The sequence below is a fragment of the Halorubrum ezzemoulense DSM 17463 genome (genome assembly GCF_002114285.1).
Classification (GTDB): Archaea; Halobacteriota; Halobacteria; order Halobacteriales; family Haloferacaceae; genus Halorubrum; species Halorubrum ezzemoulense.
This window is the reverse complement of the sequence record NZ_NEDJ01000003.1, coordinates 54579-107841: the sequence shown is the minus strand read 5'-3', so window position 1 is coordinate 107841 and position 53263 is coordinate 54579. Positions and strand designations below refer to the sequence as shown.

The following is a 53263-nucleotide window of genomic DNA, read 5'->3' as shown; positions in this document are numbered from 1 at the left end:
CGAGCCGCGTTTAGTGGTTGCGGAGCGACCGGCGCCGCCCTTACGCCCCCTCGTCGGACGGCGGTCGCTCCGAGAGCCGATCGAACCGGTCCTGCGCCGCCTCGGCGCGACGCTCCGTCTCCTCGGGCTCGTACGAGGCGGCCTCGATACGCCCGCCGTCGAGCGTCACCGACAGGACCGCGTCGGCATGCCCTCCGTCCGGCGGAAGCCGCGAGGCGTCCAGCACCGCGTCCCCCACCTCGTCGCCGTCGCGCTCGAAGAACACGGTCGCGAGCCCGTCCTCGACGCCGTCCACGACCGCGGTGTACTCGCCGTCGGGGAGATCGATACCGGTCATTCGTAGCTCACCGCAAGCACGCGTTCCCCGGCGGCGTTCGAGAGTATCACCGTGTCGCCGGCGTTGTTCCAGACCGGCGACCCCGCCCCCCAGTACAGTTCGGCGTCGGTGTCTGCGCCGCTCCCCGTCCGGAGCGTCACCGTCGCGCCCGCGTCGAGCGTGTATCCCTCCGGGAACGCGTAGCTGTGCGCCGCCTCGTCCGCGACCGTCCACCCGGACAGGTCGATCGGCTCGTCGCCCGCGTTCTCGAAGATCACGTACTCGTCGTTCAGGTTCTCGCCGTCGTCGCCCTCGGCGTCCGCGTTGATCGCCGCGACTTCCAAGGCTGCGGCCGGATCGGTCGACGCCGTCTCGTCCCCTCCGTCAGTGTCGCCGCCGTCGTCGTCGGCGTCGCTGTCGTCGTCGCCTCCGCCTCCGGAACCGCCGTCGACCGGGTCGCCGCCGAGCCGAGCGCGTTCGACGACCTCGCCGCCTGCCCCGGGTTCGATCGGCTCGCCGTCGCGCACCGCGAGCGGGTCGGTGGGCGCGTCGCGCTGCGTCCGCACGGAGACGCCGTTCCCGTCGCTCACGAGGACGACGGTCCCGTGCGTCGCGGTCCAGTAGGTCGGGAGCGACCGGTCCGCGAACCGCCGGAGGACCTCCTCTGTCGGGTGACCGTACTGGGAGTCGTACGCGCTCGACACGACGACCGCCCGCGGTCCCACCGCGTCGAGGAACGGGCCGCTCGACGAGCTCGACGAGCCGTGGTGGCCGGCCTTCAGCACGGTCGACTCCAGTTCCGACCCGTACGCGTCGATCAGGTACGCTTCTTGATCGTCTTCGGCGTCGCCGGACAGCAGGAAGCTCGTCTCGCCGTGGGTGAGCCTGAGCACGACGCTGTTCTCGTTGCGCGCTTCGCCTTCGAGGTACGGCTCGGGCGGCCCGAGCACGTCGACGCCGACCGCGCCGAACGAGATCGCGTCGCCCTCGTGCGTCTCGTACAGCGTCACGTCGTGCTCCTCGACCGCGTCGAGGTACTCGGCGTAGGTCTGCGTGCTCGCGGCGATGCCGGGGTCGTAGACGGCACCGATCCCGTCGGCCTCCGTCTCGTAGTGCTCGATGATCGCCGCGTTGCCGCCGATGTGGTCCGCGTCGTTGTGCGAGGTGACGAGGTGGTCGATCCGCGTGATGTCGTGCCGCCGGAGGTACTCCAGCACGTACTCGCCGTCGTCGTTGTAGTGACCCGTGTCGACGAGCATGGTCGCTCCCTCCGGCCCGACGACGAGCGTGCTGACCGACTGCCCGACGTTGATGAAGTGGACCTCGACGGTGCCGTTCGCCGCCTCGGCCGCCGTCTCGTCGCCCGCGTCCGGTCCCGTCGGCGCCTGATCGCCGGGTACCGCGCCGGCACAGCCCGCGAGGAAGATGATCCCCGCGAGCAGGAGGATCCGGAATGCACCGCCCGTTCGTTTCATGTTTCGTTGATATTCTACACGGGCAAAGAGGTACGCATCCGTTACCGACCCGCACGTGTACTGTCCCGGATCGCGTCGCACCGTCCGCGAAGAGCGACAGCGGTCGCGCTAGCCGCATCCGGACGGTCCGCGTAGAATTCCGTATGGGACCGCTGAGAGTCGAACTCAGGTCATACGGACCCCATCCGCATAGGATACCACTACCCCACGGTCCCTGACTACACGCTGAAAAACGACGGTCCGGTAATTAAGGACTTCGCTTCAGTCGTCGCCGTCCCGCGGGACCACGAGGTCGCCCGCGTCCCGCACCGCGAGGCTCCCGATCGCGTCGCCCTCGTAGACGGCCAGCCCCTCGGCGCGACCGAGGACGTACCCATCGCGGTCCGCCTCGACCGTCCCGCGCTCCGCGCCCGCGGCGTCGACCACGCTCGCGAGGACATCTCCCTCGTCGAACGCGTCCCCGGCCGCCACCCGGTGCCGGACGAGTCCGGAGATATCGGTCGTCGGCCCGCGGAAGCGCCGCACGGGAAACTCGACAGGGGCCGGGGCCACGCCGACCCCGGGCTCGCTAGCCGACTCGGGTACTTCGTCAAGGAGCCCGAGTTCGACCGCGACGCCGACGACGCCCGCGACGCCAGCGTCGAGGAGCGCGTCGTCGACGACGCTGTGGGCGCCGAGCTCCGCCGTGAACGCCGGGATCCCCGCCTCGTTGAGTACGGCGCCCGCGGTCGATCGCTGGAGGTTCTCTTCGACGTACTCTGCGGCGGGATACTCCCGGACCACCGGAAGCCCGAACGCCTCGACGAGTCGGCCGAGGTCCTCAGAGAGCGCGGCCGCCTCGGCCTCATTCCGTCGGTCACCGTACAGCACGCGGTCGCGGATGGCGAACGGCTCGCTACCGACGCCCGCGGTGTGACAGTCGATCAGTGCGTCCGCGGTCGCGTCGGTGCCGACCGCGTCGACTGAGAACTCGTTCCCCTCGTCCGACGACTCGCCGGTGATCGCGGCGTACAGCCGGGCGTCGATCCGCTCTTGGAGCTTCGGCGGGCGGGCCGACTCCGCGTCGGCGGCCGGGAAGTGCCGGTTCGGGTCCTCGTCGGCGTAGTACGTCTCTCGCGCGTTCCGGCGCAGGCCGGCCGGGGAGACGACGGGCACGACGACGACAACGCCGGCGAGGTCGGCGAGGCGGTCGCCGAAGGTCGCGACCGCGTCCTGGACGACCGCGACGCCCGTCGCCTCGTCGCCGTGGACGCCGCCGGTGAGCCACAGCGTCGGCCCGTCGGCGGCACCGTTCGCGACCGCGACCGGGAGCCGTTCCGTGCCGCCGGTCGGCAGGTCCCCGACCGTGAGCCACCCGCGGTCAAGCGTTCCGGGCTCGGCGCTCGCGCTCCCGACGGCTACCACTCCGCCTCCGTCTGCGTCCGGCTCGTCCATGTCCGCATCTGGGGGCGGCGAATTTATAAAAGAACGCGCTCCAAGGCGACAACCGTCCCGTTCTCGGCGTCCGGGTCGCCGACGACGCGCCCGAGGCAGACCGCGGTGCCGTCCGGCGTGAAGCACGCGGCGAGCGGCGGGTCCGGGTCCGTGTCGCGGTCAGTCGGCGCGTCGCCATCCGTGTCGGTCGGCGCGTCGCCATCCGTGTCGGTCGGCGCGTCGCTATCGTTCGACGCGTCGTCGCTATCGTTCGACGCGTCGTCGCGGACCGCCGCCGGGATCGCCGCGTCGTCGACGTCGATCACGCCGGGCGCGTACACGGGAGCCCCGGTCGCGACGCTGCGGGCGGCCGACCGGGCGACCGTCACCGCGGGGAGGTGGGCGAGGGCGTCCTCCGCCGGGCGGACCACCTCGCGGAGGAGCGCGTCGTCGCCGTCCCCGGCCCACGCGAGCGCGTCCACGAGGTCCTGAAGCGTGCGGAGGTCGCGGTCGTCGAACGGATCCGTGGCGCTGCGCCGGAGGTGTCCCATGTGCGCGCCGCCCCCCGTCGCGAGTCCGATGTCGTGACACAGCTTCCGGACGTACGTCCCCGACTCGCAGCGGATCCGGAGGAGCGCCCGGCGGTCGGCGACCTCCAGCAGGTCCAACTCGTGGACCGTCCGCGTGCGGAGCCGACGGCTCACGGCGCTCTTCCGCGGCGGCTTCTGGTAGATCTCGCCCTCGAACTCGGCGACGACTTCCCGGAAGTCCGACGGGGGTGACCCGTGGAGCTCCAGCACCGCGACGTACTCCTTTGCCCCTTCGAGGAACACCTGCGCCATGCGCGTCGCGTCGCCGGTCAGCATGGGGAGACAGCCAGTGACCTTCGGATCGAGGGTCCCCGAGTGAGCGACGCCGCGGGTCGGCGGCCCCTCGGGGTCGAGCGTCGCGAGCGTCTCGTCTATGGCGTCCCGCACCCACGCCGACACTTGGTGCGAGGAGGGCCCGGCGGGCTTGTCGAGGTTGACGACGCCGAACCGGAGCAGCTCCGGCACCGACCGCTCTCCGGGAGGCGCTCTAAGCGGGTCGGGGTCGGCGTCGGAAGGATCTGTCATGCGGAGGTCAGTCGCGGGTTCAGAAGTCGTACACGACGCCGTCGACGGGCGCTTTCCCCTCGTCGTCGTCGGGGTCGTACGCTTCGACGGTCGCGACGAGGACGTCGAGGAAGCGCTCGGGCCCCCAGCGGGCGGTGTTGTACGCGGCGTCGTAGATCGAGAGGTCTTCGATGTCGATGTTGTAGTACTCCCGGTACCGCTTGCGCTCGGAGGCCTCGCGGCGCTCCGTCTCCGTTCGCGCGCGGTCGGTCGGCTTCGCCTCGCGCTCCGCGATCCGCTCCGCGCGGACCGACAGCGGCGCGTCGAACCAGAACCGGAAGTCGGCGTGGTCGGCCGCGAGCCACCCGGCGAGCCGCGATTCGAGGACCACGTCGTCGCGCTCGACGGCGATCTCGCGGAGCCGGCGGTCGAGGTCGCGGTCGATCTGCGGGTCCTCCTCGGCGAACTCGTTGAACTCGACCGGCGTCATGTCGCGTTCGGCCGCCATCTCGCGGAAGATGTCGCCGCCGGAGACGTGCCCGAGACCGAGCGCGTCCGCCAGCTGGACGGCGTTGGTGCTCTTCCCGCTTCCAGGCGGGCCGGAGACGGTGATCAACATATCACCACTGCGCGGGTGTCGTTCAAAACGGTTGTCGTTCGGCTGCGGGAGCGCGCGCCCGTCGGCGCCCGTGTCGAGGACTCGCTCGCCGTCACCGACCCGGCTCGCTCACGCCTCGGGGTCGGCCGTCGCGGCCGTCATCGACCAGACGGCGACGAGGCCGAGCAGGAGCGCGGGGACAAGCGGCAGCACGAGGTACGTGGCGAAAAAGGGGAGCCCGAACCACCCGGCCGCGTACGGATACGCGTAGATGATCCCGGGGATGACGATAGCGCAGACGAAAAGCGCCGCCGTCAGCGCCCACCCCTCGCGGCCGAAGCCGTCGGCCGCCGGCTCCCGACCGGCCGACTCCGACGGCCCCGTACCGTCGGCGCCGCCGCTCTCGCCCTCCGGGGCGTGGACATAGCCGCCGTCGGTAGTGCCGTCGGCGCCCGCGGCCGCGTCGCGATCGGCCGCGTCGCCGTCGGCCGCGTCGGTCTCAGAGCTCACTGTCGGGTCTAACCACCACTTTGCCAAAGCCCTCACGATTCTCGATCATCTCGTGTGCGCGCGCGGCCTCGCTCATCGGGAGGACCTCCCGGACGCGGGGCTCGAAGGACCCGTCCCAGACCAGTTCCAGGACATCGTCGACCTCGCCCGGCGTCGCCATCGTCGAGCCGATGACGGAGAGCTGGTTCCAGAAGATTCGGTTGAGCCCCGCGCCCGGGTTCGGGCCGGTGGTCGCGCCGCAGGTGACGAGCCGGCCGCCCTTCGCCATCGACTTCAGCGAGTTCGGGTAGGTCGCCTCGCCGACGTGGTCGACGACGACGTCGACGCCTCGTTTGCCGGTGAGCGCCGCGATCTCGTCCGCGAAGTCGTTCGCCTCGTAGTCGATGACGTGGTCGGCGCCGCAGTCCTCGGCGTGCGCGAGCTTCTCCTCGGTGGAGGCGGTCGCGAACACCTCACAGCCCGCGTGGTCGGCGATCTGGACCGCGGCGTGGCCGACGCCGCCGGAGGCGCCCAAGACGAGCACCTTCTCGCCCGCCTCGATGTCCGCGCGCGTCTGGAGCATCCGCCACGCGGTCTGGAACACGAGCGACGCGGAGCCGGCGACCTCCCAGTCGACGCCGTCGGGGACCGGGACGAGGTTCTCGGCCGGGACCGACGCCTTCTCGGCGTGGACGCCGCGGACGTGTTCGCCGATGATGTGGAAGGAGACGCACAGCGACTCCTCGCCGTTCCGGCAGAACTCGCAGTTGCCGCAGGAGACGCCGGCGCTCACGGCGACGTGGTCCCCAGGCTCGAAGCGCGTCACGCCCTCACCGACGGCCTCCACGACGCCCGCGGCGTCGCTCCCCGGGATGTGCGGCATCTCCACGTCGATGCCGGGCATTCCGCGGCGAGTCCAGACGTCGAGGTGGTTCAACGCCCCCGCCTTGACGTCGACGAGCACCTCGCCGCGGTCGGGGTCGGGCTCGGGGAACTCGCCGTACTCGATCACGTCGCGGTCGCCGTGGTCGGCGAACTGAACGGCCTTCATATTCGGACCCTCCCGCGGGACCCACTAAACAGTACGCCTCACGGAAACGAGCGACGCGACCATCGAACCGGCGCGGCCACCGGACTGACGCGACCATCGAACCGGCGCGGCCCGCGGGACGACGCTCGCAGCCACCGTGCGAGTCGCCCACAGCGACCCGACCGTTTCGTGATGTTTAAGTACCGAAAGCGGAAGCATACGAACGCACGAACTGTAGGGGCGTAGGGCCCCGAGTCCGAGAGGGCGATGATACAACGCGGGTTGCGGTAGCCAAGCCTGGCCCAAGGCGCAGGGTTGCTAACTCTGTGGCGTCACTGCCTCCGGGGTTCGAATCCCCGCCGCAACGCTCGAACGGACGAGTACCGCCGGATCGCGCCGGTAGGGCTCACCACAACCAACACATGAGCACGGAAGAACCACAGGACGACTCGCCGGAGGAGGAGGAAGACCTCCAGTACTTCGTTCGGATCGGGGGCGCGGACCTCGACGGGACGAAGACGGTCGAGCGAAGCCTGTCCGAACTCGACGGCATCGGCACGCGCACGGCGCGGCTGGTCGCCGAGAAGGCCGACGTGGACCGAAACGCCACGTTCGGGCTCCTCGACGAGGAGGATATCGACGCGGTGGTCGACATCGCCGAGAACCTCGAAGACCACGTCCCGTCGTGGATGACGAACCGACAGAACGACTTCTTCACCGGAGAGACGACGCACCTCGTCGGCACGGACGTCAACGAGAAGCGGCGCCACGACATCAACCGGATGAAGATCATCGAATCGTACAAGGGCGTGCGCCACAAGCGCGGGCAGAAGGTCCGCGGCCAGCGCACCAAGTCCACGGGTCGCTCGGAGGGGACCATCGGGGTCAACGTCGAGGAGATCCGCGAGGAGATGGAAGACGACGAGGGCGGTGACGACGAATGAGCACCGGAAAGAACACCAAGGGCTACGAGACGCCGAACCACCCGTATCAGGGCGAGCGCATCGCCGAGGAGTCCGACCTCCTCTCGCGGTACGGTCTGAAGAACAAAGAGGAGTTCTGGCGCGCCCAGTCCGAGCTGCGCAACATGCGCCGAGAGGCCCGACGGCTGCTCGGCGAGGCGCAGGGTGACGTCGACGCCGCACAGGACGCCGGCGCGGAGTTCGTTACGCGGCTCCGCCGGATCGGCATCCTCGGCGACAACGACGACATCTCGACGGTCCTGTCGCTCGACGTGACCGACCTGCTGGAGCGTCGCCTCCAGACGGTCGTCTACCGACAGGGCTTCGCCTCCTCAACCCAGCAGGCCCGCCAGTTCATCGTCCACGGCCACATCACCGTCAACGGCGCCCGCGTCACGCGCCCGTCGGTGAAGGTGGACGTCGACGACGAGGGCGCCATCGCCTTCGACGAGACGAGCCCGCTCGCGGACGATCTCCACCCCGAGCGCGCGGAGTCACAGGAGTAACCAACCATGAGTGAATCCGAGGACGGAAAGTGGGGCATCGCCCACGTGTACGCGTCGTTCAACAACACGCTCATCACGGTCACCGACGAGACGGGCGCCGAGACGATCGCCAAGTCGTCCGGCGGCACCGTGGTGAAGCAGAACCGCGACGAGGCGTCGCCGTACGCCGCCATGCAGATGGCGGAGGTCGTCGCCGAGCGCGTCAAGGACGCCGGTCTGGAGGGCGTGCACGTTCGCGTGCGCGGTCCCGGCGGCAACCTCAACAAGTCCACCGGTCCCGGTGCGCAGGCGACGATCCGCGCGCTCTCGCGGGCGGGCGTCGAGATCGGGCGCATCGAGGACGTCACGCCGATCCCGCACGACGGGACGAAGGCGCCGAAGAACAAGCGAGTCTGACATGACCGAAGACGAATTCGACGTCCAGTACGTCGAACGGGACGAACGCAGCGCGCGGGTGCTGATCCGCGGGCTCACGCCGGCGTTCGCCAACGGCATCCGCCGCGCGATGATCGCCGACGTCCCGACGTTCTCGATCGACACCGTCCGGTTCGTCGAGAACTCCTCGGTCATGTTCGACGAGATGATCGGCCTGCGGCTGGGGCTCGTGCCCCTGACGACGCCGCTCGACGACTTCGATATCGGCGACGAGGTCACCCTCGCGCTCGACGTCGAAGGTCCGGCGACGGCGTACTCCGGCGACATCGAGAGCAGCGACCCGCTCGTCGAGGTCGCCGACGAGAACGTTCCGATCATCGAGCTGAAGGAGGGACAGCGGTTGGAGTTCGAGGCCGACGCGGTCCTCGACACCGGCAAGGAGCACGCCAAACACCAGGGCGGCGTCTCTGTCGGCTACCGCCACCTCCAGCGCGTCTCGGTCGAGGGCGACCGCGGCGAGTTCGACGACGACGAGCCGAACATCCTCCGCGGCGTCATCGAGACGCCGGACGGGGAGATCGAGCTCACGGACGAGTTCGACAACGACCTCTCGGAACGGTTCCCCGGTAAAGAGGTCGCGGTCGAGGACGTGCCGGGCGCGTTCGTCTTCCACATCGAGACGGACGGCTCGTTCGACGTCGAGGAACTGTTGCTCCGCGCGATCGACTCCATCGAGGAGCGCGCGGACGAACTACAGACGAAAGTCGCAGTATAAGGAAATGACGGCCCTTCGAACCACCCCCCTGACCGTCGCCCCCGCCGGCAGCCGCGGCGCCGCTCCGACCGACGGAGCGCCCGCGGCCGACCGCGGGGACGCCGGGACCGAAAGTGGTTTGAAGGGAGCCGGAATACGGTGGAGTGTACGCAGGGATAGCCAAGTCAGGCCAACGGCGCAGCGTTCAGGGCGCTGTCCTGTAGAGGTCCGCAGGTTCAAATCCTGCTCCCTGCACTCCGTTTTCCACGAACTCTCCGTTCAGGAGGGACAGCTATGAGTAGCAAGACGAATCCGAAACTACAGAACCTCATCGCCGATCTGAAGTCGGTCTCGCGTGACTCCGGTGCCAACGTGTGGCAGGACGTCGCCGACCGACTGGAGAAGCCACGGCGCACGCACGCTGAGGTCAACCTGGGCCGTATCGAACGATACGCGCAGGAAGACGAGACGGTCGTCGTCCCCGGCAAGGTGCTGGGCAGCGGTGTGCTCGAAACGAACGTTACCGTCGCCGCCGTCGACTTCTCCGGAACCGCCCGGACGAAGATCGACCAGGCCGGCGAAGCAGTGGCGCTGGAACAGTACGTCGAACAGAACCCCGAAGGAAGCAACGTGCGGGTGATCCGATGAGTCTCGCGAAGATCGACGCGGACGTCGTCGTCGACGCCCGCGACTGTATCCTCGGTCGCGTCTCCTCGGAGGTCGCCCAGCGCGTCCTCGCCGGGGAGACCGTCGCCGTCGTCAACGCCGAGCGCGCCGTCATCACCGGCAACGAGGAGGCGACGATGGAGACGTACCACAAGCGCGCGGAGCTCGGCTCGGACAGCGGGCCGTACTACCCCAAGCGCCCCGACCGAATCTTCAAGCGCGCCATCCGCGGCATGCTGCCGTACAAGTCGGAGGACGGCCGCGAGGCGTTCTCGAACGTGCGCGTGTACGTCGGGAACCCCTACGAGCGCGACGAGGACGTCGAGAGCGTCGTCCTCGACGGCACCTCGCTCGACCGCCTCTCGAACATCAAATTCACCACGCTCGGGGAGATCTCCGAGTCTCTGGGAGCCAACGTCACATGGTAACGAACACCTCAGGCAAGAAGAAGACGGCCGTCGCCCGCGCCACCGTGCGCGAGGGCGAGGGTCGCGTTCGCATCAACTCCCAGCCAGTCGAGCTGGTCGAACCGGAGCAGGCGCGGCTCAAGATGCTGGAGCCGTTCCGCATCGCGGGCGAGGAGCTCCGCGACGGCGTCGACATCGACATCGACGTCGAGGGCGGCGGCTTCAGCGGGCAGGCGGACGCGACGCGGACCGCCATCGCCCGCGGCCTCGTCCAGCACCTCGGCGACGCCGAGCTGCGCGACGCGTACATGAACTTCGACCGCACCCTGCTGGTCAACGACGTGCGCCAGTCCGAACCCAAGAAGTGGGGCGGACCCGGCGCGCGCGCTCGCTACCAGAAGTCCTACCGCTGAGGTGATCCAGTCATGATGATCCCCGTCCGGTGTTTCACGTGCGGCAACGTCGTGGGTGAACACTGGGAAGAGTTCAAAGAGCGGGCTCGCGAGGGCGACGAAGACCCCGGCGAGGTGCTCGACGACCTCGGGGTCGACCGGCACTGCTGCCGGCGCATGCTGGTGAGCCACCGCGACCTCGTGGACGTCGTCTCGCCGTACCAGTAACCATGTCAGGACAGCGATACAATCGATACGAGAAGGCACGCATCCTCGGCGCGCGAGCGCTACAGGTGTCCTACGGGGCGCCCGTGCTGATCGACACGGACCAGACGGAGCCGATACTCGTCGCCGCGGAGGAGTACGACGCGGGCGCGCTCCCGTTCACCGTGCGGAGGGAATCCAACTAATGACCCGAATTACCAGCGTCTCGTTGCGTCGCGTGCTCGACTCGCGCGGAAACCCGACGGTCGAGGCCGACGTGCTCACCGAGTCCGGCGGCTTCGGCCGTGGGGCGGCGCCTAGCGGGGCCTCGACCGGGGAGTACGAAGCGATCGAACTGCCGGCGAGCGAGTCCATCGCGAAGGCCCGCGAACACGCGGTCCCGCGCCTCGAGGGCGTCTACGCCGGCGACCAGCGCGCGGTCGACAACGCACTCCGCGCCGCCGACGGGACGGACGACTTTTCCGCCATCGGCGCCAACAGCGCGGTCGCCATCTCGATGGCGGCCGCGAAGGCCGCCGCCGACGTGCTCGGCGCACCGCTGTACCAGCACCTCGGCGGGGCGTTCCGCGGCGAGAACTTCCCGATCCCGCTTGGCAACGTCGTCGGCGGCGGAGAGCACGCCAAGGAGGCGACCCACATTCAGGAGTTCCTCGCGGCGCCCGTCGGCGCGCCGAGCGTCTCGGAGGCCGTCTTCGCGAACGCCGCGGTCCACGCGGCGGTCGCGGACGTGTTAGACGAGCGCGGCGTGCCCGCGGCGAAGGGCGACGAGGGCGCGTGGGCGCCCCCCATCTCGGACGCCGACGCGTTCGAGGTCGTCGACGAGGCGGTCGACCGCGTCGAGGAGGACGTGGGCTTCGAGATCCGCTTCGGTCTCGACATGGCCGCGGCCGAACTGTACGACGACGAGGTCGAGGCGTACGTCTACGGCGACGAGACGAAGTCGGCCGACGAGCAGATCGAGTATGTCGCTGGCCTCGTCGACGAGTACGACCTCGCGTACGTCGAGGACCCGCTCGACGAGAACGACTACGAGGCGTTCGCGGACCTGACCGACCGGGTCGGCGACCGGACGCTGATCTGCGGGGACGACCTGTTCGTCACCAACGTCGAGCGGCTCCAGGACGGCATCGACGCCGGCGCGGCCAACAGCATCCTCATCAAGCCGAACCAGATCGGGACGCTGTCGGACGCGTTCGACGCCGTCGAGCTCGCCGCCCGCAACGGGTACGAGACGGTCATCTCTCACCGTTCGGGCGAGACCGAGGACACCACCATCGCACACCTCGCCGTGGCGACCGACGCCGGTTACATCAAGACCGGGACGGTCGGCGGCGAGCGAACCGCCAAGCTGAACGAACTGGTCCGCATCGCGGACGACGCGGTATGACGGGCCCACACCACGCATGAGCGAAGACAACGACGCGGTCGAACTCGACGACGACGCGGAGACCGAGGCGGTCGACGCGGCGGTCGAGGAGGAGGCCGACACGACCGAGGAACCGACCGCCGACGCGGCCGAGACGGCCGCCGACGCCGAGAGCGAGACCGCCGCGGGCGACGACGAAGCGGACGAGGAGGAGGCCTCCCCGTTCGACGACGACGTCATGCCCGACGACGACGTCGACCTGCTGATCCCCGTCGAGGACTACCTCTCCGCGGGTGTCCACATCGGGACCCAGCAGAAGACGAAGGACATGGAGCGGTTCATCCACCGCGTCCGCGACGACGGGTTGTACGTCCTCGACGTGAGCCTGACCGACCAGCGGATCCGCACGGCCGCGGACTTCCTCGCGAACTACAACCCCGAGCAGATCCTCGTCACATCCTCGCGGCAGTACGGTCGGTTCCCGGCCGAGAAGTTCGCGGACGCCATCGGCGCCCGCGCCCGCACCGGTCGCTTCATTCCGGGCACGCTGACGAACCCCGACTACGCCGGCTACATCGAGCCGGACGTGGTCGTGGTCACCGACCCCATCGGCGACGCGCAGGCCGTCAAAGAGGCCATCACCGTCGGTATCCCGGTGATCGCGATGTGCGACTCCAACAACCAGCTGTCGAACGTCGACCTCGTCATCCCGACGAACAACAAGGGTCGGCGCGCGCTGTCGGTCGTCTACTGGCTCCTCGCCAACGAGACGCTCGACCGCCGCGGCGCCGACACGGTGTTCGCCCTCGAAGACTTCGAGGACGAGCTCTAAGCCGGCCGCGTTTTTCTTCGACGCTTCCTGTTTCGTCCGTTCACCGCTCGGAGAGCCGTCGGCGAATCGATCCGCGGCGCGACGCGCTCAGACGATATCGGGCGTGAACGGGTACGAATAGACCCGCCCGTCGTTGGCCTTCACCGTTGCCACGAGGACCAAGACTAGGTCGACGACGCCGATAATCGGGAACAGCAGGAGGCCGATGAACACGAAGCTCAGGACGGCGGCAATCATGAGCGCGGCGAAGACGACGATCTGGAAGTTCAGCGAATTCTTCGCGTTCCGCTCGACGAGTTCGTCGTTGTCGTCCGCGAGGATCAGGAAGAGAATCGGGCCGAGGAACGACGCGAAGAGCGACGAGGCGTGCGACAGCGCCGCTAGCGTCGTGTCCCCGTCGACGGTCCCGTCGCCGGTCTCAGTTGCTGTGGTTGACATAGCGGGATGGCGGTTTCGGAGCAGATTGATAAATTTTCGGAGACCGACCGGAATACACGGAGGCGGCAGTCGACAGCCACGCTCAAGCCGGCGCCCGTCGCCGACTGCGACCGATCGGTCGTCGGTCGGTCCCCCGCTCAGTCGGGCGTCGGCCGGTCCCCCTCTCAGTCGGGCGTCGGCCGGTCCCCCGCTTAGTCGGTCGTCGACGGCTCGCTGTCGGTCGGTTCGTCGACCGCCCCGCCCGTCGTCTCCTCGGGCACGTCGTGGGTCCACCGCGGCTCTATCTCTCGGTTCGCCATCACGATCCGGTCGCCGCCGTCGGTGTCGATCCGCGTCTTCCGGAGTTCGATGGCGGCGACCGTTCCCGTCACGCCCTTCGACTCGACGCGGTAGCCGACGTTGAAGTCCGGGTCCCGCAGGAGGTAGACGCCCGCCACCGTGTCCTCGATCATCTCGGAGAGCGCGTAGGAGACCCCGAGGGCGATGAAGCCGACGGCGGTGCCGAGGCTCGCCGCGATGTCGCCCATGCCGACGACCTTCAGGAACGTGAGCGCGACGCCGAACCAGAGGAACACGGAGACGAGCGTGACGATGAGGTCGCCGACCAGTTCGCGGTCGCCGACGTACAGCCGTTCGATCGACCCGTGGACGACCGAGAGGACGACCCGCACCGTCAGGTACGCCAGCGCGAGGAAGATCAGCCCCGAGAGCAGCCGCGGGACCGCCACGACCAGCCCCTCGACGAAGTTCGAGAGCGAGCGGGAGACGAGCGACGGGATCTGCGTCATGCCGAACCGCACACGGCGGAGAGTGGAAAAGGTGAGGGCGCCGCCGGCTCAGTTCGCGGCCTCGTCGCCGGGCGCCCCGTCCTCGGACAGCGCCGACCGAGCCTCCGCGACGGTCTCGTCCACGCGAGCCCACGCGACGGGCGGCTCGACCGCCTCGAGCTCCGCGTCGAGCGCGTCGAGCCGCTCGCCGAACTCGCCGTCCCGGCCCGGCCGGTCGCCGAGCGCGTCGGCGTGCTCCGCGACCGCGGATTCGAGATCGTCGATCCGCGCGTCCACGTCGTCCGGGAAGGGGGCGCCGTCGCGGTGGGCCCACGCGCGGAGGTCGTCGGCCTCGGCTCGGAGGTCGGCGACGACGAGGTCGAGGACGCGCGTCTGGACGGCGGCGTCGAACCGCCGTCCCGGGTCCGGGTCGTCCGCGTCCCGCAGCGACTCGACGGTCTCGGTGAGGGCCGCGGCGGACTCCTCGGCGGCCTCGACCTCGTCCACGAGCGCGCCGTGACGTCGGTTGGCCGAGCGGAGCCACGCCTCGAACGCCTCCAGTTCGGTTTCGAGGTCGTGGGCGACGCGGACGATGTCCTGCGCTTCGGTGGTTATCTCGTGGAGGGCAACCGCGGCGCGGTACACCGCCACCGGCTCGGCCAGCCCCGACCGCGCCGCGCCGAGGTCGTCGCCGAGCGCCTCCACCTCCGCACGGAGGTCGTCCAGCCGGTCCCCGAACGCCCGCCGGCGGACAGTGACGACCTCGAGGTCCGGCGCGTCGTCGGCGGCGGCGGTCGCCTCGTCGTGGGTCCGCGTCGCGAGGTCGACCCGCGTCTCCGCTGTCGCGAGTATCTGCGACACGTCGGTGACGCTCGACTCGATCGCCGCGGACGTCACCCTCCCGTCGTCGGTGAAGGGTTCGAGCCAGGTCCGGATCGACTCCGGTTCCTCGCCGGTCCGGTCGGCCACAGACTCGACGAGTTCGTCGAGGGGCGTCTCCGCGGGCGCGCTCTCACTCATACGGCCGGATTCGGCGTAGTACGGTGTATACCTTCCTAAGAGCGGTGTGTTCGGGGACAGAGGCGAACAGAGCGGTACGTGGTGGTATATAGCTGTCAGAACCGTCTCTTGTACTCACCACCGATACTGTGGACTCTTCGCGTGACAAGAGGTGACTATATTAAAAATATAAACCAGTTTAATAGACTTGCCCGTTGCCACGCCTGATGTCAGACCGGAACTGGGTCGACGGCGGCGTGTCGCGGCGGAAAGTTCTCATCACGTCCGGAGCGCTCGGAACCGCCGGGTTGGCGGGCTGTAGCGGAAGCAGCGACGGCGGCGGCGGCGACGGCGGGGACGGTGGCTCCGGCGGCTCCGGTGGCGACGGCGACGACGGCTCCGGGCAGAGCACGGCGCTGCTCAACGCCGAGGGCTCCTCGACGGTGTACCCAATCTCGAACACGGGGAGCTCATACTGGAACTCCAACGCCCCGCCGAGCGACGGCGAGTACTGGGGCGCGAACGACGAGGGCTCGGTGCCCGGCTGGGACCAGCTCTCCGCCGACGGCGCGGACGACATGCTCATCGCCGACTACTTCGCAGCGAAGTTCGGCTTCGAGCCGACCGACCAGCGCTCTTCGCCGCCGTTCCCGACGACGGTCGGCCTGAGCCACTCCGGGACCGGCTGTGAGGCCGTCACTGACGGCCTCGTCGACATCGGCAACTCCTCCGGGCCGATCACGGCGGAGCTCGACTGGACCGAGGAGAAGGCCCAGAACACAGTCGTCGACAACGTTGTCGGTCGCGATGGCCAGCCGGTCGTCGTCAGCTCCGACGTCTCCGACGCCGGCGTCGCGCAGCTGACCGGCGAGGAGATCCGCGGCATCTACCAGAACGAGATCACCAACTGGAACGAGATCGACGGGGTCGACTACGATCAGGAGATCTACGCTATCGGCCGCGCCGAGGGCTCCGGGACGGACACCTCGTTCCGCCTGAACATGCTCGGCGCCGCCGACGCCTCGATGTCGGGCGTCGACACGCGCTTCGGGCAGAACCAGCAGGTCGCGCAGGCCGTCTCCCAGAACGAGGGCGCCATCGCGTACATGGCGCTCGCGTTCACCAGCGAAACGGTCATCCCGATCTCCATCGAGTTCGACGGCACGCTGTACGAGACCAGCCGCGACGCGGAGAACACCATCTTCGACAGCGAGTACCCGCTCAACCGCGACCTCCACATGTACACGCTCATCGAGGAGAACAACCCCGAAGCCGGCGGCTACGACCGGCGCGAGGCGGCGTTCGTCAATATGTTCCTCAACGAGTTCGGACAGAGCGTCTTCGTCGAGGGGAACAACTACATCCCGCTCCCGACGAGCGACCTCCAGTCGATGAAAGACAAGGTCTCGTCCGTCGCCACGGAGGATCTCATCTCGCCGTAGTCCGACGACCGACGGTCGATCGACCCGAGACGAGCGTCGTCTCGGCCGACTGACCCCCCGCGACCGCCCGTCTCTCCGCGGCCGCCGGCGCTCACGGTACGGACGAACATGGCTTCTACGACACACAACACGCGAATGCTCTCGATAACAGACAGATGCCAACGGTAACAGACGCGCTCGGCGGGCGACTCACCGACGCGCTCGGCGCGCAGCGCAGACGGGTCAGGGAGTTCGTCGACGAGACCGAACCCCCCGCGCTGGCGATCATCTCCGCGATGACGCTGTCGCTCTTGGCCACCCTCGTCGGGTTCCTCGCCGTCTCCGACCTCACCATCGCTCCCTTCGTCGTCTTCCTCACGGCGGCGGGGATCGGCTGGTTCCGGTACCAGGAGGAGACCGCGTACACGATCGCGCTGATGATGACGGTGTCGACGATCCTCATCCTCGGACTGATCATCGTCTTCATCTTCCGCGAGTCCGTCCCGGTGATCCGATACGAGAGCGCGACGGCGTTCGGGATCACGGTCCCCGGCCTGCGGATGTTCATCCAGCCGAACTGGGACGCCGTCTCGCCGCCCATCCGGTACTCGATGGTGCCGATGATCCACGGGACGGTGATGGTGACGCTGATCGCCTCCGCGGTCGCCGCGCCCCTCGGTGTTTCCGCGGCGCTCTTCCTCTCGGAGATCGCCCCCGCGACCGTCCGCGAGGTCGTCAAGCCCGGCGTCGAGATCCTCGCCGGCATCCCCTCGATCGTCTACGGGTTCATCGGGTTCACCGTGCTGGGCCCGTGGGCCTCCGACCAGTTCCAGACGACGGGGCAGGGATCGTACCTGTTCGTCGGCATCGTCGTCGGGCTGATGGCGCTCCCGACCGTCGTCTCCGTGGCCGAAGACGCGCTGAGCAGCGTCCCGGAGTCGATGAAGAGCGGCTCGCTGGCGATGGGAACGACCGACTGGCAGACGATGACCTCGATCACGCTGCCGGCCGCGTTCTCCGGCGTCTCCGCGGCGGTCCTGCTCGGTGTCGGCCGCGCCATCGGCGAGACGATGGCCGCCACGGTGATGCTCCGCGGCGTGCCTCGCCTCACGGAGCCACTCGTCAACGTCTTCTACGGGCAGGAGACGCTGACGTCGCTCATCGCGCGGAACTACGGCGAGGCCGACGGCCTCCAGATGGACGCCTTGTTCGTCGCGGGCGTGATCTTGTTCGTCACCGTCCTCGTCATCTCCATCGGCGCGCAGTACATCGAATGGAGAATGCACAACCGGCTCGGGGGTGAGGTCTGATGGCGGACGCGAGCCAGACGGACGCCAGGCTCGTCGAGTCGGAGACCACGGAGACGGACGCCGTCGCGGGCGTTGCCGTCGGGCTCTCGGCGGTCCTGTTCGCGCTCGCCGTCGCCGCGCTGTTCGAGCGCGTCAGCCTCACCGGCTCGCTGTTCGGGATTCGGACCGTGACGCTGCTCGGCGGGCTCCTGACCGCGCTCGGCGTCGCGGTGGTCGCCTTCGGCGCCGGCTCCCGTCTGGGCTACGTCGAGACCGACCCCGACCCGAGCGCCGGGCTCGTCGCCGGCTTCGGCGCTGCCGTTCCGTGGGTCGTTGTCGGCGGGAGCGCCGCGAGCCAGACGCTCGGTCTCGGCACGACGGTCGGCGTCCTCGCCGGGACGGCCGTCGGCGGCGGCGCGTTCGCGCTCACGGTCCTCCCCCGCGAGGACGTGGGGTCGACGCTCCCGCTCGGGAGCCTCCTCGCGCTGACGGGGCTCGTGTTCCTCACCGGCGTCATCGGCCCGACGTGGGTGTGGGAGCTGGACTGGGCCCAGCAGGCGGCCCTCACCGCGGAGTTCCTCATCCCCGCGGCGACGCTGTTCAGCGCGCTGTACGGCGGCTGGGCCTCGGCGAAGGCGTACGGTGGCTTCGGCGCCCGCGGTCGGCACATGGGCGCGTACGTCCTCGTGTACCTGAACGCGCTCTCGATCGTCGCTTTCCTGTTCGTCCTCGTCGCCTTCGTGGTCGTCCAGGGGGTCCCCGGGCTGTTGAACGGCGTCGAGATCGGCCTCGGCACCGGGCCGCAGACGACGGTCCTCGGCGTCTCGGTCACGCTGCCGGTGTCCGTCCCGTTCGTGATGAACGGCGTCGCCCTCTTCAACGACTTCCAGGGCGTGTTGCCCGCGATCGTCGGCACGGTCTGGCTCGTCCTCGGCGCCGTCGTGCTGGCGGTCCCGCTGGGCGTCGGCGCGGCGCTCTTCCTCACCGAGTACGCGGACCGCGGTCGGTTCACCCAGGTCGTCGAGATCGCGACAAACGGGCTGTGGAGCACCCCCAGCATCGTCTTCGGGCTGTTCGGCTTCGCCTTCCTCATCCCGCGGTTCGGCAACGGGAAGTCGCTGCTCTCCGGGATGATCACGCTCGGGTTCATGCTCCTCCCGCTCGTGGTGATCACCTCCCGGGAGGCGATGCTCTCCGTCCCCGACGAGTACCGCGACGCGAGCGCCGCGCTTGGGGTGTCGAAGTGGCAGACGATCCGGAGCGTCGTCCTCCCGGCGGCGCTGCCCGGCGTCGTCACCGGCGTCATCCTCGGCGTCGGTCGGATCGCCGGCGAGACGGCGCCGATCCTGCTGACGATGGCCGGCGGGACGTTCGTTCCCGGCTCGCAGACGGTCGACGTCCTCGGGAGCTTCCAGTTCACGTCCGCGCCGCCGTTCGTCGCCAATCCGGCCCTGCTGGAGGCAACCTCGGCGCTGCCGTACCAGCTGTACGCTCTGATTTCCGCCGGCGTGGGTGCCAGCAGCAACGTCGGCAACGCGGACGAGTTCCGCTGGGCGACGGCGCTGGTGCTGCTCGTCGTCGTCCTCTCATTCTACGCGATCGGCATCGCGACGCGCTACTACTTCCGGCGACGGCTCACACACACCTGAATCCGATGAGCGAGAACACCACCCAACAGACCCAGACCGCATCGACCGACGACCGCTCGCCGACCGACGGCCGCTCGCCCACCACGACGACCGGCGAGACCGTCGAGCAGACCCGCGACGAGTGGACCGACTACGAGTTCCGCGGCGACGCGAAGCTGGCCGTCGAGGACCTCGACGTCCACTACGGCGACGACCACGCGCTGAAGGGCGTCTCGATGGAGATCCCCGAGGAGAGCGTCACCGCCCTGATCGGCCCCTCGGGCTGCGGGAAGTCGACGTACCTCCGGTGTCTCAACCGGATGAACGATCGGGTCAGCTCCGCCCGGATCGACGGCTCGGTGAAGCTCGACGGGCAAGAGATCTACCGGGACGGGGTCAACCTCGTGGAGCTGCGTAAGCGGGTCGGAATGGTGTTCCAGTCGCCGAACCCCTTCCCCAAGACGATCCGCGAGAACATCGCCTACGGGCCAAAGAAGCACGGCGACCTCGACACGGGCCTCCTCGCCCGCCTGCTGAACCGGAGCGACGCCGACGAGCGCGACGCGCTCGTCGAGCGGTGCCTCCGCGACGCGGCGCTATGGGACGAGGTGAACGACCGGCTCGACGACAACGCGCTCGGGCTCTCGGGCGGCCAGCAACAGCGGCTCTGTATCGCCCGCTGCCTCTCGGTCGACCCGGAGGTCATCCTGATGGACGAGCCGGCGTCCGCCTTGGACCCCATCGCCACGGCGAAGATAGAGGACCTGATCGACGACCTCGCGGAGGAGTATACCGTCGTCATCGTCACGCACAACATGCAGCAGGCGGCCCGGATATCGGACCAGACCGCCGTCTTCCTCACGGGCGGCGAACTCGTCGAGTACGGCGACACCGATCAGGTGTTCGAGGACCCACACAGCGAGCGCGTCGAGGACTACATCACCGGCAAGTTCGGGTGATCCCATGCCCCGAGAACAGTACCAGGACTCGCTCGACGAGCTCCGGGCGGACGTGCTCGCCATGGGGGATCAGGTGATAGGGCAGGTCGAACGGAGCCTCGACGCCGCGGAGCGCCGCGACGAGTCGCTGGCGAAGAAAGTGGTCGACGCCGACGCCGCGGTCAACGAGACGTACCTGCGCTTGGAGGACCGGTGCGTGGACCTGTTCGCGCTCCAGCAGCCGGTCGCGGGCGACCTCCGGCTCGTCACCGCCTCGTTCAAGATCATTACCGACCTCGAACGCATCGGCGACCTCGCGGTCAACCTGGCGGACTACCTCCGGACCGCGACGCGGACGCTCTCGCCGGAGGTTCAGCTCGACGCCATCGGTGAGGCGGCGCGCGACCTCCTCGAACGGAGCCTCGCCGCGTACGAGGCCGAGGACGCGGCCGCGTGCCGCGCGGTCGCGGCCGACGACGACGAGGTCGACGCGCTCTGCCAGCGGGCGAGCGAGAGCGTCACCCGCGATCTGATCGCCGGGACCGACGGGGACGGCTGGGAGGCCGAACGGCTGTTGGACGACGTATCGCGGGTGCTGTTGACGATCCGAGACCTCGAACGGATCGCGGATCACGCCGTGAACATCGCGGCGCGGACGCTGTACATGACCGAAAACGACCCGGAGCTGCTCTACTGAGATGGAGTCGAGAAAGGTCCAAACCGTGGGGAACGGGACGTACACGGTCTCGCTCCCGAAGGACTGGGCGGAGTCGCAGGGCGTCGCGTCCGGCGACACCGTGACGCTCCACGACCACATCGACGGCGTGTTGGCGGTCCAGACCGGGAACGGCGGCGACGGCGACCCGCCCGTCGCCCGGATCGAGTCGGCCGACCCGGAGGTAATCGAGCGGGCGCTGCGGGCGGCCTACGCCGCTGGCGCGCGCGAGGTCACGCTCGAACGGGACGAGCCGCTCACCCCGGACCAGCGGCGCGTCGTCGAGCGGGTCGCCCGCAACCGGATCGGGATGTCGGTGGCCGCGGAGTCGGAGACCGCGACGACGGTTCAGATCATGCTGGACTCGACGGAGGTCTCCGTGAGTCAGTCGCTCCGACAGCTGGCGTTCACGGTCCGCTCGATACACGGCGACGCGGTCGAGGCGCTGGCGACGCCGCCCGACTCGTCGCCGATCGGCTCCCGCGACAAACAGGTCGACCGCCTCGCGTCGATGATCGACCGGTCCGTCTCCCGCGGCATGGCCGACCTCGGGGAGGTCGACGCCCTCGGCACGACCCGCCCGGAGCTGTTCGAGTCGTGGACGGCGATGCGGGAGCTGTGCCGCTTCCGCGACGCGGCGGCGGACATCGGGAACGCCGCGGCGGCCCTCGACGACCCGCCGTCGGCCGCGCGACTGGCGGCGTGTCGCGACTTTGGTCGCACGGTCCGAGAGGTCGTCTCCGACGGGGTGAGCGTCGCCCTCGGCGACGAGGGCGCCGACGTCGCTCGGAGCGCGGTCGGTGAGCTGCGCCGGGCTCGCGACGACATCGACGCGCTCGATCGGGAACTGGACGAGGCGGGCGCGGGGGCGGCGGAGATCCGCCGCGTCGCGCGCGCGCTGCGGCGAACCGCGGAGTGCGGGGGCGACGTGGCGGAGATCGGGCTGCGTCGCGCGGTCCGCTGCCGCGAAACGATACGCGACCGCGACCCGGGACGGATGAACGAGTAGATGTCGGGTCCCGCCCAGACCCGCCAAGCGCAACGCCTGTAAGCGCGGGGGGAGAGGAGACTCGTATGACCGTTTGCGAAGCGCCGGGGAAGGTGTACCTCTTCGGCGAACACGCCGTCGTCTACGGCGAGCCGGCCGTGCCCGCGGCGATCGAGCGGCGCGCCACGGTGACCGCCGAGCCGCGCGAGGACGACCACGTGCGCGTCGAGGCCGAGGACCTCTCTCTGAACGGGTTCACCGTGGAGTACGCGGGTGGGACGAGCGACCGGCCCGATGTCGACGTGCCGACGCCGCTCGTCGAGGCCGCGATGGGGTACGTCGACGCGGCCGTCGAGCAGGCGCGCGAGGCGGCCGACGCGCCCGACGCCGGCTTCGACATCACCGTCGAGAGCGACATCCCCCTCGGCGCGGGGCTCGGGTCGTCGGCGGCCGTGGTCGTGGCCGGTATCGACGCCGCGACGCGCGCGCTCGGGGAGCCGCTCGACCGCCGAGAGCTGGCCGAGCGGGCGTATCGGGCCGAGTTCGAGGTCCAGGACGGGCAGGCCTCCAGAGCGGACACCTTCTGCTCGACGATGGGCGGCGCGGTGCGGGTCGAGGGCGACGACTGCGAGCCGATCGACGCGCCGAACCTTCCGTTCGTCGTCGGGTTCGACGGCGGCGCGGGCGATACCGGCGAGCTGGTCGCCGGTGTCCACGAACTGCGGGCGGAACACGAGTTCGCCGCCGACACGGTCGAATCGATCGGCGACCTCGTCCGGACGGGCGAGGAACTGCTCGCGGATGCCGACCCCGAGAGCGACCCCGACCCGGCGCTGCTCGCGGAACTCGGCGAGCTGATGGACTTCAACCACGGACTGTTAGCGGCGCTCGGCGTCTCCGCCCGGTCGCTCGACGCCATGGTGTGGGCCGCGCGGGACGCGGGCGCGCACGGTGCGAAGCTCACCGGTGCGGGCGGCGGCGGCTGTATCGTCGCGCTCGACGAAAGCGACGCGACGGAGACCGCGCTCTCGTTCACGCAGGGCTGCGAGGAATCGTTCCGCGCCGAGCTGGCGACCGAGGGCGTCCGGGTGGTGGAGCCGTGACGGGGGGCGAAGCCGTCAGTAACGACGACGCCGGCGGAGAGTCCGCTCCCCCCGTCGTCCTCAAGCTCGGCGGGAGTCTGATCACGGAGAAGAACGAGCCCGAAACCCTCGACGAGGCGGCGCTCCACGCGGCCTGCGACGCCGTCGCGGACGCCCTCGCGGCGGGTACGGCCGACCGGCTCGTCGTCGTCCACGGCGGCGGGAGCTTCGGCCACCACCACGCCAGCGAGCACGGCGTGTCGACGACAGACGGGACGCGGGACGCCGAGGCGGCGGCCGCGATTCACGGGGCGATGAAGCGGCTGAACGCGCACGTGTTGGAACGACTCCGCGAGCACGGGGTCCCGGCGGTGCCGGTTCACCCGCTGTCGCTCGCGGCGCGGGCCGACGGCGCGGACGGCGGGCTCGACCTCCCGCTCGGGTCGACGGCGACGCTGCTCGGCGAGGGGTTCGTTCCGGTCCTCCATGGCGACGGCGTGGCGACGGCGGGCGACGGGGTGACGGTCGTCTCGGGTGACGAGCTAGTCGTCGAGCTCGCGTCCGGACTTGGCGCACGCCGCGTTGGGGTCTGCTCGACGGTGCCCGGCGTCCTCGACGGCGACGGCGACGTGATCCCAGCGATCGACGACTTCGGGTCGGTCGCGGACGCCCTCGGCGCGAGCGACGCGACGGACGTCTCCGGCGGGATGGCGGCGAAGGTGCGGGAGCTGCTCGCGCTGGACGCGCCGGCGTACGTGTTCGGCGCAGAGGGGCTGGTCCCGTTCCTGCGCGGCGAGGGCGCGGGGACCCGGATCGATTGAGCGGGTGACCGCGGGCGCGTCGCAAACGGTGGCGCGCCCCCGTACAGAACCCTTATTCGACCCACGGCCCTCCTCCCCGGCATGAACGAATCGGACGTACGGGAGCGGCTCGCGGAGGTGCGGGACCCCGACCTCGGCGGCGACATCGTCTCGCTCGGGCTGGTGAACGGCGTCGACGTCGACGAGGCGGACGGAACGGTCCACGTGTCGCTCGCGCTCGGCGCCCCTTTCTCGCCGACCGAGTCGGCCATCGCCGACGACGTGCGCGAGGCGCTCGCCGACACCGGGCTCGACGTCGAGCTGTCGGCGTCGATCCCGGACGACCTCTCGACCGAGGAGCAGGTCCTCCCCGGCGTACAGAACGTGATCGCGGTCGCCTCCGGGAAGGGCGGGGTCGGGAAGTCGACGATGGCGGTCAACATCGCGGCCGGGCTCTCCAAACTCGGCGCCCGCGTCGGCCTGTTCGACGCCGACGTGTACGGGCCCAACGTCCCGCGGATGGTGTCCGCGGAGCAGCGCCCGGAAACCGACGGCGAGACGATCGTGCCACCGGAGCGGTTCGGCGTGAAGCTGATGAGCATGGACTTCCTCACCGGCGAGGACGACCCCGTCATCTGGCGCGGCCCGATGGTCCACAAGATCATCACCCAACTCGTCGAGGACGTGGAGTGGGGCGAGCTCGACTACCTCGTGATGGACCTCCCGCCGGGCACCGGCGACACACAGCTCACGATCCTCCAGACGCTCCCGCTGACGGGGGCCGTGATCGTCACCACGCCGCAGGACGTGGCGCTCGACGACGCGGTGAAGGGGCTCCGGATGTTCGGTAAACACGACACGAACGTCCTCGGTATCGCGGAGAACATGGCCGGCTTCCGCTGCCCGGACTGCGGCGGCTTTCACGAGATATTCGGCTCCGGCGGCGGGAAGGCGCTCGCCGCGGACCACGACCTGCCCTTCCTCGGCGGCGTCCCGCTCGACCCCGCGGTCCGGACGGGCGGCGACGACGGCGAGCCCGTCGTCTTGGAGGACGGCGAGACCGCAGACGCGTTCAAGCTGCTCGTCGAGAACGTCGCGAACAACGCCGGGGTCGTCCGCCGCCGCGGGGTGAGCGGCGAGCGATGACCGACGCGGACGACGGCGCGGGGGCCGGCGACGAAACCGGGGCGACCGGCGACGACCCGGAGGACCCCCTCGCGGCCGCGGGCGTCGACCCGGTGGTACCGGACGAGGCGTCGGGCGCGGAGATCCCGGCCGACGCGGAGGTGCGGGAGTTCCTCCGCGAGGTGGCGGCGGACGTACGCGCGGAGAGCTCGGAGAGCAAGCAGCTCTCGGCGATCCTCTACCGGGTGTCGGACTTATACGACGAGGAGGAGGAGACGTCGCCGGAGGAGATCTACCTCAACGTCCGGCACATCATGCGGATCAAGGCGGAGGGCGGGCTGCGTCGCTGAGGCCGCCGGAGCGGACGGCAGTCACGTCGCCGGGCGGGGTCAGTCGTCCGCGTCGGCCGCCGGGGCGGAGTCGATCGGGCTATCGTCCAGCGGCGTCGCGTCGTCGACGACGCGCGCGAGTCCGAGGCGCTCGGCGGTCTCCGGCGTCGGGAGCCCCCGTTCGCCCCACCTGCGTGCCGCGTAGTACCGGTCGAGCAGGCGGTCGAACGCGTCGACGTCGACGCCCGGCGTCCCGTCGGCCGCGTCGGTGCGGAGCGGCTCGGGGAGCGCGTCGTCCGCGCGGTCAAACCCCTCTCGGGCGTTGAACAGTCGGGTGAGCGTCCAGATGCGCTCGCCGGTCGTCGCGAGCGCGGCGGGGGAGGGATCCGGTCGGCCAGCGTCCCCCGCGTCCCCGCGTTCCGACTCGTCGCGGTGCGGGCCGCCGCAGTCGGCGACCGCCGGGTGCTCGATCGCCGCGAGCCACTCCGCGCCGAGGTCGGCACAGACCGCCTCGCCGACGAAGTCGTCGACGACGAGGCTCCACAGGACCGAGCGCGCGTTCTGCTCCCCGACCACGTCGCGCACCCGGTCGGCGAGGGAGCGGTCGGGACGTGCCAGCGGCTCGCGCTCCTGCGGTCGCGCGCGCCGGTGACACGCGCCGCGGTCGCTCGTCGCGTACGCGAGCGCGACGCCGACCGCCGCGCGCGGGTCGAAGCCGGGCAGCGCCATCGACTTCACCGTCGGCACGAGCGCGTCGCCGCCGAATTGGGCCACCGCGGCGTCGACCCCGTCGGCGAGGGCGTCCGGGAGGTCCGGGTCCACGTCGAGATCGGCCGGGGGGTCGCGGGCCGCGATCGCCTTCAGCAGGTGCTCTGCGCCAGCGGCGTCACCGAAGTCGACCGGGCAGTCGACGACCCCAGCCCGCCCGGCGCAGATCGCCCAGGCGACCGCGCTGCCCGCGCCGATCACGTCGAGGCCGAGACGGTCGCAGACCCCGCAGAGCTCCGCGACGCGGTCGAAGTCGTCGATCCCGAGGCCGGCGCCGAGCGTGATCGGGGCCGCGCCGCGCGGGATCACTTCGCCGTCGGACGTGTCGATCCGGAATCCGCCGGGGACGCCCGCCGGTCCGCTCTCGGCGCCCTCTCGGCCGTCACCGTCACGGCCGGCACTGACGGCTTCGCGTCCGGCCGCGCGCTCCGCCGCGGCCTCGACGCCGATGTCGTCGACTCCGTCGAAGCCGGTCTCCGTCCATCCCTCGGCCGCGAGGATCCCGACCTCGTCCGCGTAGTCGACCGTCTCGATCGTCTCGCCGGCCGCCTGCCACTCGCCGGTCGGCCGCCGCCCGTACGTCTCGGCGTCGCGGTCGCGGCGGGCGGCGAGGTCGTCCGGGACCGCCGGCGGGGGGTCGCGGGCGACGACGGCTTTCAGCCGCTTCGCGCCCATCACTGCGCCGGCGCCGCCGCGCCCGGCGTGGTGGTCGCCGCCGTCGCTCGCGATCGTCGCGTACGCCGCCTCGCGCTCGCCGGCCGGGCCGACGCAGGCGACGCCGGCGTCCGGGAACCGGTCGGCGGTCTCGGCGGCGTCGTCGCCCCACGCGTCGGTCGGCTTGACCCGGGCGCGACCCCCCTCGACCTCGATCCGGACCGGTCTGTCGGCGGTCCCGGTCACGAGCAGGCCGATGCAGTCGTCGAGCGACCCCGCGAGCCGGACGGCGAAGTCGCCGCCGGCGTACGAGTCGAGGAACCCGCCGGTGAGCGGCGACTTCGTCACTGCGGCGTACCGGGTCTCTCCCGGTAGGAAGCCCGCGAGCGGCCCGACGAGGAACGCGAGGAGATTCTCTGGCCCCGTCGGGTCCGTTCCCGGCGAGAGTTCCTCGTAGAGGTAGCGCGCTCCGATCCCCTTCCCGCCAACGAAGTCGCGTCGCCAGTCCCGCGGGACCCGTTCGCTGGTAGTCTCGCGCGTCGAGAGGTCCACGCGAATGACTCGGGTGCGGTTTCGGCGCATCCGGTTGACCTGCGTGGCGGAGTCGTATCAATTTGTCCGCCGCCGCGACGCCGCCGGTCGGCCGCCCGTCCGACCGCCAGAGTGAGGTCCGATGCGACTGAACGCCCCGGCATGGACCTGACGACCGCGCTCGACGCCCGCGACGCGACCGTTTGCGTCGTCGGCGCGGGCGGCAAGAAGTCGACGCTGTTCGCGCTCGCCGACCGGCTCGACCGGCCGGTCGTGACCGCGAGCGTCCGAATACCGATCTTCGACGACCGGGTCGCCGCGGTGCGCGTGACCGCGGACCCGGTGGCCGCGCTCGGCGAGGCGGGACCCGACGAGTGGCCGCTCGGGCTGGTCCCCGAGCGCGACCGGTCGGACCGGTACCTCGGGTACGACACGGAGACCGTCGCCGAGATCGCCGACGCCGCGCCCGGCGCGACGCTCGTGAAGGCGGACGGGGCGCGCCTCCGCGAGTTCAAGGCGCCGGGCGACCGCGAGCCGCAGATCCCGTCGAACGCGGACATCGTCGCCCCGATCGCGAGCGCGCACGTCGTCGGCGAACCGCTCACGGAGGAGCACGTCCACCGCCCCGAGGAGGTCGCCGCGATCACGGGCCGCGAGATCGGCGACGAGATCCGCCCGGCCGACGTCGCGACGGTCCTCGCGAGTCCCGCGGGCGGGCTGAAGGGGGTCCCCGGCGACGCGACCGCGATCCCGGTCGTGAACAAGGTCGACGACGAGGCGGACGCCGCCGCGGCCCGGGCGCTCGCCGGGGAGATCCTCATGCGCGCGAACGTGCCGCGCGTCGTTCTCACGCGCCTGACCGCGGACGATCCGGTCGTCGAAGTCGTGGAGTAGCGGCGGCGGTCTGGCCGTGCTCGGCCCGGTTCCGTCAGACCGGTTCCTCCAGTATCGTCTCATCCCCGTGCTGGACGACGGCGCGCTCCGGGACGGGAGTCTCCGTGAACGCGACGGCGACCGAGTGCGCGTGGGGCTCAGCGATGTCCGAGCAGCGGCCGACGTCCGAGTCGGGGTCGTCCTCGGAGACGATCCGGAGGCGGAGCGTCCCGTCGTCGAGCGCCGCCTCGAACAGCGTGACGCGTTCACAGCGGCGGGGTCCGTCGAGGAGCGATCCCGCCACGACCAGCCGCGGCGTATCTTCGTCGAGGCGCCGGCGAACCTCGGCGACGTCGATTTCCGCCGGGTCATCGCTCCACGGCGGGGTGGGACACCCTGCGAGCGCGGCGGTCGAAACGGCGGCCGCGGACGCGAGGAGGGCTCTGCGTCGCATGCCCGGAGCGACGCGGAGGGCCGTGAAGTGTTTCCGTGGTCGGGGGTGGGGTCGAGCGGCTCGGGAGGAGTGGCCGCCGCCACCGCCGCATCCGAAACCACTATCCCCGATCCGGCGAACTTCCGGGTATGGACTGGCCACACGACCCCGACGGCGAGCAGGGGAGCGAGGGCATGCGGCAGTACGGCCACGCCGTGCTCGCGAAGAAGGTCAACGAGGATGAGGACTTTCCGCTGACCGCCGCGGAGTACGTCGAGCAGTACGGCGACCACCCGATCCGGATCGACTACGAGACGGTCGTCTCCGTCGAGGAGATATTCGAGAACGTCGAGCAGGAGGAGTTCGCGGACTTCGTCGAGTTCCACCAGGAGCTCGGCCGCGCGATGCGGGAGAACGGATACTGGTTCTACGAGGGCGCCGACCAGTTCGTGGACGGCAGCGCCTGACTGCTCGAACACTCGTTCCGGCGTCGTTCTCTTTCCCGAAGCCTCGGCTGTTCTGCGATACGTCGTCGCCACCGCGAGGAGCACTTCCGAAGCCCCAGCCGCGAGGCGGGCGCACGCTCGCTGTGCGCTTCGGTCGCTCGCGCTGCTCTCCCTCCAGTGCTTGCGCCACCTGCGCCCGCCTCGCGACTGCCCCTTCGAGTCCCGTCCCGCACCGCGACCGCACCTCACACCTCCCCAGCCTCGTCGACCGGCCGGAGCAACGCGGAGGGCGGTCGACTCCAGCGAGGGACCGAAGGTCCCTCTGGCAGCCGGCGCTACGCGCCGGCGACCTCGCGCGTGCGACTCGCGCCCTTCGGGCGCTCGTCGGCACGCGCCACCGCGGTTCGTTCGTATCGCTTGGCCGGCCCTCGACTCTTTTAAGAACGCGGGGGGCGAGCGAGCCACCATGGACCACGAGCGGATCGCCGTCCTCGCCCACGAGAAGTTCCCCGACCGCGCGAAGACCGCGCTCGGCGTGCTGCGCTACGGCGACCAAGACGTCCGGGCCGTCCTCGACCGCGACCGCGCCGGCGACCGCGTGAGCGATCACGTCGCGGACGTGGGGGACGCGCCGATCGTCGCGTCGTTCGAGGAGGCGCACGCGGCGGCCGACGGCGACCTCGACGCCTTGTACATCGGAATCGCGCCGATCGGCGGCGGCTTCGACGAGTCGTGGCGGTCGGACGTCGAGGCCGCGATCGAGGCGGGCTGTGACGTGGTGAGCGGTCTCCACTACTTCCTGAACGAGGACGAGGAGCTGGCCGCGCTCGCGGACGACCACGGTGTCGACCTCGTCGACGTGCGCGAGCCGGACGACGACCTCACGGTCGCGACGGGCGCGTCCGGCGACGTGGACGCCGACGTGCTGCTCACTGTCGGGACCGACTGCTCGGTCGGGAAGATGACCGCCTCGCTGGAGATCGTCGCGGCCGCCCGCGAGCGCGGCATCGACGCCGCGTTCGTCCCGACCGGCCAGACCGGGATCATGATCGCCGGCTGGGGGAACCCGATCGACCGCGTCGTCTCCGACTTCGCCGCCGGCGCGGTCGAGGACATGCTCGCCGAGGTCGGCGACGACCACGACCTCCTCGTCGTCGAGGGGCAGGGGAGCATCGTCCACCCCGCCTACTCGGCGGTCACCTGCGGTATCCTCCACGGGTCGATGGCCGACGGGCTCGTCCTCTGTCACGCCGCGGGCCGCGAGGTCGTCCACGGTTACGAGGAGTTCGCCCTCCCGCCGCTCGCCGACTACGTCGACCTCTACCAGGACTTGGCGGCGCCCGTCCACGAGGCGAGCGTCGTCGCGGGGGCGGTGAACACGAAGACCATCGACGAGGACGAGGCGGCCGCCGAGGCGGTCGCCGCGTTCGCCGACGAGACCGGGGGTCCCGCGAGCGACCCGGTACGCCACGGCGCGGACGCCGTCGTCGACGCCGCCCTCGACGCCGGACTGGGCGCGGTCGACGCCGCGGACGCCGACTCGGAGGTCGACGGGGAGGAAGCGGCCGAATGAGCCTCGACACCGAGTTCGAGCGGGTGTCGCTGCCGCTCGAGAACGCGTTCACCATCTCGCGGGGGACGCAGACGGCGGCCGAGAACGTGGTCGTCCGCGTGACGGACGACGCGGGGATGACCGGGGTCGGCGGCGCGGCGCCGTCGACCCACTACGGCGAGACGGCCGACACGGTCGCGGCGGTCATGCCGGACCTCCTCGACGCCGTCGAGCGCGTCGGCGAGCCCCACGCAGTCCGCGAGATCGAGACCGAGCTGCGGGCGGTCGTGAACGGGAACCCCGCCGCCCGCTGTGCCGTCTCGATCGCCGTCCACGACCTCGCCGCGAAGCGGCTCGGCGTCCCCCTCCACCGCCTGTGGGGGCTCGACCCGAGCGACGCGCCGAAGACGTCGTTCACCGTCGGACTCGACGAGACCGACCGCGTCCGCGAGAAGGCCGCCGACGCCGTCGCGGCGGGCCACGACGTGTTGAAGCTTAAGCTCGGGACCGACCGCGACCGCGAGCTGGTCGACGCCGTCCGCGAGGCGGCGCCCGACGCGCGGCTCCGGGTCGACGCGAACGAGGCGTGGACGCCGAAGGAGGCGGTCGCGAAGAGCGCGTGGCTCGCCGACCGCGACGTGGAGTTCGTCGAGCAGCCCGTCTCGGCCGACGACCCCGAGGGGCTCCGGTACGTCTACGAGCGGTCGGAACTCCCGATCGCCGCCGACGAGTCCTGCGTGACCGCGGCGGACGTGCCCGCGATCGCCGACCGCTGCGACATCGCGAACCTGAAGCTGATGAAGGCCGGGAGCCTGTCCGAGGCCCGGCGGGTGATCGCCGCCGCGCGAGCGCACGGGCTGGAGGTGATGTGCGGCTGTATGATCGAGTCGAACGCCTCCATCGCGGCCGCCGCGCAGCTCGCGCCACTCCTCGATTACGCCGATATCGACGGGTCGCTGCTGCTCGACGACGACCCGTACGAGGGTATCGACCTCCCGGACGGTGAGATCCGGCTCGCCGATCAGGACCGCGCGGGGACCGGCGCGCGCCCGGCGTCGGAGTGAACCGAGTCTGAGGCGGGGACGAGAGGGACGGGGACCGCGGGGACCGAGCGCAGATCTGCTGGGGACCTCAGTTCCGCTTCTCGTCGGCTTGAGACTCCGACTCCTCTAGCTCAACGTCGAGCTCCTCGTCGAGGTCGGCGTTCGCATCACCGTCAAGATCGCTCTCTAAGTCGTCGGCGTCGATCTCCGACTCGATGTCCTCCAGTTCGGCGTCGACGTCCTCGTCGCTGACGGCGGCGTCGCCGTTCGACGACTCGCCCTTGCCGAGCTCGCCCTTCAGCGTCTCCAGCTCGGCGTCGACCTCGCTGTTCGTCGAGAGGCTCTCCAGCTCGCGGTCGATGCTGTCCTTGTCGGAGAGCGCGTCTTCGAACGCGCCGGAGTCCTCCAGCTCGTCCATCGCCTCCGAGCGCGCCTCCATCTCCTCGGTGCGCTCCTCGGCGCGCTCGATGGAGCGGCTCACGTCCTCCATCTCGTCGCCGACGCCCGTCATCGCCTCGGAGACGCGGGTGGACGCCTCGGCCGCCTCGTAGCGGGCCTTCATCGTCTCCTTCTTGGTGCGGAACTCCTCGATGCGGTTCTGGAGCTTGTTCTTCTTCTCGACGAGCTGCTCTTGGGTGTTGTTCAGGTCGGCGATCTGCCCTTCGAGCTCCTCGATCTGGGTCATCTTCGACTTCTTCTTCTCGAGGGCCTTGCGCGCGAGGTCGTCGCGGTCCTGCTGGACCGCCTCGCGAGCCTGTCGGTTGTGCTTCTCGACGTTCTCCTCGAGCTTGCGCTTCTGGATCTCCAGGCGCTTCTTCTGGGTCGTCAGGTCGGCGATCCCCTGTTTGACATCTTGGAGTTCGTCGCGCATCTGTTCGTACGAGTAGTCGAGCGATTCCGTCGGGTCCTCCGCCCGGTTGAGGAGGGCGTTCACCTTCGAGCGGACGACGTAGGAGGCGCGCGAGAGGATTCCCATACCACATCGTACGCGTTCCACCCGTTAAAACCTCATGCGGTTCGCGGCGCCAGCGCGGGCAACGCGCCGGAGACACCGCCGTCGTCGTCGCCGACGCGCGCCGGCCGCGGCGGCCGAGCGCCCCCGCGGCGGCGCTTCCTGAACACTTATTCGTGACGTTCGTGTAGCCTCGGCCATGGACATCGGCGTGTTGACGGTCCCACTGGGCGGCGAACCGCTCGACGACGCGGCCGCGTACCTCGACGGCATCGGCGTCGACGCCGTCGAACTCGGTGTCGGCGGCTGGCCCGGCGAGGACCACGTCGACCGCGAAGCGCTCCTCGACGACCCGGCCGGGAGAGAGGAGCTGCTCTCGCTGCTCGACGACCGCGGGCTGCGGATCTCGGCGCTGGCGACGCACAACAACCCGCTCCACCCCAGCGAGGAGCGGGCCGCGGCGGCCGACCGCGAGCTGCGCGAGGCGATCGAGTTAGCCGACCTGCTCGGCGTCGACACGGTCACCTGCTTCTCCGGGCTCCCGGCGGGCGCGCCCGGCGACTCAACGCCGAACTGGGTCACGGCGCCGTGGCCGACCGAACACGCCGACGCGCTCGACTACCAGTGGGATGAGGTCGCGATCCCGTACTGGCGCGACGTGGCGGCCCACGCCGACCACCACGGGGTCGACGTGGCTATCGAGATGCACCCGAACATGCTGGTCTACGAGCCGACCGGACTGGTCGCGCTGCGGGAGGCGACGAACGACCGGATCGGCGCCAACTTCGATCCCTCGCACCTCTACTGGCAGGGGATCGACGTGACGGAGGCGATCCGGTTCCTCGGCGAGCGCGACGCGATCCACCACGTCCACGCGAAGGACACGAAGGTGTACGAGGCCGAGAGCCGCGTGAAGGGCGTGCTCGACACGACGAGCTACGCCGACACCGCAGACCGCTCGTGGCTGTTCCGTTCGATCGGCTACGGCCACGGCGAGGAACACTGGAAGGACGTGGTCTCGACGCTCCGGCTGGTCGACTACGAGGGCGCGCTCTCCATCGAACACGAGGACGCGCTCACCTCCTCGCGCGAGGGATTAGAGAAGGCGGTCGACGTGTTGGACCGGGCGGTGTTCGAGACGGAACCGGGCGACGCGTACTGGGCGGAGTGAGGCGGGGGAGGATCCGATGACACGAGAACCACTGAAGATCGGCGTACTGGGGTATCGCTTCATGGGCAGGGCGCACGCGAACGCTATGGCGCGGCTCCCGATGTTCTTTCCGGACGCGCCCGAAATCGAGCGGCACACGCTCGTCGGGCGCGACGAGGCGGCGCTCGCGGACGCGGCCGACCGGTTCGGCTTCGCGCACACCGCGACCGACTGGGAGGCTGCGATAGACGAGGTGGACGTCTTCTACAACCTCGGACCGAACCACGTCCACGCCGAGCCGTCTATCGCGGCCCTTGAGGCCGGGGTGCCGGTGCTCTGTGAGAAGCCGCTCGCGCCGACGCTGGAGGAGGCGGCAGCGATGCGCGACGCGGCGGCCGCGACCGACGTGACCAGCGGCACCGCGTTCAACTATCGGTTCGTCCCCGCGATCTGCCACGCGAAGCGGCTGATCGAGGACGGCGCGCTGGGCGAGATCCGGCAGGTCCGCGGGCGCTACCTCCAGGACTGGCTCGTCGACCCCGAGGCGCCGTGGGCGTGGCGGATGGACGCCGACATGGCGGGATCGGGCGCACTCGGCGACCTCGGCGCGCACACGCTCGACCTCGCGCGGTTTCTCGTCGGCGACCGCGTCGGCGAGTTCGAGCGCGTCGCTGGACAGTTGACGACGTTCGTCGACGAGCGCCCCGTCCACGACGAGGACGGCGGGGTCGCCGAGTACCGCGACGTGACCGTCGACGACGCGTACAGCGCGCAGGTCGAGTACGAGTCGGGCGCGACCGGAACCTTCGAGGCGAGCCGGGTCGCCGAGGGGCACAAGAACGACCACACAATCGCGGTCCACGGGACAAAGGGGAGCCTGAAGTTCTCCGTAGAGCGGCTCAACGAGTGAGAGGTGCTGCGCGAGGGGAACCGCGGCTACGAGACGGTGTTGGTCACCGAGGAGTCGGACCCGTACGTCGACCGTTGGTGGCCCCCCGGCCACGTGATCGGGTGGGAGCACACGTTCGTCCATGAGAACTACGAGTTCCTCTCGGCGGTCGCCGAGGGCGAGTCGTTCGAGCCGTCGTTTGCGGACGGCTACGAGGTCCAGCGCGTGCTCGCGGCGATCGAGCGGGCCGACGAGCGCGGCGAGCGTGTTCCGGTCGAGTGAGGGCTCCGCCTCAGCGTTGAGCGCGACCTCGACACCGAACCGACCTCAGACTCCGACGCCGCCGCCCGGCGTGCTGCCGCCGTTCTCCTCGCTCCACTCCTCTATCGCGGAGTCCTCGCCGTTGTACCTTCCGAGCGTCTCCCGGGTGTCGAACGCGACCGGCTCCCAGACGACCTCGAAGTTCTCGTTACCGGTCGCGTTCGGGACTGGGACCCGATCGCCCGGCCGGACGACGCCGTCGCCGGGCCACGCGCCGAACTGGACGTTCCCGTCCGGGTCCTCGCCGCGGACGTACAGCTCCTCGGCCGGGACCGGCTCGGGCCCGAGCGCGACGACGACGAGCTCGCCGCCCTCCTGTCGCCCCTCGAACTCGGCGTCGGGCGGGGCGACGCCGTCGATGAGGCCGAACACCGCCGCGCCGACGATGGCGAGCAGCAGCACGACGACCCCGACGAGCAGTCCGGTCCCCGCCAGCGGGGTGAACCCTCGCTCGTCGTCTCGGAACGCCACCATTCGGCTGTCACTCCGACACCGCCGATATAAGGGTTTGCGCACCGCGTATCAGCCCTGATAAGAATGAGGCGGTGTGGGGCCCGGCTCGGGGCGGACGCGTGGCTGAACCAGCCACCGACGCGGGGTCGAACTGCCCACCGACTCGGGATCGAACCGGAAACGGGTTATTCCGCGCGGCCGAACTCCGACCGTGACGACTCGGATGAGCGACTCGGCGGGCGGACGCCCCCGCGGTCCGCGAGGGATCGCGCGCACCTGGGTCGAGGTCCTCGTTCGCCCGCGGCGGGCGTTCGCGAACGGGATTACGCCCGGGGACCAGGCTCCGGCGCTGACGTTCGCGGTCGCGGTCGCCGCCGCGTTCACGCTCGGCCTGATCGCGACCGACTCCGGAGCGGTGCCCGTCGTCGTCCCCTCCTCGCGGCTCCTCTCGGACCTCGTCGTCTTCCTCGTCGCGGTCGCGCTGGCGGCGCCGGTCGGCCTCCACCTGACCGCCGCGGTCGCGACCGTCTCTGTCGTGGTCGCGAGCGTCGAGGTCGCCGACGGGAGCTTCTCGCTGCGCGACCGCGGCGGCGTGAGCGAGACGGTCCAGGTCGTCGCGTACGCGAGTTCGCCGATGGCGCTGGCCGGCCCGGCGATACCCGAACTCAGAGTCCTCTGCGGCGCGTACGCGGCGGTGCTGCTGTTCGTCGGGTTCCGCGCGGTTCACGGGCTGGGCGCGGTCCGGACGGTTGCGGCCGCGATCCCGCCCGCCGCGCTCGGGTACGGCGTCGGCTACCGCGTCGTGGCGGCGGGACGAACGCTGCTCGGCGCCTGACGCGTCGGGCCGTCGCGGCGTGACGACCGCGAACCCGCCGCGCTCCGATCGAGTCGCCGAGCCGGCTTTCGACAACCGTTTTAGGCCCGAGACTCTCGGTGTACTCAAATGGGATCCTGTATCATCTGTGGCACCGACGTCGGGGGCGGTCGCGTCTGCGACTCGCACCAAGAAGACGTCGCGTTCGACTTCCGCGGCGACTCTCCCGACGATCTGGTTCCGAGCCGCTTCTACCGGGGCGTCGTCGACGGATACGCCGAGTTCGGCGTGTTCGTCGACCTCGCGCCGGGCGTCACCGGACTGCTCCACCGCTCCGAGCTCGACCGTCGCCTCGACAGCCTCGACTGGGAGCCGGGCGACGACGTGTTCGTCCAAGTGAAAGGCGTCCGCGACAACGGGAACGTCGACCTCGGCTGGTCGATTCGACAGGCCGACCGCGAGTTCCGCGGCGTCCTCGTACAAGAGCCCTCCGGCGAGCACCTCCCCGACGAGGCGTCGGGCGACGACGTCGAAGAGTCCGAAGCCGACGACGACGCTGGCGCCGCGGAGTCCGCAGACGAGGACGAGACGGAAGCCGACGCGGAACCCGAGGCGCCGAGCGAGGAGGCCGAAGAGGCCGATGCGGAGCCGAGTGAGTCCCAATCGACGGACGCTCCTGAAGCGGATGCGGCCGCGGACGAGGGCGTCGGATCGGACGACGCGGACGCGTCGGAGGAGCCCACGTCCGAGACGACCGCAGAAGACGAGGCGTCCGCGGAGACAGACACGGACGAGTCTGACGTGGACGAACCGGAGCCCGAGCGCGTGTCGATCACGTCGCTCGGCGACGCGATCGGAGACTCGGTCCGGATCGAGGGCGAGGTCGTCGGCGTCCGCCAGACCGGCGGCCCGACGGTGTTCGAGGTCAGCGACGCGACGGGCGCCGTCGACGTGGCCGCGTTCGTCGAGCCCGGCGTCCGGGCGCACCCGGACGTGGAGGTCGGCGACGCGGTGCGGGTCGACGGGGAGGTCGAGAGCCACCGCGGCGACGTTCAGGTCGAGTCCGAGGCGCTCGTCCTCCTCGACGGCGAGGACGCCGAAACGGTCCGCCGCCGCCTCGCCGAGGCCCTCACCGACGAGGCGCGCCCCGAGGGGCTCCAGCCGCTGGCCGGCGACGAGACCGTCGCCGAGCTCGCTGACGACCTGCTCGACGCCGCTGAGGCGGTCCGCCGCGCGGTCCTCGAATCGCGCCCGATCGTCGTGCGCCACCCGGCGACCGCCGACGGCTACGTCGCGGGCGCCGCGGTCGAGCGCGCCGTCCTCCCGCTGATCCGCGACGAGCACGCGAAGAGCGACGCGGAGTACCACTACTTCACCCGCCGCCCGCTCGACGAGCCGGTGTACGGGATGGACGCGGCCACCAACGACGCGACGCGGATGCTCCAAGACCGCGACCGCCACGACGAGAAGCTCCCGCTCTTCCTCCTCGTCGGCGCCGGATCGACGACCGAGTCCGCCGACGGCATCGACCTGCTGTCGGTGTACGGGGTCGACGCGGTCGTCGTCGACGCCGCGGTCGCCGACCCCGAGACGCGGGACGCGGTCGACACGCTCGTCTCGCCGGAGCTGGCCGACGCCGACGGCGACGAGACGCTCTCGACGGGCGCGCTCGTCGCCTCGCTCGCGTCGGCGATCAACGACGGGGTCCGCGCCGACCTGCGACACTTGCCGGCCGTGAGCTACTGGGCGGACGCCCCCGATCGGTACGTCGACCTCGCGCGCGACGCGGGCTACGACGCCGAGCGCGTCGCCGAGCTCCGCGAGGCGGTCGCGCTGGAGGCGTACTACCAGTCGTACCAGGACAAGCGTGAGCTGATCGCCGACCTCCTGTTCTCGGACGGCGGCGACCTCGCGGCGCACGTCTCCGAGCAGTTCCGGGAGAAGCTGGAGGCCGAGGTCGAGACCGCGGACGCGAACGTCGTGACCGAGGCGGTCGACGGCGTCGAGTTCGCCCTGCTCGACACCGACGGCTACACCCACCGGTACGACTTCCCGCCGACGCCCCTCCTCCTCGACGACCTCCACCGGCGCCGCGCCGACGGCGAGCCGTTCGCGACGGTCGGCGTCGGCACCGACGAGCTGTACGTGCGCACGACCGCGGACGTCTCCGTCCGCGACGTTGCCGACCGCGCGGCCGAGCTCGCGCCGGGCGCGGACATCGCCACCGCCGGCGTCCGCGAGGGGAAGATAGAGTTCCTCTCCGGCGAGCGCGACGCGGTCGAGGACGCCGTCGTCGCCGCCGTCTCCGAGTCGTTCTGAGGCGTCACGCGGTCAGCTTTTTCGGACGCGGCGGAGTCAGCGACGCGTGAACGGCCCGGGCGGGAGGATGAGGTCGTCGAGCTCGGGACGCTGTTTCACGTTGAACACGACTGACAGCTCGTCGGTCAGCGGGTAACCGTTACAGGAGAGCCGGAACCCCCGCTCGGCGAGGTCGTCGGGCATGATGTGGTCGGTCGGCTGCGAGAGCTCGCCCTCGGCGAGGTACACCGCGCAGTTCGCGCAGGCGCCGCCGCGACAGGAGAAGGGCCACGCGAAGCCGCTGCGCTCGGCCGCCTCAAGCAGACTCTCGTCCGCGTGGACGAGCAGGCGACCGTGGGCGTCGGGGCCGAGGTCGGCGTGGGCGGCCTTCCGGAACAGCTCGTCGTCCTCGAGCGACCAGCCGTAGTCGACGACCGCCTCGTAGTCGAGGAACTCGACGCGGGTCGACCGCGGCTCGCGCGCGTCGTCGCCCTCGGTGAGGTCGACGTCAGCCGGGTCGGTCCCGTCGCCCGCGTCGCCGTTCCCGTCGCGTTCGGACAGCTCGCGGTAGGCTCGGCGGACGAGCTGGAACTCCTCGATCGAGCCGCCCTGGTCCGGGTGCGCACGCTTCACGCGCTCGCGGTAGGCCCGTTCGACCGCCTCGTCGTCGGCGTCCTCGTCGACCTCCAACACCTCGAACGGGGAAACCATTCAGACGCCTCGCCGTACGCGCGTGACGCACATAAACTGCCCAGAAGTCGGCAGGCGGATCGCGGCGGGAGCCGAAGCGACTGCGGGCCGCGAACCGCCGCCGGTCCCCCCGACCCGTCAGCGTTTAACAGCGACGCGCCCCACTGACGGGTAATGGGAAACGCCGACTTGCGCGACCTCGCGTCGATCCGCGACGCGCCCTTCGCGGAGATCGAGGGGGGCGTCGTCGCCGTCGACGCGCACAACTGGCTGTACCGGTACCTCACGACGACGGTGAAGTGGACAAGCGACGAGAAGTACACCACCGCCGACGGCGTCGAGGTCGCGAACCTGATCGGGGTCGTTCAGGGGCTTCCGAAGTTCTTCGAGCACGACCTGATCCCGGTGATGGTGTTCGACGGCGCGGTCACCGACCTGAAGGCCGACGAGGTAGCGGAGCGCCGCGAGAAGCGCGAGGCGGCCGAGGAACGCCGGGCAGCCGCCGAGGAGCGCGGGGACGCCGTCGAGGCCGCGCGCTTGGAGGCGCGCACGCAGCGGCTCACGGACACGATACAGGAGACGACCCGCGAGCTGCTGGGACTGCTCGACGTGCCCGTCGTCGAGGCGCCCGCGGAGGGGGAAGCGCAGTGCGCGCACATGGCCGCGACGGGGACGGTGGACCACGCCGGCAGCGAGGACTACGACACGCTGCTGTTCGGCGCGCCGACGACGCTCCGTCAGCTGACGAGCAAGGGCGACCCGGAGCTGATGGACCTGTCGGCGACCCTGGAGGACCTCGGCCTCGACCGGCAGGGGCTCGTCGACGTCGCGATGCTCTGTGGCACCGACTTCAACGAGGGGGTCCGCGGGGTCGGGCCGAAGACGGCGGTGAAGGCGATCGCGGAACACGGCGATCTGTGGGGGGTCCTCGACGCCCGGGACGCCGAGATCCCGAACGCCGAGGCGATCCGGGAGCTGTTCATGGACCCGCCGGCCGAGGACATCGCGGTCGACGCCGACGTGAACCCGGACGTCGAGGCCGCCCGCGAGTACGTCGTCGACGAGTGGGGCGTCGCCGCGGGCGAGGTCGAGCGGGGGTTCGAGCGCATCGCCGAGTCGCAGGTCCAGACCGGGCTCGATCGGTGGACCTGACGGGGCGCCGAGGCGGGTGACGGAGGAGCTCGGACGCCGGGGTCGAGGTGGTTCAGACGCCGGGACCGATCCGGCGCTCCGGGCCGCCGTTCCCCGGCTCGACCGCCGCGAACACACCTTTTATTTCCTCGTCGTCAGAAGGATGATTCACACGTGTCGCGGACCGGAACCCGATCGGACCGCGGCGACCCCGACAAATGAGCTTCGACGTTCCCGACGACAGACGGTACTTGGAATCGCACGAGTGGGCGACGACCGGCGGCGACACCGTTCGGATCGGCGTCTCCGACTTCGCGCAGGACGAGCTCGGCGACGTAGTGTTCGTCGAGCTCCCCGAGGTCGGCGACGAGGTCTCCGCCGGCGAGTCGTTCGGCGTCGTCGAGTCGATCAAGGCGGTGTCGGACCTGTACGCGCCCGTCTCGGGCGAGGTCGTCGCGGTCAACGAAGCCCTGTTCGACCGCCCCGAACTCGTCAACGAGGACCCGTACGGCGAGGGGTGGATGCTCGAGGTCGACCCGGCTGAGGGCGGCGACGCCGATGGGACTCTCGGCGCCGACGAGTACGACCAGCAGATCGCTTGACCGCGCCGACCCGGATCCGACGACGGACATTCGACACCGCACCCGATCATGACAACGCAACGTTTCGACCGACGAGCCGCGAACCGAGGAGCGAACGACGGCCGGGCGACGGCCCGGGGACGCGGGGGAGCGACCAGATGAGCCGGGCCAACGGCACCCCGTACGCACCGCACACGGACGAGGAGACCGCGGCGATGCTGGCGGCGATCGGCGTCGAGGACGAGGAGGCCCTGTTCGACATCCCCGACCCGGTCGCCTTCGACGGTGACTTCGGCATCGAGCCGCGGACGGAACGCGAGATCCGCGACGAGTGCGCGCGGATCTTCGCGCGCAACGACGACCTCACGGAGTTCCTCGGCCGGGGGCACTACGGCCACTACGTGCCGAGCGTCGTCGACCACCTCGCCGACCGCGCGGAGTTCCTCACGAGCTACACCCAGTACCAGCCGGAGGTGTCGCAGGGGTTCCTCCAGGCGCTCTTCGAGTACCAGTCGATGCTCGTCGAGCTGACCGGGCTCGACGTCGCGAACTGCTCGATGTACGACGCCGCGACCGCGCTCGGCGAGGCCGCGACGCTGGCGGACCGCGTCCGCTCGACATCGGGCGACGTGGTCCTCGTGCCCGAGCAGCTCCGCGAGGGGAAGCGGGCGGTACTGGAGAACTACTGCGACGGCGCCGACATGACCGTCGAGACGTACCCGATGGCGGACGGCACGGCCGACGTCGACGCGCTCGCGGACCGCGCGGGCGACGATGTCGTGATGCTGTACGCCGAGAGCCCGACGGTGCGGGGCTGCCTCGAAGAGCGGCTCGCGGCGATCGGCGACCTCGCCGACGAGACCGGCGCGCTGTTCGCGCTCGGCTCCGACGTCGTCGCGCTGTCGGTGCTCGAATCGCCCGCGTCGGTCGGCGCCGACGTGGTCGTCGGCGAGGCCGGTTCGCTCGGCCTGCCGACCAGCTACGGGATGGGGCTCGGCATCTTCGCCTGCCGCGACGACTTCCTTCGGCAGGTCCCCGGTCGGCTCGTCGGGGCGAGCGAGGACGCGAACGGCGACCGCGCGTACACGCTGACGCTCCAGACGCGCGAGCAGCACATCCGCAAGGAGCGCGCCACATCGAACATCTGTACGAACCAGGCGTGGGTCGCGCTCCGGGCGGCGATCCACGCGGCGACGCTGGGGCCCGACGGCCTCGTCGACCTCGCGAACGACTGCGTCCGCGACGCCGAGGCGCTGGCGGCCCGGATCGAAGGCCTGTCGGGCGCGACCGCCCCCGTCCACGACCGTCACCACTTCCGCGAGTTCGTGGTCCACGTCGACCAGCCGGCCCCGGCGGTCGCCGAGGACCTGGAGGCCGAGGGGTTCGCGGTCCACGCGATCGACGACCACCTGCTTCAGGTGTGCGTCACTGACCTGAACGCGGAACGGACGGACGGGCTCGTCGCGGCCTTCGAGGAGGTGCTCTGATGATCCACGACCAAGCGAACTACGAGCGAGACGGCGAGGACGTCCGGGAGCCGCTGCTCTCGGAGAAGGGGCAAGCGACCGTCGACGTGCGCGAGGACTCCCCGCTGCCGGACGACCTGACCCGCGAGGAGCTGACGCTGCCGAACCCCTCGGAGCCGGAGACGGCGCGCCACTACACCCGGCTCTCGCAGATGAACTGGGCCATCGACGCGGGGCCGTACCCGCTGGGGAGCTGTACGATGAAGTACAACCCCAAGTTCACCGAGGACGTGGCGGCCGACCCGAACGCCGCCGTCCACCCCGACCGCTCCGCGCGCTCCGCGCAGGGGAACCTCGAACTCCAGTACCGGCTCCAGGAGGCGCTCGCCGACATCGGGGGGATGGACGCCGTCACGCTCCAGCCGCCCGCGGGCGCGGCGGGCGAACTGACTGGGATCCTCGTCACGAAGGCGTATCACGAGCACCACGGCAACGACCGCTCGGAGGTCGTGATCCCGGCGTCGGCCCACGGGACGAACTTCGCGACAGCGGCGACCGCCGGCTACGAGGTGGTCGAACTGCCCTCCGGCGAGGACGGGCGCGTCGACCTCGAGGCCTTGGAGGCGGCCGTCGGCGACGACACCGCCGCGCTGATGCTCACGAACCCGAACACGGTGGGCCTCTTCGAGCGCGACATCACCGAGATCGCGGAGATCGTCCACGACGCCGGCGGCCTGCTCTACTACGACGGCGCGAACCTCAACGCGCTGCTCGGCCGCGGCCGGCCCGGCGACATGGGGTTCGACGTGATGCACTACAACGTCCACAAGACGTTCGCGACGCCGCACGGCGGCGGCGGTCCCGGCGCCGGCCCGGTCGGCGTCGTCGACGAACTGGCGCCGTTCCTCCCGACGCCGCGGGTCCGCGAGGCCGAGACGGGGCCGGGGTACGAGCGCTTCGAGCCGGACCGCACGATCGGCCGGGTCCACGGCTTCGCCGGCAACTGGCTCGTGCTGATCAAGGCGTACGCGTACGTCGCCCGCCTGGGCGACGAGGGGCTCGCCGACGCGGCGGCGAAGGCCGTCCTCAACGCGAACTACCTCGCCGAGCGGATCGACCTCGACGTTCCCTTCGGCCCGTTCCACCACGAGTTCGCGGCGACCGCGGGCGACCGCGACGCGGCCGACGTGGCGAAGCGAATGCTCGATTTCGGCGTCCACCCGCCGACGACGAAGTGGCCGGAGATGGTCCCCGAGGCGATGCTGACCGAGCCGACGGAGATCGAGGGGCAGTCCTCGCTCGACGACCTCGCCGAGGCGTTCAACCTCGCGTACGCGGACACCGGCGAGGCGCTCGACGCGGCGCCGAACCGGACCGCCGCCGCGCGGATCGACCAGGTCGGCGCCGCGCGGGACCCGCGGCTCTCGTGGCAGGCGCTCGACGGGGAATAGCACGCTCGCACACACGCGAACCGACCGGCCGACCCGCGGCCCGGTCGCTCCGGGCCCGTCGACGCAGAACTAGTCGGCGTCGAGCTTGTCGGCGTCGGGCTCGTCGGCCTCAAGCGAGGCCGCCCCGGGGGGCGCGCGCTTCGCCGTTGGCCAGCCCTCGGCGTCCGACGGCGAGTCGAACGGCCCCTCGCCGTCGACGAACCGGCGCATCACCCGTCCCTCGGCGCGGTGGAGCGTCTCGCTGCACGTCGACTTCGCGATCCCGTTCGCCTCGGCCAGCTCCGTGAGCGTACACCGCCGCGGGGTGTCGTAGTAGCCCCTCTCGACCGCCGCGAAGACGAGGTCGCGCTGCGCCTCGGTGAGCGTCCGATCCGGCTCGTCGCCCCCGGTCGCGGCGACGCCGACCGTCATCCCGTCGTCTGCGAGCCGACGCCCGAACGCTTCGATCCGGTCCCGATCGCCGACGACCGTCACCGTGGCGCGGCCGTCGGCGACCTCGACCGTCGACTCGATGGGGAGGCCGACCGCCCGCGCCGCGGGGAGGTAGACGGGGGCGCGGCCGACCACGCGGAGCGTGCGAACGTCGCCGCGGCGCTCGACCGCCGTCACGCGCGCGACGCGCTCGTGGCCCCGGACCATGTTCTCCACGCGGTCCCTGTCGGTGCCGGCGACGCGAACGGTCGCCGCGGTCTCCGGAGCGTCGCCGTCGACGGCGATCGTCTCCGCGATCCGGAGCGTCGCCGCGGGGACGCCCCGCGACGCGTCGGCGAGCCACGACCCGGCCGGGAGGCCCAACCGGAGCACCGTCCGACTCATCGCTTCCACCTCGCTCCACCCCACGGACCCGCCGTCCGGGCGGTCGCTGGTACACGCATCTCCCGAGGGAGTACCGTCCCGACTCCCCTCCGCCTACCGCTTCATACGTTGCGGACCTAAGTACCCCGGGCAGAGGCGGGCGGACCGCGGGCCGCCTCGCTCGCCGAAACGTGACCGTCTCGGTCGCCGAAGCGAGGCCGCTCCGGTGGTCGGGCCGACACCGCCGCGACCGCAGCACCGAAGGCCCCGGCGCCCGAGCGCGCTGGCATGGAGACCACGGACGCGTTCGTCGGCCTGACCTGCGTCGACTGCGGGGAGACGTTCGACGCGGAGGCGGCGACCCACCGGTGTCCCGACTGCGACGGCATCCTCGACCCGACGTACGACTACGACCGCGTCGGGCTCACGCCGGAGACGCTCGACGCCCGCCCCGACGGGTCGATGTGGCGGTACGACGAGCTCCTCCCGTTCCCCGCTGAGACCGCGGTGTCGCTCGGCGAGGGGGCCACCCCGCTCGTGGAGTGTCCCGGGCTGGCGGACGCGATGGGCGTGGGGCGGGTCTTGTTGAAAGACGAGGGCGCGAACCCGACGGGGACGTTCAAAGACCGGGGGCAGGCGGCCGCGATGACGGCGGCGCGCGAGCACGGCGCAAGCGAGGTCGCCCTGAACAGCGCGGGCAACGCGGGGCAGGCGGCAGCGGCGTACGCGGCCCGCGCAGACCTCGACGCGCACGTGTTCCTCCCCTCGCGGGCGGGGTTCACCCAGAAGGCGATGACCGAGGTTCACGGCGCGGACCTGACCGTTACCGACCCGGTGGACGGCAGCTCCCAGATCGGCGACGCCGGAGCAGCGTACGCCGACGCGATGGCTGACAACCCGGAGTGGTACTCGACGAAGACGTTCGTCACGCCGTACCGCCACGAGGGAAAGAAGACGATGGCACTGGAGCTGCTGGCACAGCTCGACTGGGAAGCCCCCGAAGCGGTCGTCTACCCGACCGGCGGCGGCGTCGGGCTGGTCGGGATGCACAAGGCCGCCCGGGAGGCGAGAGAGCTGGGGTGGACCGACGAACTGGTCCCGATGTACGCCGCGCAGGCCGCGGGCTGCGCCCCGGTCGTCCGCGCCTACGAGTCCGGGGCGGACCGCCACGAGCCGCTCGCGGACGACGAGGTCGACACTGCGTGCAACGGGATCGCGATCCCGGATCCGGGCGCGAGTCACCTCATCTTGGAGGCGGTCCGCGAGTCCGACGGCGGTGCGGTGGCAACGACCGACCGGGAGATCCTCGACGCCGCGGTCGACGTGGCTCGCACGGAGGGGCTCGAGGTGGGCGCGACCTGCGCGGCCGCCGTCTCGGGGGCGTTCGCGCTCGCGGAATCTGGCGAGTTCGGTCCCGACGACACCGTCGTCCTGCTGAACACCGGCGCGGGCAACAAGGACGTGGACGCGCTGCGCGCGCACCTCGGAGAGCGAGAGGCGGCGGCCGCCGAGCGCGACGGAGTCTGAACTCTCGGGCACCTGAGTTCCCAGTCGCCGGAGCGGCTACATCTCCCAGTAGTCGACCGCGTCGTCGATCTCGTGGTAGCCGGACAAGGAGCGCTCGTCGCGGCCGCCGGGCGGCGACCCGACGAAGACGCCGAACGTCTCCGAATCGGGGTACACCGTCACGTCCGGCTCGGTCATCGTCGACAGCGCGAGGTAGCGCACGGGGTCGTCGCCCTCGTTGACGACGCGGTGCGCGCCCGACTCGTCGGCGGCGAAGGCGACGTAGTCGCCGGCCGCGATCTCTTCCGTCTCTCCCCCGTGGCGGCGCGTGGCCTCGCCCGCGAGGACGTAGAGCGCCTCCTCGTTGGCGGTGCGGTAGTGGTACGGCCACGACTGCGCCCCGGCGGGGAGCTCGTAGAGGCTACAGCCGATCGCCTCGCCGTCGGCCGCTTCGGCCAGTTGCTTCCGGCGGAATCGGGTCCCGCCGCGGTCCGTCTCGCTCCAGTCGAGGTCGCCTTCGTTGACGCGTCCCATGACCCCGGCACTCCGCGGGAGCTAAAAACGGTTCGGGAGACCGCATTCCCGCTCGTCGACGACGGCAGCCCGAGGCCGAGATCGGCTACTGACCCGGGCCCGGGGTCGCCCGGCGAACCGGAACCACTACGGCCGGGCCCCGCCACGCCTCGCGCATGGAACTCGGGGTCATCGGACTCGGGCGGATGGGGCAGATCGTCGCGAACCGGTCGCTGTCGGCGGGCCACGACGTGGTCGCGTTCGACCTCTCGGCGGAGGCGACCGCGGAGGCGGCCGAGAACGGCGCGGAGCCCGCAGATTCGCTCGCGGACCTCTGCGACCGGCTGGACCGGTCCGGCGGCGACGAGGACGCCGGCAAGCGGATCTGGCTGATGGTGCCCGCGGGCGACGCTGTCGACGCCACGCTCGCGGACCTAGAACCGTACCTCGACGGTGACGACGTGGTCGTCGACGGCGGCAACTCCCACTTCGAGGCGTCCACGCGGCGCGCCGCGGATACCGACGCCGCATACCTCGACTGCGGCACCTCCGGCGGCCCCGCGAGCGCGGAGGCGGGCTTCTCGCTGATGGTCGGCGGTCCGGCGTGGGCCTACGAGGCGATGGTACCTGTGTTCGACGCGGTGGCGACCGGACCGGACGGCCACGACCGCATGGGCGAGTCCGGGTCGGGCCACTACGTGAAGATGGTCCACAACGGCGTCGAGTACGCCCTGATGCAGGCGTACGGCGAGGGGTTCGAGCTCCTCGCCGACGGGCGCTACGACCTCGACATGGAGTCGGTGGCGCGCACGTGGAACAACGGCGCGGTGATCCGGTCGTGGCTCTTGGAGCTCTGCGAGGAGGCGTTCCGCGAGGAGGGATCGGAGCTCGGCGACGTGGCGGACCACGTCGCGGGCGGCTCGACGGGGACGTGGACCGTCGAGGAGGCGCTCGAACAGGAGGTCCCGGTGCCGATCATCTACCAGGCGCTCGCGGAGCGGTTCGACTCGCGCAACGAGGGCCGCTTCTCGCGACGGCTCGCGAACCGACTCCGGTACGGGTTCGGTCGCCACGAGGTCGCGCGGCGGTCGGACGAGGAGTGAGGGCGAGCACCCCGCGGACCGCTCGGTCACGGCGCGCTTGAGGACGCTGACTGAGAACCGGGCGCGTTCCGTCCCCGATTATCAGGGCCGGTCACGGCCGAGAAACACTTATGTATGGTCGTGGTAGGTGTTGACACGCATAGAATGTTCGAGCGATTCTCGAGCGGCTACTACCTGGGGGAACTGTACGTGGAACCCCATGACGGCGAGCGCGCCGTCATCCGGCGGGCGGACCACGAACACGTCAACGAGCAGCTGTACGCGGACGGGGACGGCGTCGAGCGACTCGACGCCCCGCTCGTCATGAAAGTCGACGGCGGCCACATCCCGGTCGGCGGCGACGACGACGTACCGAGCGGCACGCTCGCGATTCCGCAGGGACTCGCCGACGAGACGCTCCCGGACCGGCGGAACGTGCTGTTGGCGGACGCGGACCGCGCCGAGACGCTCCTCCGCTGGGAGGGGTGGGAGCCGTTCGTGAACGCGTAGGACGCCGCCGCGTGTCTGAGGGAGTCGCGAACGGCGAAGGCCGCGGCGGTAGCGCCCGGAGACCGATAGGGGCGGGCCCGCGCGTCGAGTCGAACTGCGCGTGGGACCGACCGGCATAGCGACCGCGTAGGCGGGAAATGGTTCGATGTCGGGCCGCGGACGCCGCCGGAGCCGCCCGATCGGGCACTCGTGTTATTATGCCGGTCCGGCTCGTGTCGAACGTATGGCGCTCGCGCTCTCGGCCGAGCTGGTTGCGACCGTCGCGGTCGTCGTCGCGGTCGCGGGCGCCGTCAACGGGGTCGCGGGGTTCGGCTTCGCGGTCGTGGGGACGACGGTGCTCGCGTCGACGCTCGACCCGGCGGCCGCCGTCGCGTTCATGATCGTCCCGATGTTCGCGGTGAACGTCGCCCTCGTCGGAGAGCTCACGCGCGAGGAACTGCGGACCTGCGGAGCCCGGTTCGCACCGCTGCTCGTGGCCGCGCTCGTCGGCACCCTCGCGGGGATGGCGCTGCTCGATCGCCTCCCGGCGGCTCCCCTGCGCGTCCTGCTCGGCGTCGTCTCGCTCGGGTTCGTGGCGACCGCGCAGCGCGCGGTCGCGCTCCCGTCGCTGCCGACTTCGGCCGACCGCGAGCGCGCCGAAGGCCCGCTCGTCATGGGGGTCGTGGGCGTCGTCTCCGGCGTCCTGTTCGGCGCGACGAACGTCGGCGTCCAGCTGGTCGCGTTCGTCCGGAGCTTCGACCTCTCGCACGGGGTGTTCGTCGGCGTCGTGGCGCTGGTGTTCGTCGGGATCAACGGCCTTCGCGTCGGGGCCGCGGGCGCGCTCGGACTCTACCCGGACGCCGCGTTCGCGCTCGCGTCGGCCGCCGCCGCGGTCCCTGCGGTCGCCGGCGTCGCCGTCGGGACTCGCCTCCGAGACCGCGTGAGCGAGCGGCTCCGGCGCGGCCTCGTCCTCGGCCTCCTCACGGTCATCGGGCTCCGGCTGATACTCGGCGGCGCGGGCGTCGCCTGACCGGTGTCGCCGTCGCTCCGCCGGAGTCGCCGCCGGTCAGTCGACTGCGGCCTCGATGTCGCGGACGACAGACAGCACCGCCCGCCACTGCTCGACCGTCCCGGGCGGCTCGCGGTCGACGGTCCCGGTCCGGTCGGTGATCGACCGTCGGACCGCCTGCGGGTCGTTGATCCGGCGGAGCTCGAGGTCCGGCCCGCCGGCGACTTCGATCGTGACCGTGCCGTACCCGAACGCGGAACCGGTCACCGATTGACTGTACGCCGTGTTCTGTACCTGTGCCAGCCCGACGCGGCGGACCTTTCGGCCGAGCACGCCGCGTTTCGACCAGATCGCTCGAGTCGTGACCACGTAGTCGGTCCGTGTGACGCGGAGCAGTTCCCAGCCGGCGATGCCGACGCCCAGCGGGCTCGCCGCGGCGATGCGCGGGTCGACCGCGGCCGCCGCGAGGAGCGCGACGGCGACGGTCGCGACGCCGACGACGCCCCCGCCGAGCGCCGCCGACAGCCGCGGGCGACCCGTCCACACGACGGTCTCGTCGTCGTGCCGAAACCACCAGTCGCCGGTCATCGGTCCTCGCACGCCGTCTCCGACGCGGTCCGCTCGGCGCCGACGTCCTCGCCGGTCGCGGTCGGCGTCTCGGCGTCGCCGCCGGCACCGTCGTCGGTGACCGCGGAGCGGATCGCGCGAAGTTCGACGAGGATCTCGGCGAGCACGTCGTCGGCGTCGCCGTCGCCGTCGGCGCTGTCCCGCTTTCCGGCGTCGATCTCCCTGGCGATCAGCTCCTGGACCGACGCCGGGTCCGGAATGCTCCGGAACCGTAGCTCGACGCCGGAGCCGCCGGCGGTGCTGACCTCGACCGACCCGTACCCGAGCGACGAACCGATGGCCGACTGCGAGTAGGAGATGTTCTGTACCTTCTCGAACCCGATCTGTTTCACGTCCCGGGAGAGGATGCCCCGCTTGCTGTAGAGCCCCTTGTTCGTGACGACGTAGTTCGTGTTCTTGTACTGGAGGTAGCTCGCGGCGACGATCGGGATCCCGACGAGGACGAGCGACAGGGGAACGCCGACGAGAAGCGCCGGGACGACGCTGTACCTGTGCGGCGTGCTCGCCCAGCGGATCTCCTCGTCGTCGTCGAGCGACAGCCAGTCGAGGTCGAGGTCGGCGGTGACGCCGTTGCCGGTCTTCGGTTCCTCCTGGAGGGACGGAGACAACATATCCCCCGAAGCGTCGGGAGACGCTAAAACGGTGGCGGAGGCGCACCGATCGGGTCACGCGCGAAGCGGACGACGTGAACGCGGCGACGAACGGTCGCGCGGGAGACGGCGGCGGACGGTGGCGCGACGCGCGGACGGCCCGGAGAGCGGCGTCCGTCTCCGCCGCAGACGCACCTTTTACGTCGCGGCGGGTCGCGAATTCGGTATGATCGACAGGCTGCTCGGGCGCGCCGAGCTGAAGGAGCGCATCGAGGAGTTGGAGGAGGAGAAGCGTCACCTCGAACGCCGCGCCGAGGCCGAGGAGGAGCGGCGGTCCGACGCGGTCGCCGACCGGCAGCGCGCCGAGGAGCGCGTGAACGAGCTCGAACACCGGATCGAGTCGTTAGAGGAGCGGCTGGAGCGCGCCGAGGGGACGGAGGAGACGGTCGAGTTCCGCCGCGTGAGCGACCGCAGCGGCTCGCGGCTGACGGACGCGCTCGAGCGGTTCCGGGCCGTCGAGAGCGACGACCCGGAGGGGTTGCTCACGGCGTATGTGCCGGACGCAGACGCGGTCCCCGCGACCGTGTCGGACTGGCTCGGCGACCGGACGGCGCTCGTCCGGCGGGCCGCGCCCGCGGTCGTCCTCGCCGACGACACGGGCGCGGTGAGCGCCGCGCTGACGCCGCCGGTCGAACCCGAACCGTTCGACCGGTGGAGCGACCGGTTCCGGCTCGACGACGCGTGGTTCCGCCCGACCGGCCGGTTCGCGTTCGCCGTGGTCCGCTCGGACACCTTCGCGGTCGGCACCTACGAGGGCGACGAGCGGGTCGCTTTCGAGGGGTTCACCACCGACGTGAAGGAGGCACACTCGAAGGGCGGCTTCTCGCAGGGGCGATTCGAGCGCCGCCGGGAGGGGCAGATCGACGACCACCTCGACCGGGCCGACGAGGCGCTCGCCGCGGTCGCCGCGGGAGAGGACCTCGACCGCGTGATCGTCGTCGGCGAGCGCAGCGTGCTGGGCCGGGTTCGGGACCGCGCCGACGTCACCGACGTGTCGGACGCAACCGGCAAGCCGAAGGGAGCGCTCGACGACGCGTTCCGCGACTTCTGGCGGGTGCGGATTCGTGCGATCTGAACCGGGGACGCCCGTCCGGCGTCAGAACGGGCTCTCAGGCCCCTCGTCGGGATCGCTGGCGGCCGGCTCGTCCGACGCGGGCAGGTCGCCGATTTCCCGCTCCCACGCCTCGATGCCGCCGCGGAGGCTGTCGACGCGCGCGTCCTGCGTCCCCTCGTAGCTGCCGATGAGCTGGGCCGCCTGCTGGCTGGCGACGCCGTGGGGGCAGACGGTGACGATGCGGTCGCTGCCCTCGAGCTCCGCGATCCGGTTCGTCAGCTCCGGGAACGGGATACACTCGCTGTCGGGGAGGTGCCCTCGGTCGAACGCGCGCCGGTCGCGGATGTCGACGATGCGGAGCGACTCGTCGGGAGAGCTGTCGCCGCGCTCGTCGAGCAGGGCTGACAGCTCTTCGGGGTCGATTTCGCCGTCCATCAGTGGAGCGGGGCGAGGGTGGCCGTGAGCACGGCTCGGTCGTCGGTGTCGTTGCGGGCGCCGTGGACCGCGCCCCGGGCGTTCTCCACCACTGCCGGGGCCGCGAGCGCCTCTTCCTCGCCGTCGCGGATCACCGTCGGTTCCCCCTCCAGCACGTGGAACACGTTCGTGGCGTCCGCGTGCTCGTGGGGGTCGACGGTCGCGTCCGGGCCGAGGACGAACGCCTTCACGAGCGCGTCGTCGGTGACGACGACCTCCGCCGTCTCGACCTCGCCGGGAGCCGGGTCGAGATCGGCGACCGCCGCCGCGTAGCTGTCGAGCGTCATACCCGCACCTCGCGCGGGACGGGGAAAAATCGCGCGCTCGGGGCGGCTCAGTACGTCGGCGACTCCTCGGGCTCGCCGTCACGCGCGTTCGCGACGCGGCCGAGGGTGAAGAGGAGGTCAGAGAGGCGGTTGAGGTAGGTGACGACCGACTCGTTGATCGGCTCCGAGCGCGCCAGGTCGACGACGCGCCGCTCCGCGCGCCGGACGACGGCGCGCGCGTGGTGGAGCGCCGCCCCCGCCTCGCCGCCGCCCGGGAGAATGAACGACCGCAGGGGCTCCAGCTCCTCGTCGAACGCGTCGATGCGCTCCTCCAGCAGGTCGGCATGGTCGGGCTCCACCTGCGGGTCGTCCGGGTCGGGGTCGGGGTTCGCGAGGTCGGCCTGAACGACGTGAAGATGGTTCTGTATCGTCTCCAGCAGCTCGTCGATGTCCTCGTGGCCCGTCGGGCGGACCGTTCCGAGCAGCGCGTTCGCCTCGTCGACCGAGCCGTACGCCTCGATGCGGTGGCTGGACTTCGACACCCGGCTCATGTCCCGGAGGTCGGTCTCCCCCTCGTCGCCGCGACCGGTGTAGATGCTCATGCGAGGGTCCTCTCGACGTAGTCGACGATGTTCGCGCTCTCGGCCATCGTCACGCCGCGTCCCTCGTCGACGAGGACGGGGACGCCGCGCTGGCCGCTCACTCGCTTCACCTCGTTCCGGTCGGAGTGGAGCGCTTCCACCCACTCCGTCTCGTACTCGACGCCCGCGTCGTCCAGGGCGTCGGCCGCCTTCTCGCACCACGGACACCCGTCGAGGGCGTACAGTCGAACGCTCATACCGATCGATCGGTCCGCGCGGTCAAGAAGGTGTGCGTCCGACCG

60 protein-coding genes, 3 tRNA genes and 1 pseudogene are annotated in these 53263 nt (G+C 70.9%); 40 read left to right on the top strand and 24 right to left on the bottom strand.

What is annotated here, in order from left to right; translation table 11 throughout:
* Positions 1-40: 40 nt before the first annotated feature.
* The 8 genes from B9H04_RS02045 to B9H04_RS02010 all read right to left on the bottom strand — a co-directional run bounded on the left by B9H04_RS02045 (position 41) and on the right by B9H04_RS02010 (position 6436).
* Entirely contained in the window at positions 41-337 is a 297-nt protein-coding gene (locus B9H04_RS02045) for a DUF3006 domain-containing protein (protein WP_049930723.1), read from the bottom strand.
* Positions 334-1791: a lamin tail domain-containing protein gene (locus B9H04_RS02040; RefSeq protein ID WP_049930724.1), complete on the bottom strand. Its 1458-nt coding sequence runs from the start codon at positions 1789-1791 to the stop codon at positions 334-336. The genes B9H04_RS02045 and B9H04_RS02040 overlap by 4 nt, the downstream gene beginning before the upstream one ends.
* A 144-nt stretch (positions 1792-1935) precedes the next feature.
* Positions 1936-2006 (bottom strand) — tRNA-Pro (locus tag B9H04_RS02035).
* 46 nt (positions 2007-2052) lie between these two features.
* The gene (locus B9H04_RS02030; protein ID WP_085682401.1) at positions 2053-3225 is read right to left on the bottom strand and encodes a succinylglutamate desuccinylase/aspartoacylase family protein; all 1173 of its coding nucleotides are present in this window, start codon (positions 3223-3225) and stop codon (positions 2053-2055) included.
* A 23-nt stretch (positions 3226-3248) separates the two neighbouring features.
* Positions 3249-4319, bottom strand: coding sequence for an RNA-guided pseudouridylation complex pseudouridine synthase subunit Cbf5 (locus B9H04_RS02025; protein WP_049930726.1), 1071 nt, complete (start codon positions 4317-4319; stop codon positions 3249-3251).
* Between the two features lie 19 nt (positions 4320-4338).
* Positions 4339-4917: a (d)CMP kinase gene (cmk, locus tag B9H04_RS02020; RefSeq protein ID WP_049930728.1), complete on the bottom strand. Its 579-nt coding sequence runs from the start codon at positions 4915-4917 to the stop codon at positions 4339-4341.
* Between the two features lie 108 nt (positions 4918-5025).
* Positions 5026-5406 (bottom strand): hypothetical protein, encoded by a 381-nt coding sequence (locus B9H04_RS02015; protein ID WP_049930730.1) that lies wholly within the window; start codon positions 5404-5406, stop codon positions 5026-5028.
* A complete protein-coding gene (locus B9H04_RS02010) occupies positions 5396-6436 on the bottom strand; it encodes a zinc-binding dehydrogenase (protein ID WP_049930732.1) in 1041 nt (346 codons plus the stop codon). Before B9H04_RS02010 ends, B9H04_RS02015 begins: the two co-directional genes overlap by 11 nt.
* Positions 6437-6696: 260 nt before the next feature.
* Here B9H04_RS02010 and B9H04_RS02005 point away from each other — a divergent pair.
* From B9H04_RS02005 to rpsB, 13 genes are all read left to right on the top strand, one after another.
* Positions 6697-6782 (top strand) — tRNA-Ser (locus B9H04_RS02005).
* 55 nt (positions 6783-6837) lie between these two features.
* Positions 6838-7359: a 30S ribosomal protein S13 gene (locus B9H04_RS02000; RefSeq protein ID WP_049930734.1), complete on the top strand. Its 522-nt coding sequence runs from the start codon at positions 6838-6840 to the stop codon at positions 7357-7359.
* Entirely contained in the window at positions 7356-7883 is a 528-nt protein-coding gene (locus B9H04_RS01995) for a 30S ribosomal protein S4 (protein WP_006112313.1), read from the top strand. The genes B9H04_RS02000 and B9H04_RS01995 overlap by 4 nt, the downstream gene beginning before the upstream one ends.
* A 6-nt stretch (positions 7884-7889) precedes the next feature.
* Positions 7890-8279 carry a 30S ribosomal protein S11 gene (locus B9H04_RS01990; protein WP_004046448.1) on the top strand — a complete coding sequence of 130 codons (390 nt, stop codon included), beginning with the start codon at positions 7890-7892 and terminating at the stop codon, positions 8277-8279.
* Between the two features lies 1 nt (position 8280).
* Positions 8281-9033: a DNA-directed RNA polymerase subunit D gene (locus tag B9H04_RS01985; RefSeq protein WP_049930736.1), complete on the top strand. Its 753-nt coding sequence runs from the start codon at positions 8281-8283 to the stop codon at positions 9031-9033.
* Positions 9034-9182: 149 nt separating this feature from the next.
* Positions 9183-9267: transfer RNA gene (locus tag B9H04_RS01980), tRNA-Leu, on the top strand.
* A 39-nt stretch (positions 9268-9306) separates the two neighbouring features.
* The gene (locus tag B9H04_RS01975) at positions 9307-9660 is read left to right on the top strand and encodes a 50S ribosomal protein L18e (RefSeq protein WP_049930739.1); all 354 of its coding nucleotides are present in this window, start codon (positions 9307-9309) and stop codon (positions 9658-9660) included.
* Positions 9657-10106, top strand: a complete 450-nt coding sequence (locus B9H04_RS01970) for a 50S ribosomal protein L13 (RefSeq protein ID WP_008367868.1) — start codon at positions 9657-9659, stop codon at positions 10104-10106. The genes B9H04_RS01975 and B9H04_RS01970 overlap by 4 nt, the downstream gene beginning before the upstream one ends.
* Positions 10100-10498 carry a 30S ribosomal protein S9 gene (locus tag B9H04_RS01965; protein WP_004595258.1) on the top strand — a complete coding sequence of 133 codons (399 nt, stop codon included), beginning with the start codon at positions 10100-10102 and terminating at the stop codon, positions 10496-10498. The genes B9H04_RS01970 and B9H04_RS01965 overlap by 7 nt, the downstream gene beginning before the upstream one ends.
* 12 nt (positions 10499-10510) lie before the next feature.
* Positions 10511-10705: a DNA-directed RNA polymerase subunit N gene (locus tag B9H04_RS01960; RefSeq protein WP_006628058.1), complete on the top strand. Its 195-nt coding sequence runs from the start codon at positions 10511-10513 to the stop codon at positions 10703-10705.
* A gap of 2 nt (positions 10706-10707) precedes the next feature.
* Positions 10708-10887 (top strand): DNA-directed RNA polymerase subunit K, encoded by a 180-nt coding sequence (locus B9H04_RS01955; RefSeq protein ID WP_049930742.1) that lies wholly within the window; start codon positions 10708-10710, stop codon positions 10885-10887.
* Positions 10887-12089 (top strand): phosphopyruvate hydratase, encoded by a 1203-nt coding sequence (gene eno, locus B9H04_RS01950; RefSeq protein WP_049930744.1) that lies wholly within the window; start codon positions 10887-10889, stop codon positions 12087-12089. Before B9H04_RS01955 ends, eno begins: the two co-directional genes overlap by 1 nt.
* A 16-nt stretch (positions 12090-12105) precedes the next feature.
* On the top strand, positions 12106-12900 hold the full coding sequence (rpsB, locus tag B9H04_RS01945; protein WP_049930745.1) for a 30S ribosomal protein S2: 795 nt from the start codon (positions 12106-12108) through the stop codon (positions 12898-12900).
* A gap of 87 nt (positions 12901-12987) precedes the next feature.
* Here the strand turns inward: rpsB and B9H04_RS01940 are convergent, their stop codons facing one another.
* The 3 genes from B9H04_RS01940 to B9H04_RS01930 form a co-directional block, all read right to left on the bottom strand.
* Entirely contained in the window at positions 12988-13338 is a 351-nt protein-coding gene (locus B9H04_RS01940; protein ID WP_049930746.1) for a DUF4870 domain-containing protein, read from the bottom strand.
* A 191-nt stretch (positions 13339-13529) separates the two neighbouring features.
* Entirely contained in the window at positions 13530-14126 is a 597-nt protein-coding gene (locus B9H04_RS01935; RefSeq protein WP_049930747.1) for a mechanosensitive ion channel domain-containing protein, read from the bottom strand.
* A 48-nt stretch (positions 14127-14174) separates the two neighbouring features.
* The gene (locus B9H04_RS01930; RefSeq protein ID WP_049930748.1) at positions 14175-15125 is read right to left on the bottom strand and encodes a halo transducer protein; all 951 of its coding nucleotides are present in this window, start codon (positions 15123-15125) and stop codon (positions 14175-14177) included.
* A 206-nt stretch (positions 15126-15331) separates the two neighbouring features.
* Here B9H04_RS01930 and B9H04_RS01925 point away from each other — a divergent pair, with 206 nt between their 5' ends.
* The 10 genes from B9H04_RS01925 (at position 15332) to B9H04_RS01880 (ending at position 25440) form a co-directional block, all read left to right on the top strand.
* Entirely contained in the window at positions 15332-16546 is a 1215-nt protein-coding gene (locus B9H04_RS01925) for a PstS family phosphate ABC transporter substrate-binding protein (RefSeq protein WP_049930749.1), read from the top strand.
* Positions 16547-16701: 155 nt separating this feature from the next.
* Complete coding sequence (pstC, locus tag B9H04_RS01920; protein ID WP_085682400.1) at positions 16702-17835, top strand: phosphate ABC transporter permease subunit PstC; 1134 nt, start codon at positions 16702-16704, stop codon at positions 17833-17835.
* Positions 17835-19463, top strand: coding sequence for a phosphate ABC transporter permease PstA (pstA, locus tag B9H04_RS01915; protein WP_049930751.1), 1629 nt, complete (start codon positions 17835-17837; stop codon positions 19461-19463). The genes pstC and pstA overlap by 1 nt, the downstream gene beginning before the upstream one ends.
* A 5-nt stretch (positions 19464-19468) precedes the next feature.
* Positions 19469-20401 (top strand): phosphate ABC transporter ATP-binding protein PstB, encoded by a 933-nt coding sequence (gene pstB / locus B9H04_RS01910; protein ID WP_049930752.1) that lies wholly within the window; start codon positions 19469-19471, stop codon positions 20399-20401.
* 4 nt (positions 20402-20405) lie between these two features.
* Entirely contained in the window at positions 20406-21077 is a 672-nt protein-coding gene (gene phoU / locus B9H04_RS01905; protein WP_049930753.1) for a phosphate signaling complex protein PhoU, read from the top strand.
* A 1-nt stretch (position 21078) separates the two neighbouring features.
* Positions 21079-22104 carry an AbrB/MazE/SpoVT family DNA-binding domain-containing protein gene (locus tag B9H04_RS01900; RefSeq protein WP_049930754.1) on the top strand — a complete coding sequence of 342 codons (1026 nt, stop codon included), beginning with the start codon at positions 21079-21081 and terminating at the stop codon, positions 22102-22104.
* 65 nt (positions 22105-22169) lie between these two features.
* A complete protein-coding gene (mvk, locus tag B9H04_RS01895) occupies positions 22170-23186 on the top strand; it encodes a mevalonate kinase (protein WP_049930756.1) in 1017 nt (338 codons plus the stop codon).
* Positions 23183-23986 carry an isopentenyl phosphate kinase gene (locus B9H04_RS01890; RefSeq protein WP_049930758.1) on the top strand — a complete coding sequence of 268 codons (804 nt, stop codon included), beginning with the start codon at positions 23183-23185 and terminating at the stop codon, positions 23984-23986. Before mvk ends, B9H04_RS01890 begins: the two co-directional genes overlap by 4 nt.
* 81 nt (positions 23987-24067) lie before the next feature.
* Positions 24068-25111, top strand: a complete 1044-nt coding sequence (locus B9H04_RS01885; RefSeq protein ID WP_049930759.1) for an Mrp/NBP35 family ATP-binding protein — start codon at positions 24068-24070, stop codon at positions 25109-25111.
* Positions 25108-25440: a hypothetical protein gene (locus tag B9H04_RS01880; RefSeq protein ID WP_049930761.1), complete on the top strand. Its 333-nt coding sequence runs from the start codon at positions 25108-25110 to the stop codon at positions 25438-25440. Before B9H04_RS01885 ends, B9H04_RS01880 begins: the two co-directional genes overlap by 4 nt.
* Positions 25441-25479: 39 nt before the next feature.
* On the opposite strand, the gene B9H04_RS01875 is transcribed toward B9H04_RS01880, so the two are convergent.
* A complete protein-coding gene (locus B9H04_RS01875) occupies positions 25480-27423 on the bottom strand; it encodes an aldehyde ferredoxin oxidoreductase family protein (protein WP_049930762.1) in 1944 nt (647 codons plus the stop codon).
* Positions 27424-27534: 111 nt separating this feature from the next.
* Between B9H04_RS01875 and yqeC the strand changes: the two genes are divergently transcribed.
* On the top strand, positions 27535-28266 hold the full coding sequence (gene yqeC / locus B9H04_RS01870) for a selenium cofactor biosynthesis protein YqeC (protein ID WP_049930764.1): 732 nt from the start codon (positions 27535-27537) through the stop codon (positions 28264-28266).
* 34 nt (positions 28267-28300) lie between these two features.
* Here yqeC and B9H04_RS01865 read toward each other — a convergent pair whose 3' ends face one another.
* Positions 28301-28699 (bottom strand): hypothetical protein, encoded by a 399-nt coding sequence (locus B9H04_RS01865; protein WP_049930766.1) that lies wholly within the window; start codon positions 28697-28699, stop codon positions 28301-28303.
* A 128-nt stretch (positions 28700-28827) separates the two neighbouring features.
* Between B9H04_RS01865 and B9H04_RS01860 the strand changes: the two genes are divergently transcribed.
* The 3 genes from B9H04_RS01860 to B9H04_RS01850 all read left to right on the top strand — a co-directional run bounded on the left by B9H04_RS01860 (position 28828) and on the right by B9H04_RS01850 (position 31740).
* Positions 28828-29145 (top strand): DUF5785 family protein, encoded by a 318-nt coding sequence (locus B9H04_RS01860; protein ID WP_049930768.1) that lies wholly within the window; start codon positions 28828-28830, stop codon positions 29143-29145.
* Positions 29146-29590: 445 nt separating this feature from the next.
* A complete protein-coding gene (locus B9H04_RS01855; protein WP_085682399.1) occupies positions 29591-30697 on the top strand; it encodes a DUF1611 domain-containing protein in 1107 nt (368 codons plus the stop codon).
* Positions 30694-31740, top strand: a complete 1047-nt coding sequence (locus B9H04_RS01850; RefSeq protein ID WP_049930771.1) for a dipeptide epimerase — start codon at positions 30694-30696, stop codon at positions 31738-31740. The genes B9H04_RS01855 and B9H04_RS01850 overlap by 4 nt, the downstream gene beginning before the upstream one ends.
* Before the next feature lie 67 nt (positions 31741-31807).
* Here the strand turns inward: B9H04_RS01850 and B9H04_RS01845 are convergent, their stop codons facing one another.
* Positions 31808-32695, bottom strand: coding sequence for a PspA/IM30 family protein (locus tag B9H04_RS01845; protein ID WP_049930773.1), 888 nt, complete (start codon positions 32693-32695; stop codon positions 31808-31810).
* 175 nt (positions 32696-32870) lie between these two features.
* Here B9H04_RS01845 and B9H04_RS01840 point away from each other — a divergent pair, with 175 nt between their 5' ends.
* Both B9H04_RS01840 and B9H04_RS01835 read left to right on the top strand, forming a co-directional pair.
* Positions 32871-33842 (top strand): sugar phosphate isomerase/epimerase family protein, encoded by a 972-nt coding sequence (locus B9H04_RS01840; protein ID WP_049930774.1) that lies wholly within the window; start codon positions 32871-32873, stop codon positions 33840-33842.
* 16 nt (positions 33843-33858) lie between these two features.
* Positions 33859-34992 (top strand): annotated as a pseudogene (locus B9H04_RS01835) (Gfo/Idh/MocA family protein).
* 45 nt (positions 34993-35037) lie between these two features.
* Here B9H04_RS01835 and B9H04_RS01830 read toward each other — a convergent pair.
* A complete protein-coding gene (locus B9H04_RS01830; protein WP_049930779.1) occupies positions 35038-35505 on the bottom strand; it encodes a type IV pilin in 468 nt (155 codons plus the stop codon).
* A 202-nt stretch (positions 35506-35707) separates the two neighbouring features.
* On the opposite strand from B9H04_RS01830, the gene B9H04_RS01825 reads away from it, so the two are divergent.
* Together B9H04_RS01825 and B9H04_RS01820 are read left to right on the top strand one after the other, a co-directional pair.
* Positions 35708-36319, top strand: a complete 612-nt coding sequence (locus tag B9H04_RS01825; protein ID WP_049930781.1) for a YIP1 family protein — start codon at positions 35708-35710, stop codon at positions 36317-36319.
* 108 nt (positions 36320-36427) lie between these two features.
* The gene (locus tag B9H04_RS01820) at positions 36428-38617 is read left to right on the top strand and encodes a DHH family phosphoesterase (protein WP_049930783.1); all 2190 of its coding nucleotides are present in this window, start codon (positions 36428-36430) and stop codon (positions 38615-38617) included.
* A 36-nt stretch (positions 38618-38653) separates the two neighbouring features.
* On the opposite strand, the gene fer is transcribed toward B9H04_RS01820, so the two are convergent.
* Positions 38654-39307, bottom strand: a complete 654-nt coding sequence (gene fer / locus B9H04_RS01815; protein ID WP_049930784.1) for a ferredoxin Fer — start codon at positions 39305-39307, stop codon at positions 38654-38656.
* 153 nt (positions 39308-39460) lie between these two features.
* Here fer and fen point away from each other — a divergent pair, with 153 nt between their 5' ends.
* The 4 genes from fen to gcvPB all read left to right on the top strand — a co-directional run bounded on the left by fen (position 39461) and on the right by gcvPB (position 43915).
* A complete protein-coding gene (gene fen, locus B9H04_RS01810) occupies positions 39461-40438 on the top strand; it encodes a flap endonuclease-1 (RefSeq protein ID WP_049930785.1) in 978 nt (325 codons plus the stop codon).
* 197 nt (positions 40439-40635) lie between these two features.
* Positions 40636-41019 carry a glycine cleavage system protein GcvH gene (gene gcvH, locus B9H04_RS01805; RefSeq protein WP_049930786.1) on the top strand — a complete coding sequence of 128 codons (384 nt, stop codon included), beginning with the start codon at positions 40636-40638 and terminating at the stop codon, positions 41017-41019.
* A 137-nt stretch (positions 41020-41156) separates the two neighbouring features.
* Complete coding sequence (gcvPA, locus tag B9H04_RS01800) at positions 41157-42485, top strand: aminomethyl-transferring glycine dehydrogenase subunit GcvPA (protein WP_049930787.1); 1329 nt, start codon at positions 41157-41159, stop codon at positions 42483-42485.
* Positions 42485-43915, top strand: a complete 1431-nt coding sequence (gene gcvPB, locus B9H04_RS01795; protein WP_049930789.1) for an aminomethyl-transferring glycine dehydrogenase subunit GcvPB — start codon at positions 42485-42487, stop codon at positions 43913-43915. Before gcvPA ends, gcvPB begins: the two co-directional genes overlap by 1 nt.
* Before the next feature lie 69 nt (positions 43916-43984).
* Here gcvPB and B9H04_RS01790 read toward each other — a convergent pair whose 3' ends face one another.
* Positions 43985-44731: a helix-turn-helix domain-containing protein gene (locus B9H04_RS01790; protein WP_049931049.1), complete on the bottom strand. Its 747-nt coding sequence runs from the start codon at positions 44729-44731 to the stop codon at positions 43985-43987.
* 267 nt (positions 44732-44998) lie between these two features.
* Between B9H04_RS01790 and B9H04_RS01785 the strand changes: the two genes are divergently transcribed.
* Entirely contained in the window at positions 44999-46237 is a 1239-nt protein-coding gene (locus B9H04_RS01785; protein WP_049930791.1) for a threonine synthase, read from the top strand.
* Positions 46238-46273: 36 nt separating this feature from the next.
* Here B9H04_RS01785 and B9H04_RS01780 read toward each other — a convergent pair whose 3' ends face one another.
* The gene (locus tag B9H04_RS01780) at positions 46274-46750 is read right to left on the bottom strand and encodes a cupin domain-containing protein (protein ID WP_085682398.1); all 477 of its coding nucleotides are present in this window, start codon (positions 46748-46750) and stop codon (positions 46274-46276) included.
* Between the two features lie 155 nt (positions 46751-46905).
* Here B9H04_RS01780 and B9H04_RS01775 point away from each other — a divergent pair, with 155 nt between their 5' ends.
* The 3 genes from B9H04_RS01775 to B9H04_RS01765 all read left to right on the top strand — a co-directional run bounded on the left by B9H04_RS01775 (position 46906) and on the right by B9H04_RS01765 (position 49330).
* Positions 46906-47832, top strand: coding sequence for an NADP-dependent phosphogluconate dehydrogenase (locus B9H04_RS01775; RefSeq protein ID WP_049930795.1), 927 nt, complete (start codon positions 46906-46908; stop codon positions 47830-47832).
* 144 nt (positions 47833-47976) lie between these two features.
* Complete coding sequence (locus B9H04_RS01770) at positions 47977-48321, top strand: DUF5802 family protein (RefSeq protein ID WP_049930796.1); 345 nt, start codon at positions 47977-47979, stop codon at positions 48319-48321.
* A gap of 223 nt (positions 48322-48544) precedes the next feature.
* Entirely contained in the window at positions 48545-49330 is a 786-nt protein-coding gene (locus tag B9H04_RS01765) for a TSUP family transporter (protein ID WP_049930798.1), read from the top strand.
* Between the two features lie 36 nt (positions 49331-49366).
* Here the strand turns inward: B9H04_RS01765 and B9H04_RS01760 are convergent, their stop codons facing one another.
* Both B9H04_RS01760 and B9H04_RS01755 read right to left on the bottom strand, forming a co-directional pair.
* Positions 49367-49897 carry a PH domain-containing protein gene (locus B9H04_RS01760; protein WP_049930800.1) on the bottom strand — a complete coding sequence of 177 codons (531 nt, stop codon included), beginning with the start codon at positions 49895-49897 and terminating at the stop codon, positions 49367-49369.
* The gene (locus B9H04_RS01755; RefSeq protein WP_049930801.1) at positions 49894-50547 is read right to left on the bottom strand and encodes a PH domain-containing protein; all 654 of its coding nucleotides are present in this window, start codon (positions 50545-50547) and stop codon (positions 49894-49896) included. The genes B9H04_RS01760 and B9H04_RS01755 overlap by 4 nt, the downstream gene beginning before the upstream one ends.
* A gap of 205 nt (positions 50548-50752) precedes the next feature.
* Here B9H04_RS01755 and B9H04_RS01750 point away from each other — a divergent pair, with 205 nt between their 5' ends.
* Positions 50753-51661 (top strand): Vms1/Ankzf1 family peptidyl-tRNA hydrolase, encoded by a 909-nt coding sequence (locus B9H04_RS01750; RefSeq protein WP_049930803.1) that lies wholly within the window; start codon positions 50753-50755, stop codon positions 51659-51661.
* Positions 51662-51682: 21 nt separating this feature from the next.
* On the opposite strand, the gene B9H04_RS01745 is transcribed toward B9H04_RS01750, so the two are convergent.
* From B9H04_RS01745 to B9H04_RS01730, 4 genes are read right to left on the bottom strand one after another with little or no spacing between them, the layout of a single operon-like run.
* Positions 51683-52075 carry a rhodanese-like domain-containing protein gene (locus tag B9H04_RS01745; protein WP_049930805.1) on the bottom strand — a complete coding sequence of 131 codons (393 nt, stop codon included), beginning with the start codon at positions 52073-52075 and terminating at the stop codon, positions 51683-51685.
* Entirely contained in the window at positions 52075-52401 is a 327-nt protein-coding gene (locus B9H04_RS01740) for a cupin domain-containing protein (RefSeq protein ID WP_049930806.1), read from the bottom strand. Before B9H04_RS01740 ends, B9H04_RS01745 begins: the two co-directional genes overlap by 1 nt.
* 47 nt (positions 52402-52448) lie before the next feature.
* A complete protein-coding gene (locus tag B9H04_RS01735; RefSeq protein WP_049930808.1) occupies positions 52449-52982 on the bottom strand; it encodes a cob(I)yrinic acid a,c-diamide adenosyltransferase in 534 nt (177 codons plus the stop codon).
* Complete coding sequence (locus B9H04_RS01730; protein ID WP_049930810.1) at positions 52979-53218, bottom strand: glutaredoxin family protein; 240 nt, start codon at positions 53216-53218, stop codon at positions 52979-52981. The genes B9H04_RS01735 and B9H04_RS01730 overlap by 4 nt, the downstream gene beginning before the upstream one ends.
* Positions 53219-53263: the final 45 nt, after the last annotated feature.

Excerpts from the sequence above, each read along its gene's own strand:
- B9H04_RS01925 (WP_049930749.1), top strand. The coding sequence starts at position 15,332 with ATGTCAGACCGGAACTGGGTCGACGGCGGCGTGTCGCGGCGGAAAGTT.
- B9H04_RS01740 (WP_049930806.1), bottom strand. The coding sequence starts at position 52,401 with ATGACGCTCGACAGCTACGCGGCGGCGGTCGCCGATCTCGACCCGGCT.
- B9H04_RS01860 (WP_049930768.1), top strand. The coding sequence starts at position 28,828 with ATGGACTGGCCACACGACCCCGACGGCGAGCAGGGGAGCGAGGGCATG.
- B9H04_RS01955 (WP_049930742.1), top strand. The coding sequence starts at position 10,708 with ATGTCAGGACAGCGATACAATCGATACGAGAAGGCACGCATCCTCGGC.
- B9H04_RS01735 (WP_049930808.1), bottom strand. The coding sequence starts at position 52,982 with ATGAGCATCTACACCGGTCGCGGCGACGAGGGGGAGACCGACCTCCGG.
- B9H04_RS01730 (WP_049930810.1), bottom strand. The coding sequence starts at position 53,218 with ATGAGCGTTCGACTGTACGCCCTCGACGGGTGTCCGTGGTGCGAGAAG.
- B9H04_RS01935 (WP_049930747.1), bottom strand. The coding sequence starts at position 14,126 with ATGACGCAGATCCCGTCGCTCGTCTCCCGCTCGCTCTCGAACTTCGTC.
- B9H04_RS01975 (WP_049930739.1), top strand. The coding sequence starts at position 9,307 with ATGAGTAGCAAGACGAATCCGAAACTACAGAACCTCATCGCCGATCTG.
- pstB (WP_049930752.1), top strand. The coding sequence starts at position 19,469 with ATGAGCGAGAACACCACCCAACAGACCCAGACCGCATCGACCGACGAC.
- B9H04_RS02040 (WP_049930724.1), bottom strand. The coding sequence starts at position 1,791 with ATGAAACGAACGGGCGGTGCATTCCGGATCCTCCTGCTCGCGGGGATC.
- B9H04_RS01745 (WP_049930805.1), bottom strand. The coding sequence starts at position 52,075 with ATGGACGGCGAAATCGACCCCGAAGAGCTGTCAGCCCTGCTCGACGAG.
- B9H04_RS02010 (WP_049930732.1), bottom strand. The coding sequence starts at position 6,436 with ATGAAGGCCGTTCAGTTCGCCGACCACGGCGACCGCGACGTGATCGAG.
- B9H04_RS01775 (WP_049930795.1), top strand. The coding sequence starts at position 46,906 with ATGGAACTCGGGGTCATCGGACTCGGGCGGATGGGGCAGATCGTCGCG.
- B9H04_RS01940 (WP_049930746.1), bottom strand. The coding sequence starts at position 13,338 with ATGTCAACCACAGCAACTGAGACCGGCGACGGGACCGTCGACGGGGAC.
- gcvPA (WP_049930787.1), top strand. The coding sequence starts at position 41,157 with ATGAGCCGGGCCAACGGCACCCCGTACGCACCGCACACGGACGAGGAG.
- B9H04_RS01850 (WP_049930771.1), top strand. The coding sequence starts at position 30,694 with ATGAGCCTCGACACCGAGTTCGAGCGGGTGTCGCTGCCGCTCGAGAAC.
- B9H04_RS01985 (WP_049930736.1), top strand. The coding sequence starts at position 8,281 with ATGACCGAAGACGAATTCGACGTCCAGTACGTCGAACGGGACGAACGC.
- eno (WP_049930744.1), top strand. The coding sequence starts at position 10,887 with ATGACCCGAATTACCAGCGTCTCGTTGCGTCGCGTGCTCGACTCGCGC.
- B9H04_RS01830 (WP_049930779.1), bottom strand. The coding sequence starts at position 35,505 with ATGGTGGCGTTCCGAGACGACGAGCGAGGGTTCACCCCGCTGGCGGGG.
- rpsB (WP_049930745.1), top strand. The coding sequence starts at position 12,106 with ATGAGCGAAGACAACGACGCGGTCGAACTCGACGACGACGCGGAGACC.
- B9H04_RS01960 (WP_006628058.1), top strand. The coding sequence starts at position 10,511 with ATGATGATCCCCGTCCGGTGTTTCACGTGCGGCAACGTCGTGGGTGAA.
- B9H04_RS01970 (WP_008367868.1), top strand. The coding sequence starts at position 9,657 with ATGAGTCTCGCGAAGATCGACGCGGACGTCGTCGTCGACGCCCGCGAC.
- B9H04_RS01750 (WP_049930803.1), top strand. The coding sequence starts at position 50,753 with ATGATCGACAGGCTGCTCGGGCGCGCCGAGCTGAAGGAGCGCATCGAG.
- B9H04_RS01755 (WP_049930801.1), bottom strand. The coding sequence starts at position 50,547 with ATGTTGTCTCCGTCCCTCCAGGAGGAACCGAAGACCGGCAACGGCGTC.
- B9H04_RS01930 (WP_049930748.1), bottom strand. The coding sequence starts at position 15,125 with ATGAGTGAGAGCGCGCCCGCGGAGACGCCCCTCGACGAACTCGTCGAG.
- B9H04_RS02000 (WP_049930734.1), top strand. The coding sequence starts at position 6,838 with ATGAGCACGGAAGAACCACAGGACGACTCGCCGGAGGAGGAGGAAGAC.
- gcvPB (WP_049930789.1), top strand. The coding sequence starts at position 42,485 with ATGATCCACGACCAAGCGAACTACGAGCGAGACGGCGAGGACGTCCGG.
- B9H04_RS01760 (WP_049930800.1), bottom strand. The coding sequence starts at position 49,897 with ATGACCGGCGACTGGTGGTTTCGGCACGACGACGAGACCGTCGTGTGG.
- B9H04_RS01865 (WP_049930766.1), bottom strand. The coding sequence starts at position 28,699 with ATGCGACGCAGAGCCCTCCTCGCGTCCGCGGCCGCCGTTTCGACCGCC.
- B9H04_RS01820 (WP_049930783.1), top strand. The coding sequence starts at position 36,428 with ATGGGATCCTGTATCATCTGTGGCACCGACGTCGGGGGCGGTCGCGTC.
- B9H04_RS01780 (WP_085682398.1), bottom strand. The coding sequence starts at position 46,750 with ATGGGACGCGTCAACGAAGGCGACCTCGACTGGAGCGAGACGGACCGC.
- B9H04_RS01785 (WP_049930791.1), top strand. The coding sequence starts at position 44,999 with ATGGAGACCACGGACGCGTTCGTCGGCCTGACCTGCGTCGACTGCGGG.
- fen (WP_049930785.1), top strand. The coding sequence starts at position 39,461 with ATGGGAAACGCCGACTTGCGCGACCTCGCGTCGATCCGCGACGCGCCC.
- phoU (WP_049930753.1), top strand. The coding sequence starts at position 20,406 with ATGCCCCGAGAACAGTACCAGGACTCGCTCGACGAGCTCCGGGCGGAC.
- B9H04_RS01965 (WP_004595258.1), top strand. The coding sequence starts at position 10,100 with ATGGTAACGAACACCTCAGGCAAGAAGAAGACGGCCGTCGCCCGCGCC.
- B9H04_RS01845 (WP_049930773.1), bottom strand. The coding sequence starts at position 32,695 with ATGGGAATCCTCTCGCGCGCCTCCTACGTCGTCCGCTCGAAGGTGAAC.
- B9H04_RS01765 (WP_049930798.1), top strand. The coding sequence starts at position 48,545 with ATGGCGCTCGCGCTCTCGGCCGAGCTGGTTGCGACCGTCGCGGTCGTC.
- cmk (WP_049930728.1), bottom strand. The coding sequence starts at position 4,917 with ATGTTGATCACCGTCTCCGGCCCGCCTGGAAGCGGGAAGAGCACCAAC.
- B9H04_RS01995 (WP_006112313.1), top strand. The coding sequence starts at position 7,356 with ATGAGCACCGGAAAGAACACCAAGGGCTACGAGACGCCGAACCACCCG.
- gcvH (WP_049930786.1), top strand. The coding sequence starts at position 40,636 with ATGAGCTTCGACGTTCCCGACGACAGACGGTACTTGGAATCGCACGAG.
- B9H04_RS01790 (WP_049931049.1), bottom strand. The coding sequence starts at position 44,731 with ATGAGTCGGACGGTGCTCCGGTTGGGCCTCCCGGCCGGGTCGTGGCTC.
- B9H04_RS02045 (WP_049930723.1), bottom strand. The coding sequence starts at position 337 with ATGACCGGTATCGATCTCCCCGACGGCGAGTACACCGCGGTCGTGGAC.
- pstC (WP_085682400.1), top strand. The coding sequence starts at position 16,702 with ATGCCAACGGTAACAGACGCGCTCGGCGGGCGACTCACCGACGCGCTC.
- B9H04_RS01840 (WP_049930774.1), top strand. The coding sequence starts at position 32,871 with ATGGACATCGGCGTGTTGACGGTCCCACTGGGCGGCGAACCGCTCGAC.
- B9H04_RS01770 (WP_049930796.1), top strand. The coding sequence starts at position 47,977 with ATGTTCGAGCGATTCTCGAGCGGCTACTACCTGGGGGAACTGTACGTG.
- B9H04_RS01825 (WP_049930781.1), top strand. The coding sequence starts at position 35,708 with ATGAGCGACTCGGCGGGCGGACGCCCCCGCGGTCCGCGAGGGATCGCG.
- mvk (WP_049930756.1), top strand. The coding sequence starts at position 22,170 with ATGACCGTTTGCGAAGCGCCGGGGAAGGTGTACCTCTTCGGCGAACAC.
- B9H04_RS01990 (WP_004046448.1), top strand. The coding sequence starts at position 7,890 with ATGAGTGAATCCGAGGACGGAAAGTGGGGCATCGCCCACGTGTACGCG.
- B9H04_RS01900 (WP_049930754.1), top strand. The coding sequence starts at position 21,079 with ATGGAGTCGAGAAAGGTCCAAACCGTGGGGAACGGGACGTACACGGTC.
- fer (WP_049930784.1), bottom strand. The coding sequence starts at position 39,307 with ATGGTTTCCCCGTTCGAGGTGTTGGAGGTCGACGAGGACGCCGACGAC.
- yqeC (WP_049930764.1), top strand. The coding sequence starts at position 27,535 with ATGGACCTGACGACCGCGCTCGACGCCCGCGACGCGACCGTTTGCGTC.
- B9H04_RS01855 (WP_085682399.1), top strand. The coding sequence starts at position 29,591 with ATGGACCACGAGCGGATCGCCGTCCTCGCCCACGAGAAGTTCCCCGAC.
- B9H04_RS01885 (WP_049930759.1), top strand. The coding sequence starts at position 24,068 with ATGAACGAATCGGACGTACGGGAGCGGCTCGCGGAGGTGCGGGACCCC.
- pstA (WP_049930751.1), top strand. The coding sequence starts at position 17,835 with ATGGCGGACGCGAGCCAGACGGACGCCAGGCTCGTCGAGTCGGAGACC.
- B9H04_RS02025 (WP_049930726.1), bottom strand. The coding sequence starts at position 4,319 with ATGACAGATCCTTCCGACGCCGACCCCGACCCGCTTAGAGCGCCTCCC.
- B9H04_RS01880 (WP_049930761.1), top strand. The coding sequence starts at position 25,108 with ATGACCGACGCGGACGACGGCGCGGGGGCCGGCGACGAAACCGGGGCG.
- B9H04_RS02030 (WP_085682401.1), bottom strand. The coding sequence starts at position 3,225 with ATGGACGAGCCGGACGCAGACGGAGGCGGAGTGGTAGCCGTCGGGAGC.
- B9H04_RS01875 (WP_049930762.1), bottom strand. The coding sequence starts at position 27,423 with ATGCGCCGAAACCGCACCCGAGTCATTCGCGTGGACCTCTCGACGCGC.